The 55,156-nt window shown below is 57.9% G+C and carries 61 protein-coding genes (1 of these 61 running past the window's edge); 38 read left to right on the forward strand and 23 right to left on the reverse strand.

Annotated features, from left to right (window positions below):
• The first annotated feature begins 48 nt into the window (after nt 1-48).
• Genes ispG through KCG46_RS01135 form a run of 4 tightly spaced genes read left to right on the forward strand, consistent with a single transcriptional unit; the run spans nt 49 to nt 2,905 of the window.
• Complete coding sequence (gene ispG / locus KCG46_RS01120) at nt 49-1,191, forward strand: flavodoxin-dependent (E)-4-hydroxy-3-methylbut-2-enyl-diphosphate synthase (protein WP_218403527.1); 1,143 nt, start codon at nt 49-51, stop codon at nt 1,189-1,191.
• Complete coding sequence (locus KCG46_RS01125) at nt 1,188-1,706, forward strand: thioredoxin family protein (protein WP_218403528.1); 519 nt, start codon at nt 1,188-1,190, stop codon at nt 1,704-1,706. The genes ispG and KCG46_RS01125 overlap by 4 nt, the downstream gene beginning before the upstream one ends.
• Nucleotides 1,703-1,972, forward strand: a complete 270-nt coding sequence (locus KCG46_RS01130; RefSeq protein WP_218403529.1) for a hypothetical protein — start codon at nt 1,703-1,705, stop codon at nt 1,970-1,972. Before KCG46_RS01125 ends, KCG46_RS01130 begins: the two co-directional genes overlap by 4 nt.
• On the forward strand, nt 1,973-2,905 hold the full coding sequence (locus tag KCG46_RS01135) for a histone deacetylase family protein (RefSeq protein WP_218403530.1): 933 nt from the start codon (nt 1,973-1,975) through the stop codon (nt 2,903-2,905).
• On the opposite strand, the gene KCG46_RS01140 is transcribed toward KCG46_RS01135, so the two are convergent.
• Nucleotides 2,869-3,381, reverse strand: coding sequence for a hypothetical protein (locus KCG46_RS01140; RefSeq protein ID WP_255551705.1), 513 nt, complete (start codon nt 3,379-3,381; stop codon nt 2,869-2,871). The two genes, KCG46_RS01135 and KCG46_RS01140, sit on opposite strands and share 37 nt — an antisense overlap.
• 86 nt (nt 3,382-3,467) lie before the next feature.
• Here KCG46_RS01140 and KCG46_RS01145 point away from each other — a divergent pair, with 86 nt between their 5' ends.
• Both KCG46_RS01145 and KCG46_RS01150 read left to right on the forward strand, forming a co-directional pair.
• The gene (locus KCG46_RS01145) at nt 3,468-4,916 is read left to right on the forward strand and encodes an NAD(P)-binding protein (protein WP_218403531.1); all 1,449 of its coding nucleotides are present in this window, start codon (nt 3,468-3,470) and stop codon (nt 4,914-4,916) included.
• Between the two features lie 58 nt (nt 4,917-4,974).
• Entirely contained in the window at nt 4,975-5,655 is a 681-nt protein-coding gene (locus KCG46_RS01150) for a murein L,D-transpeptidase catalytic domain-containing protein (protein ID WP_218403532.1), read from the forward strand.
• Here the strand turns inward: KCG46_RS01150 and KCG46_RS01155 are convergent.
• Complete coding sequence (locus KCG46_RS01155) at nt 5,652-5,948, reverse strand: hypothetical protein (RefSeq protein ID WP_218403533.1); 297 nt, start codon at nt 5,946-5,948, stop codon at nt 5,652-5,654. The two genes, KCG46_RS01150 and KCG46_RS01155, sit on opposite strands and share 4 nt — an antisense overlap.
• 95 nt (nt 5,949-6,043) lie before the next feature.
• Nucleotides 6,044-7,435 (reverse strand): L,D-transpeptidase family protein, encoded by a 1,392-nt coding sequence (locus tag KCG46_RS01160; protein ID WP_218403534.1) that lies wholly within the window; start codon nt 7,433-7,435, stop codon nt 6,044-6,046.
• Between the two features lie 207 nt (nt 7,436-7,642).
• Here KCG46_RS01160 and KCG46_RS01165 point away from each other — a divergent pair, with 207 nt between their 5' ends.
• The 8 genes from KCG46_RS01165 (at nt 7,643) to KCG46_RS01200 (ending at nt 13,956) form a co-directional block, all read left to right on the forward strand.
• Entirely contained in the window at nt 7,643-8,512 is an 870-nt protein-coding gene (locus tag KCG46_RS01165; protein ID WP_255551878.1) for a DMT family transporter, read from the forward strand.
• A 169-nt stretch (nt 8,513-8,681) separates the two neighbouring features.
• On the forward strand, nt 8,682-11,354 hold the full coding sequence (gene acnA / locus KCG46_RS01170) for an aconitate hydratase AcnA (protein WP_218403536.1): 2,673 nt from the start codon (nt 8,682-8,684) through the stop codon (nt 11,352-11,354).
• A gap of 10 nt (nt 11,355-11,364) precedes the next feature.
• Nucleotides 11,365-11,856, forward strand: a complete 492-nt coding sequence (locus KCG46_RS01175) for a rhodanese-like domain-containing protein (RefSeq protein WP_218403537.1) — start codon at nt 11,365-11,367, stop codon at nt 11,854-11,856.
• A 90-nt stretch (nt 11,857-11,946) separates the two neighbouring features.
• Nucleotides 11,947-12,453, forward strand: coding sequence for a rhodanese-like domain-containing protein (locus tag KCG46_RS01180; protein WP_218403538.1), 507 nt, complete (start codon nt 11,947-11,949; stop codon nt 12,451-12,453).
• Nucleotides 12,454-12,549: 96 nt separating this feature from the next.
• Nucleotides 12,550-13,149 (forward strand): hypothetical protein, encoded by a 600-nt coding sequence (locus KCG46_RS01185; protein ID WP_218403539.1) that lies wholly within the window; start codon nt 12,550-12,552, stop codon nt 13,147-13,149.
• A gap of 9 nt (nt 13,150-13,158) precedes the next feature.
• A complete protein-coding gene (locus KCG46_RS01190; RefSeq protein WP_218403540.1) occupies nt 13,159-13,395 on the forward strand; it encodes a hypothetical protein in 237 nt (78 codons plus the stop codon).
• Nucleotides 13,396-13,398: 3 nt separating this feature from the next.
• Nucleotides 13,399-13,554 carry a hypothetical protein gene (locus KCG46_RS01195; protein ID WP_218403541.1) on the forward strand — a complete coding sequence of 52 codons (156 nt, stop codon included), beginning with the start codon at nt 13,399-13,401 and terminating at the stop codon, nt 13,552-13,554.
• 33 nt (nt 13,555-13,587) lie between these two features.
• A complete protein-coding gene (locus KCG46_RS01200) occupies nt 13,588-13,956 on the forward strand; it encodes a hypothetical protein (protein WP_218403542.1) in 369 nt (122 codons plus the stop codon).
• A gap of 698 nt (nt 13,957-14,654) precedes the next feature.
• On the opposite strand, the gene ruvB is transcribed toward KCG46_RS01200, so the two are convergent.
• Genes ruvB through ruvA form a run of 3 tightly spaced genes read right to left on the reverse strand, consistent with a single transcriptional unit; the run spans nt 14,655 to nt 16,854 of the window.
• A complete protein-coding gene (gene ruvB, locus KCG46_RS01205; protein WP_218403543.1) occupies nt 14,655-15,695 on the reverse strand; it encodes a Holliday junction branch migration DNA helicase RuvB in 1,041 nt (346 codons plus the stop codon).
• Nucleotides 15,695-16,249 carry a DsrE family protein gene (locus KCG46_RS01210; protein ID WP_255551706.1) on the reverse strand — a complete coding sequence of 185 codons (555 nt, stop codon included), beginning with the start codon at nt 16,247-16,249 and terminating at the stop codon, nt 15,695-15,697. Before KCG46_RS01210 ends, ruvB begins: the two co-directional genes overlap by 1 nt.
• Nucleotides 16,249-16,854 carry a Holliday junction branch migration protein RuvA gene (gene ruvA, locus KCG46_RS01215; RefSeq protein WP_218403544.1) on the reverse strand — a complete coding sequence of 202 codons (606 nt, stop codon included), beginning with the start codon at nt 16,852-16,854 and terminating at the stop codon, nt 16,249-16,251. The genes KCG46_RS01210 and ruvA overlap by 1 nt, the downstream gene beginning before the upstream one ends.
• Nucleotides 16,855-16,963: 109 nt before the next feature.
• On the opposite strand from ruvA, the gene aroC reads away from it, so the two are divergent.
• From aroC to katG, 6 genes are all read left to right on the forward strand, one after another.
• The gene (gene aroC / locus KCG46_RS01220; RefSeq protein WP_218403545.1) at nt 16,964-18,049 is read left to right on the forward strand and encodes a chorismate synthase; all 1,086 of its coding nucleotides are present in this window, start codon (nt 16,964-16,966) and stop codon (nt 18,047-18,049) included.
• An 8-nt stretch (nt 18,050-18,057) separates the two neighbouring features.
• Nucleotides 18,058-18,459, forward strand: coding sequence for a BLUF domain-containing protein (locus tag KCG46_RS01225; protein ID WP_218403546.1), 402 nt, complete (start codon nt 18,058-18,060; stop codon nt 18,457-18,459).
• A 17-nt stretch (nt 18,460-18,476) separates the two neighbouring features.
• Nucleotides 18,477-19,592 (forward strand): fatty acid desaturase, encoded by a 1,116-nt coding sequence (locus KCG46_RS01230; protein WP_255551707.1) that lies wholly within the window; start codon nt 18,477-18,479, stop codon nt 19,590-19,592.
• 167 nt (nt 19,593-19,759) lie between these two features.
• Nucleotides 19,760-20,326: an alkyl hydroperoxide reductase subunit C gene (ahpC, locus tag KCG46_RS01235; protein WP_218403547.1), complete on the forward strand. Its 567-nt coding sequence runs from the start codon at nt 19,760-19,762 to the stop codon at nt 20,324-20,326.
• Nucleotides 20,327-20,558: 232 nt separating this feature from the next.
• Entirely contained in the window at nt 20,559-22,148 is a 1,590-nt protein-coding gene (gene ahpF, locus KCG46_RS01240; RefSeq protein WP_218403548.1) for an alkyl hydroperoxide reductase subunit F, read from the forward strand.
• A gap of 129 nt (nt 22,149-22,277) precedes the next feature.
• Nucleotides 22,278-24,479, forward strand: a complete 2,202-nt coding sequence (gene katG / locus KCG46_RS01245; protein ID WP_218403549.1) for a catalase/peroxidase HPI — start codon at nt 22,278-22,280, stop codon at nt 24,477-24,479.
• Between the two features lie 90 nt (nt 24,480-24,569).
• Here katG and KCG46_RS01250 read toward each other — a convergent pair whose 3' ends face one another.
• The gene (locus tag KCG46_RS01250) at nt 24,570-25,511 is read right to left on the reverse strand and encodes a LytTR family DNA-binding domain-containing protein (protein ID WP_255551708.1); all 942 of its coding nucleotides are present in this window, start codon (nt 25,509-25,511) and stop codon (nt 24,570-24,572) included.
• Nucleotides 25,512-25,556: 45 nt separating this feature from the next.
• Here KCG46_RS01250 and KCG46_RS01255 point away from each other — a divergent pair, with 45 nt between their 5' ends.
• Nucleotides 25,557-26,117 (forward strand): DUF2306 domain-containing protein, encoded by a 561-nt coding sequence (locus KCG46_RS01255; protein ID WP_255551709.1) that lies wholly within the window; start codon nt 25,557-25,559, stop codon nt 26,115-26,117.
• A gap of 35 nt (nt 26,118-26,152) precedes the next feature.
• On the opposite strand, the gene KCG46_RS01260 is transcribed toward KCG46_RS01255, so the two are convergent.
• From KCG46_RS01260 to KCG46_RS01270, 3 genes are read right to left on the reverse strand one after another with little or no spacing between them, the layout of a single operon-like run.
• Nucleotides 26,153-26,734 (reverse strand): Smr/MutS family protein, encoded by a 582-nt coding sequence (locus tag KCG46_RS01260; protein WP_218403550.1) that lies wholly within the window; start codon nt 26,732-26,734, stop codon nt 26,153-26,155.
• Entirely contained in the window at nt 26,731-27,927 is a 1,197-nt protein-coding gene (gene mltA / locus KCG46_RS01265; protein ID WP_369410147.1) for a murein transglycosylase A, read from the reverse strand. Before mltA ends, KCG46_RS01260 begins: the two co-directional genes overlap by 4 nt.
• 35 nt (nt 27,928-27,962) lie before the next feature.
• Entirely contained in the window at nt 27,963-28,622 is a 660-nt protein-coding gene (locus tag KCG46_RS01270) for a Tim44/TimA family putative adaptor protein (RefSeq protein ID WP_218403551.1), read from the reverse strand.
• A gap of 316 nt (nt 28,623-28,938) precedes the next feature.
• On the opposite strand from KCG46_RS01270, the gene secB reads away from it, so the two are divergent.
• From secB to KCG46_RS01290, 4 genes are all read left to right on the forward strand, one after another.
• Entirely contained in the window at nt 28,939-29,463 is a 525-nt protein-coding gene (gene secB / locus KCG46_RS01275; protein ID WP_218403552.1) for a protein-export chaperone SecB, read from the forward strand.
• 26 nt (nt 29,464-29,489) lie between these two features.
• Nucleotides 29,490-31,073 (forward strand): murein biosynthesis integral membrane protein MurJ, encoded by a 1,584-nt coding sequence (gene murJ, locus KCG46_RS01280; RefSeq protein WP_218403553.1) that lies wholly within the window; start codon nt 29,490-29,492, stop codon nt 31,071-31,073.
• A 1-nt stretch (nt 31,074) separates the two neighbouring features.
• The gene (gene trpS, locus KCG46_RS01285; RefSeq protein WP_218403554.1) at nt 31,075-32,094 is read left to right on the forward strand and encodes a tryptophan--tRNA ligase; all 1,020 of its coding nucleotides are present in this window, start codon (nt 31,075-31,077) and stop codon (nt 32,092-32,094) included.
• A gap of 183 nt (nt 32,095-32,277) precedes the next feature.
• Entirely contained in the window at nt 32,278-32,937 is a 660-nt protein-coding gene (locus KCG46_RS01290) for a DUF4136 domain-containing protein (protein ID WP_255551710.1), read from the forward strand.
• A gap of 89 nt (nt 32,938-33,026) precedes the next feature.
• Here KCG46_RS01290 and dut read toward each other — a convergent pair whose 3' ends face one another.
• Nucleotides 33,027-33,518, reverse strand: coding sequence for a dUTP diphosphatase (gene dut, locus KCG46_RS01295; protein WP_218403555.1), 492 nt, complete (start codon nt 33,516-33,518; stop codon nt 33,027-33,029).
• Nucleotides 33,515-35,176, reverse strand: a complete 1,662-nt coding sequence (locus KCG46_RS01300) for a bifunctional phosphopantothenoylcysteine decarboxylase/phosphopantothenate synthase (protein WP_218403556.1) — start codon at nt 35,174-35,176, stop codon at nt 33,515-33,517. The genes dut and KCG46_RS01300 overlap by 4 nt, the downstream gene beginning before the upstream one ends.
• Before the next feature lie 239 nt (nt 35,177-35,415).
• Here KCG46_RS01300 and KCG46_RS01305 point away from each other — a divergent pair, with 239 nt between their 5' ends.
• Nucleotides 35,416-35,796: a DUF4345 family protein gene (locus KCG46_RS01305; RefSeq protein ID WP_218403557.1), complete on the forward strand. Its 381-nt coding sequence runs from the start codon at nt 35,416-35,418 to the stop codon at nt 35,794-35,796.
• Here KCG46_RS01305 and ubiB read toward each other — a convergent pair whose 3' ends face one another.
• Nucleotides 35,797-37,359, reverse strand: a complete 1,563-nt coding sequence (gene ubiB / locus KCG46_RS01310) for a 2-polyprenylphenol 6-hydroxylase (RefSeq protein ID WP_218403558.1) — start codon at nt 37,357-37,359, stop codon at nt 35,797-35,799.
• Between the two features lie 45 nt (nt 37,360-37,404).
• The gene (locus KCG46_RS01315; RefSeq protein WP_218403559.1) at nt 37,405-38,172 is read right to left on the reverse strand and encodes a class I SAM-dependent methyltransferase; all 768 of its coding nucleotides are present in this window, start codon (nt 38,170-38,172) and stop codon (nt 37,405-37,407) included.
• 74 nt (nt 38,173-38,246) lie between these two features.
• Between KCG46_RS01315 and mutM the strand changes: the two genes are divergently transcribed.
• The 7 genes from mutM to KCG46_RS01350 all read left to right on the forward strand — a co-directional run bounded on the left by mutM (nt 38,247) and on the right by KCG46_RS01350 (nt 44,305).
• Entirely contained in the window at nt 38,247-39,062 is an 816-nt protein-coding gene (mutM, locus tag KCG46_RS01320) for a bifunctional DNA-formamidopyrimidine glycosylase/DNA-(apurinic or apyrimidinic site) lyase (protein ID WP_218403560.1), read from the forward strand.
• 260 nt (nt 39,063-39,322) lie between these two features.
• Nucleotides 39,323-39,583, forward strand: a complete 261-nt coding sequence (rpsT, locus tag KCG46_RS01325) for a 30S ribosomal protein S20 (RefSeq protein ID WP_218403561.1) — start codon at nt 39,323-39,325, stop codon at nt 39,581-39,583.
• Nucleotides 39,584-40,098: 515 nt separating this feature from the next.
• Nucleotides 40,099-41,502, forward strand: coding sequence for a chromosomal replication initiator protein DnaA (dnaA, locus tag KCG46_RS01330; protein WP_218405228.1), 1,404 nt, complete (start codon nt 40,099-40,101; stop codon nt 41,500-41,502).
• A 96-nt stretch (nt 41,503-41,598) separates the two neighbouring features.
• The gene (locus KCG46_RS01335) at nt 41,599-42,372 is read left to right on the forward strand and encodes a HesA/MoeB/ThiF family protein (RefSeq protein ID WP_218403562.1); all 774 of its coding nucleotides are present in this window, start codon (nt 41,599-41,601) and stop codon (nt 42,370-42,372) included.
• Entirely contained in the window at nt 42,369-42,776 is a 408-nt protein-coding gene (locus tag KCG46_RS01340) for a YidH family protein (protein WP_218403563.1), read from the forward strand. The genes KCG46_RS01335 and KCG46_RS01340 overlap by 4 nt, the downstream gene beginning before the upstream one ends.
• A 101-nt stretch (nt 42,777-42,877) precedes the next feature.
• Nucleotides 42,878-43,666 (forward strand): peroxide stress protein YaaA, encoded by a 789-nt coding sequence (gene yaaA / locus KCG46_RS01345; RefSeq protein WP_218403564.1) that lies wholly within the window; start codon nt 42,878-42,880, stop codon nt 43,664-43,666.
• Nucleotides 43,667-43,828: 162 nt separating this feature from the next.
• Nucleotides 43,829-44,305, forward strand: coding sequence for a hypothetical protein (locus KCG46_RS01350; RefSeq protein WP_218403565.1), 477 nt, complete (start codon nt 43,829-43,831; stop codon nt 44,303-44,305).
• A 57-nt stretch (nt 44,306-44,362) separates the two neighbouring features.
• Here KCG46_RS01350 and KCG46_RS01355 read toward each other — a convergent pair whose 3' ends face one another.
• Nucleotides 44,363-45,073: an NAD-dependent deacylase gene (locus KCG46_RS01355; protein ID WP_218405229.1), complete on the reverse strand. Its 711-nt coding sequence runs from the start codon at nt 45,071-45,073 to the stop codon at nt 44,363-44,365.
• A 36-nt stretch (nt 45,074-45,109) separates the two neighbouring features.
• Between KCG46_RS01355 and dapB the strand changes: the two genes are divergently transcribed.
• From dapB to KCG46_RS01375, 4 genes are read left to right on the forward strand one after another with little or no spacing between them, the layout of a single operon-like run.
• Complete coding sequence (dapB, locus tag KCG46_RS01360; protein ID WP_218403566.1) at nt 45,110-45,838, forward strand: 4-hydroxy-tetrahydrodipicolinate reductase; 729 nt, start codon at nt 45,110-45,112, stop codon at nt 45,836-45,838.
• Nucleotides 45,839-45,877: 39 nt separating this feature from the next.
• Nucleotides 45,878-46,615 carry a phage holin family protein gene (locus KCG46_RS01365; RefSeq protein WP_218403567.1) on the forward strand — a complete coding sequence of 246 codons (738 nt, stop codon included), beginning with the start codon at nt 45,878-45,880 and terminating at the stop codon, nt 46,613-46,615.
• Complete coding sequence (gene nth / locus KCG46_RS01370; RefSeq protein ID WP_218403568.1) at nt 46,612-47,265, forward strand: endonuclease III; 654 nt, start codon at nt 46,612-46,614, stop codon at nt 47,263-47,265. Before KCG46_RS01365 ends, nth begins: the two co-directional genes overlap by 4 nt.
• Entirely contained in the window at nt 47,262-47,579 is a 318-nt protein-coding gene (locus KCG46_RS01375) for a ribonuclease E inhibitor RraB (protein WP_218403569.1), read from the forward strand. Before nth ends, KCG46_RS01375 begins: the two co-directional genes overlap by 4 nt.
• Here KCG46_RS01375 and KCG46_RS01380 read toward each other — a convergent pair whose 3' ends face one another.
• Genes KCG46_RS01380 through KCG46_RS01395 form a run of 4 tightly spaced genes read right to left on the reverse strand, consistent with a single transcriptional unit; the run spans nt 47,580 to nt 51,519 of the window.
• Complete coding sequence (locus KCG46_RS01380; protein ID WP_218403570.1) at nt 47,580-48,815, reverse strand: dicarboxylate/amino acid:cation symporter; 1,236 nt, start codon at nt 48,813-48,815, stop codon at nt 47,580-47,582.
• Between the two features lie 21 nt (nt 48,816-48,836).
• Complete coding sequence (dapE, locus tag KCG46_RS01385; RefSeq protein ID WP_218403571.1) at nt 48,837-49,979, reverse strand: succinyl-diaminopimelate desuccinylase; 1,143 nt, start codon at nt 49,977-49,979, stop codon at nt 48,837-48,839.
• Nucleotides 49,976-50,893: a S1/P1 nuclease gene (locus KCG46_RS01390; RefSeq protein ID WP_218403572.1), complete on the reverse strand. Its 918-nt coding sequence runs from the start codon at nt 50,891-50,893 to the stop codon at nt 49,976-49,978. The genes dapE and KCG46_RS01390 overlap by 4 nt, the downstream gene beginning before the upstream one ends.
• A complete protein-coding gene (locus tag KCG46_RS01395; RefSeq protein WP_218403573.1) occupies nt 50,854-51,519 on the reverse strand; it encodes a glutathione S-transferase family protein in 666 nt (221 codons plus the stop codon). The genes KCG46_RS01390 and KCG46_RS01395 overlap by 40 nt, the downstream gene beginning before the upstream one ends.
• 117 nt (nt 51,520-51,636) lie before the next feature.
• Between KCG46_RS01395 and KCG46_RS01400 the strand changes: the two genes are divergently transcribed.
• Entirely contained in the window at nt 51,637-52,059 is a 423-nt protein-coding gene (locus tag KCG46_RS01400) for a VOC family protein (protein WP_218403574.1), read from the forward strand.
• A 200-nt stretch (nt 52,060-52,259) separates the two neighbouring features.
• Here the strand turns inward: KCG46_RS01400 and yihA are convergent, their stop codons facing one another.
• The 4 genes from yihA to rnpA all read right to left on the reverse strand — a co-directional run.
• The gene (yihA, locus tag KCG46_RS01405; protein WP_218405230.1) at nt 52,260-52,901 is read right to left on the reverse strand and encodes a ribosome biogenesis GTP-binding protein YihA/YsxC; all 642 of its coding nucleotides are present in this window, start codon (nt 52,899-52,901) and stop codon (nt 52,260-52,262) included.
• 44 nt (nt 52,902-52,945) lie between these two features.
• Nucleotides 52,946-54,727, reverse strand: coding sequence for a membrane protein insertase YidC (gene yidC / locus KCG46_RS01410; RefSeq protein WP_218403575.1), 1,782 nt, complete (start codon nt 54,725-54,727; stop codon nt 52,946-52,948).
• A 70-nt stretch (nt 54,728-54,797) separates the two neighbouring features.
• On the reverse strand, nt 54,798-55,007 hold the full coding sequence (gene yidD / locus KCG46_RS01415; RefSeq protein WP_218403576.1) for a membrane protein insertion efficiency factor YidD: 210 nt from the start codon (nt 55,005-55,007) through the stop codon (nt 54,798-54,800).
• Nucleotides 55,004-55,156 carry the end of a ribonuclease P protein component gene (rnpA, locus tag KCG46_RS01420; protein ID WP_218403577.1) on the reverse strand. 234 nt of this gene lie beyond the right edge of the window, so 153 of the gene's 387 nt are visible here — the last part of the coding sequence; its start codon lies off the right edge, out of view; its stop codon occupies nt 55,004-55,006. Before rnpA ends, yidD begins: the two co-directional genes overlap by 4 nt.

Below are 55,156 nucleotides of genomic sequence, written 5' to 3' on the forward strand. Positions count from 1 at the left end.
TCGACGCTTGTTATTGCCGCTTCATCTTTAGGTGACTATATGGCGTGCATGTCTTCAGTACGGCCCTGGCGCGATATCGAGAGGCGGCAATGCCGCCAGATTATGGTTGGTAATGTACCGGTGGGCGGCGACGCGCCGATCACCGTCCAAACCATGACCAACACCCCCACAGAGGACGCGGCGGCAACGATCGATCAGATCCGCCGGTGCGAAGAGGTGGGCTGTGACATTATCCGCGTATCCTGCCCAACAGAAGAGGCAACGGCGGCATTCCCGCTGATCACACGCGCATCGAACATTCCAATCGTTGCCGACATCCATTTCCACTACAAGCGCGCATTGGAAGCCGCCGATGGCGGCGCGGCGTGTCTCCGCATCAATCCAGGCAATATCGGATCATCCAAGAAAGTTGCCGAGGTCGTGCGCGCGGCGAAGGCCAATAGCTGCGCCATCCGTATCGGTGTGAACGCGGGCAGCCTTGAGAAAGACCTGCTGGAAAAATACGGTGAACCCTGCCCCGAAGCGCTGATCGAAAGCGCGCTTGATCATATCAAGCTGCTGCAGGATCACGATTTTCATGAATTTAAAGTGGCGGTGAAAGCCAGCGACGTGTTCCTCGCGGTGGCCGCCTATCATGGCCTCGCCGAAACGGTTGATTGTCCGCTGCACCTGGGCATTACAGAGGCTGGCGGCTTGATCGGCGGCACCGTCAAATCCTCCATCGGCATGGGTTCGCTTTTGTGGGCCGGTATCGGCGACACAATCCGCGTGTCCCTTTCCGCCGAGCCGGAAGAGGAAGTGAAAGTCGGGTATGAGATGCTGAAAGCGCTCGGCCTGCGCACACGCGGCGTTCGCGTCGTGTCCTGCCCCAGCTGTTCGCGTCAGGGTTTTGACGTAATCCGCACCGTCGAAACGCTCGAAAAACGGCTTGAGCATATCAAGACCCCGATGAGCCTCTCGGTGCTCGGCTGCGTGGTCAATGGCCCCGGCGAAGCGCGCGAAACCGATATCGGCCTGACCGGCGGCGGCTCTGGCAAGCACATGGTCTACTTGTCCGGCATGAAAGCGCACACGATCGAGGATGAGGATATGCTCGACCACATCGTGAAACTGGTTGAGGACAAAGCGGCCAAGATTGATGCAGGCGAAGAAACAGCTTTCGATCCGCACGCGGTAGAAGCGGCCGAATGATCCGATATTTTCTGGCGTTTTTAGCGGGCATTGCGGTTACCGCTGCGGCTGGCGGTGCGGGTTGGTATTATTATAAAAGCCCTGCGCATCACGATTATCCCGAAGCAGAATCCTATCTCGTGTCTGACGATGCCGAGGCAGATGTTGACGCCGCGCTTGTCCGCGCCGCCGAGGCGGACAAACGCGTCCTTCTCGTTATGGGCGCAAACTGGTGCCACGATAGCCGCGCGCTCGCCGGATGGCTTGAAAGCGAGCGGATTGCAGGACTTGTCGCCGAGAAGTACGAGCTCGTGTTTGTGAATGTGGGAATGCCCCAGCGCGGAGACGGGCACAATCTGGGCATTGCGCAGCGGTTTGGCGTCGAAGACCTACCCGGCACACCCAATCTGCTGGTGCTGACCGCTGACGGCGAATTGGTGAACAGCGATACGGCAACGACATGGCGCGATGCATCGACACGCAGCGAAGACGCGATCTTCGATGAGCTTGAAATGCTGGCTCGAACGGACGCATGACGACCAAAGAACGGTTTGAGAAACTCGTCTACGATGCCTGCGTTATCTATGGGAACTGCGGCACTGGTGACACCCACATATATGATTTCCTTCCGAAGGCGGGCACGCTGACCGCCGATGAATTCGCGCGTCTCATGCTGAAAGCCGAAAAAATGCCGAGGTGGCGATATGAAAAACAGTATCTCGAGAACTACGATTGGTGTGCGGCGCGTTTCCGAAAGACGATGAAGGTTGATCGTATCGAGGTAAGCGAGATTTGGGACTAGATGCTCCACGTCGTCCATCATGCCGATTACATGGCCCCGCAGCCCACTCGCGGGACGTTTAAGTTCGACAAATATTACCTCGTCATGGAGGCATTGCGGGCGAGCGGCGCTCCTGTCACCGAACACGCGCCGGAACCGATGCCGCGTGAATGGCTGGAGGCGATGCATGACCCCGACTATGTCGATGAAGTGTTCCGCGCCGAAGTCCCTCGCGACAAAGAAAGGCGGATCGGCTTTCCGGTAACGGAGCGCATTCGCGATAGGGTCCGGCACACCAATGGCGGCACATGGCTCGCCGCCATGCTCGCCAAACAATACGGTTATGCCGCTAACAGTGCAGCGGGCAGCCACCATGCGCTTGCTGATACAGGCGCAGGATACTGCGTTTTCAATGACCTTGCCGTGGCGTCCAACCGCTTGATTGCCGAAGGCGCGTCCAGCCGCATTCTGATTGTCGATCTGGACGTGCATCAAGGTGACGGCACCGCGAGCCTGACAGCGGGCCGAGAGGATATCTTCACCCTGTCACTCCATGCGGAAAAGAACTTTCCAGTGCGAAAGGCCCGCTCCAGCCTCGATGTCGGCCTGCCGGACGGGGTGGATGATGATGGCTATATGGCGACGCTCGACATGCATCTACCAGATACGATTGCACGGTTCGCACCCGATCTGGTGCTGTATCAGGCAGGCGTTGATCCGCATGCCAATGATAAGCTTGGAAGACTCTCTTTAAGCGACGAAGGGCTAGTCAAACGCGACCGCTTCGTTGTGCATCAGGCTCGCAAAAGCGGCCTACCCATCGCGAGCGCGCTGGGCGGCGGATACGGCGATGACCAAAGCGAAGTCGCCGCACGCCACGCCAAATCTATGCTCGCGATGGCCGCAGAGAATGTGCTCTATTCGTCTTTGCCGGCCAGGCTCGGCGCGAAGTAGATGTCGATATAGTCGGTCAGGTAATCGCACCACTCGAATTCGCGCAGACGATAGTACGTGCGACCTTGTGTTACCTCGAAACGCCACAACTTGTTCTCGGAGCACCGTCGACCCGGATCGGGTGTGTTTGCGATCGTGATCTGACCATCAAATAGGAAATAGTCCGCGCCTATCTCGGTAATCACCCCATCGATCACAAAACCCACATCCTGCCCGCTTTTCTGCTCTCCCAGCAAGTGCCAGACCCCATCGACCGAATTGACAATCGTGACATCTCCGCGCGTATCCCAATCGATCCATTGCAAGGTGATCCCTTGCACCGTCGCAAGCCGCGCGACATCTGTGTAGCTGGATACGACTGTGGGCTTGGGCAGCGCCTTTTCAGCGCTGTCGTCTTCAGCAAAAACCGGCGACATTGGCAGCGTCAAGGCCGCAAGCAGTCCAAACCCTTTTGCCATTTGTGTCATTGATTGCATCGTCCACCCCTCTGTTTTGCTTCACTTCTCGTCGCATGACAGGCATGGACTCTTCGTGAACCCACTCAAGCAAGGATGTCCGCTCCATGGCCGATTTTGAAACCGATTATCTGATCATCGGCGCTGGCGCTGTGGGCTTGGCCTTTGCCGATACGCTGCTGGACGAAGATCCCGATTGTCACATCACCATCGTCGACAAACATGCGCGGCCCGGCGGACACTGGAACGACGCCTATCCCTTCGTTGCTTTGCACCAGCCAAGCGCCACTTACGGCGTGAACTCGATGGAAATGTGCCCCGACCGCGTCGATGAACACGGGCACAATGCAGGCATGTACCCGCTCGCCAAACACGCGGAGATCCTGTCCTATTACAGCAAGCTGATGAGCGAGCGGATGATCCCGAGCGGGCGGGTGTCGTACCACCCGCTAACCGAATATCACGGCAAAGATGGTTCGCAGCACGCGATCAAAGGCATCCTTTCGGGTGACGAGCAAACGGTCGAGGTTCGCCGCAAGCTGGTCGACGGAACATTCTTCAAAACATCAGTGCCGTCCACGCACACTCCAGCGTACGAGATCGCGGAAAACGCGCGTTTCACTATTCCTGGCGAACTTCCCGCGCTTTGGAAGGACACCGACAACATGCCATCCAATTACATCGTAATAGGCGGCGGTAAGACAGCGATGGACACCGCTGTGTGGCTGTTGGAGGCCGGTGTGTCCCCCGACAAAATCGGCTGGGTGCGCCCGCGGGATAGCTGGATGTTCAACCGCAAATTGCTGCAACCGGCCAAGCACGGCATCGAAGGCTTGATCGAGTTTCAAAGCGATCTGGTGGAGGCAGCCGCAGCATCCGAAACCGGCGATGCCATGTTCGCCGAACTGGGCAAACGCGGCACGATGCTGCGCATCGACGAGAACGTGACGCCAAAAATGTTCCACTTCGCGGTGATTTCCGAAGCCGAAGTCGACCTGCTGCGCTCAATCAAAACGGTTTACCGCCAGGGCCGCGTTACCAAAATCGAAGACGGCACGATGCACTTCGGTGATGAAGCAGTCGAAGTGCCTGCAAACACGCTGTTCATCGATTGCACAGCCAGCGCGGTGCCATTCGAGGCCCGCGATAAGACGCGCAAATTCTTTGATGGTGACACGATTACGCTGCAATTGGTGCAGGCCCCGTTTGTGCCATACAGCGCGGCTCTCGGCGCCTTTCTCGAAGCGAATTTCGAGACAGATGACGAGCGCAACGCCCTTTGTCCGCCCGCTCCGCTGACCGATACGACAGACACCTATCCTTACGCGGTGATGGCCAATTTGATGAGCACAGCGATCCTTTCAAACAACGAAAAGGCCAACGCGTTCAACGCAAAGAGCCGGCTTCACCCCACCGGCCCCGCAGTGGCCGAGATGATTGCCAACAATGACCCCCGCTTGGCCGAGCTTTCGAAAGTCGGTCCGAAAATTCAGGCCAATATGCCGGGTGTGATCAAACTTGGCATGGCGGCAAAGGCCATTCACGAAGCATCATAGCAAAGGCGTAATTCCCTATTCACGGGAACGATAGAATTGGGCTACTAGTGTTGGGATTATGAAACGGCGAGATCTTCTTAAAGCTTCAATCGCAGCAGGGGCAGCGGTTTCGCTGCCTGCGACACTCGCGGCGGCCCCGCGCGCAGGCACCGAGCGTGATCGTAAACTGTTCGCGCTGGCCAAGGCACAACTGGACCGCGCAGGCGATGTAATCTGGAAGAAAGACATTGTCGGGATCGCGGATTTCGGCGTGCATTCGGCGGAAAAGCGGTTCCACTTCGTCAATTTGGACCGTGAAGAAGTGCAAAGCTACCACGTCAGCCACGGGACGGGTTCAGACCCGGAGCATGACGGATGGCTCAACAATTACTCCAACGTCGAAGGCTCAAACGCGACCAGCAAAGGCGCCTACATCACGTGGGAATGGTATGTCGGGCGTTACGGCACTTCGGTACGTCTGGGCGGGCTCGATTCCACAAATGAAGCCGCGCTTCGCCGCTATATCGTGATGCACCGCGCGAAGTATGCGGAACCATCGCATATTGACCGTTGGGGTCGGCTTGGCCGATCAAACGGCTGCTTTGCGCTGGGCGAAGAGCAATTCCGCATCGCACTGCTCAATCTATCAGGCGGGCGCTTGCTCTATGCAGACAGCCTCGGCTGGTCCGACGGGTCAATTAAGACCCTCCAGCCAGAAGAACCGAATGCGGTTCAAAGGTATGCACCTGGGACGTTTTAGGTGGTGAGCAATCGGGCTACCGTTGATGTCGGGTTTGCCTTGATGTGGACCACCATTGGCAGCGCCTTAATCGGTGGAACCGTTCTATCCGCATCGATAATTGTTTCATTCAAGTCGCTTTTCAGCCCAATGCCGCTGGTATTGGCTGGCACTAGTCTAATATTCGTGTTGCCGAGCGTATTAATCGCCGGAACCGCAGCTGCTCGGTTGACCAGAAAATACGAACTTAGCAAGTGGCCGGCATTGGCGCTCTGTAGTGCGTTCGCACTGCTGGCGCAGGGCGTGTGCGTCATTGTCTTCTCGGGGCATAGCTATGCGCATCCGATGACGTTATTTTTGCCTTCACTGCCGTTTTCACTGAGCGCGGCCTTGATCCTTTGGTGGAAGCTTAACCCCCGACCCGCGGATCGTCCTCGATCACGATAACCTCATCATCGATCACATTGCTGCGATTGCCTTCGCGTGGTTTATCGAGGCTCGCCAGAACCGGCGCGTCGCGGCCATAGATGTCCTTGAACTGCTCCATTTCACCATCGATGTTCGTCGCGAGCGTGAAATAGGTGATGTAGGCGGGGATCTTCTTGTCCTTCTCCAGCATCACCTTGGTGTATTTGCCGGAGGTCGCGATTTCGACTGCCTCTTCCTTGCTCGCGCCTTTGCCCAAGATCGCCACCATCATCGCCACTTCGAGCGCGTTTTCGGTGCGGATACAGCCATGCGAAAGCGCGCGATTGGCGTTTTTGAACAGGCCGCGTGAAGGCGTGTCATGGAAGAAAATCGCATGCGGGTTAGGCATTTCAAGCTTCATCCGGCCAAGCGAATTGGTCGGCCCAGGTTGCTGGACAACGCTGATCCAGCCATTCGCGCCTTTGGTTGCCTTATAGCCTTTGGCCTTTGCCCAAGCAGGGTTGTTGAGCACACGCTGGCCCAGCCCTTCGCCCTTCACAATGCTCTGCGGCACTGTCCATGTCGGATTGAAGACCACACCTGACACTTCCTCAGCCAGCTGCGGGGTCGCGGTGCGCCCCGGTTTGCCAACAATGGTGCGATAGCTTTTGATGATCTTGTCACCCACCGTCACGCGCAGTTGATACTCCGGCACGTTGGTGATCAGATATTTCGTGCCCAGATCGCGCGCGAGCCAGCGCCAGCGGTCCATATTGGCGCGGATCAGCTTGCGCTTTTTTGTCTCCGTTGCAGGAGTATCGGCAAGCTCTTGTTTGAGCCGCGCATAATCCTTGTGAGATGGGTTGAGGCTGGCCAAAGTGCCGGAAACATCACCGCTCGCCATTGCCTGGGTCAGCAGATCGCCGGTGCGAAAATTGTCGCGGTCTGGATCGACGACAAACCACTGTTTGCGCGCGTCCATGGGCGTACGGCCATCGCGCAAATCCTCAACCAGCCAAACGAAATTCTTCGATGCAATATCGCTCAGCTCTTCGGACAGGCCCGAGCGCATCGACACTTTCAGCGCCTGAAGGTCGTAATCACGCGGATCGAGACCCTCTGCAGCGATATTTTCGATCACTCCGATCAAATCAGTGACCGCGTCCAGATCCCATTGCTGAACCAACGGGCCAGGTGCGTCGAGGCCGCCCTGCACCACTTCGCCAGTGACCATCTGCGGAAATGCTTCATCAAAGCTGGCATCGGCTTCGCTAGGAACGCTTTGAGCATCACTCGCAGCCTCCGTGCTCGCCTCATCCTGCGCCAACGCGCCGGTTGAAAACAAAGCCGTAGCCGCAACGCCGCATGCCAATTTGCCGAAAATTTTGACCATGAATGCCTCTATTGTCCCATATGCCGCGCGCAGCGGCTGCATCAAAGTGCGGTAACTATACCCCTGCTTCGTGCCTTCTATCAACCAACATCGCTTTCTGGCTGATGAATTTACAACGCTGGATCACATGGTACGCGTGACGCAGGGTCGAAGACCGCCTAAAGGCGCGGCACGATGTCCACACCGCCAACCTCCTATTCCCGGCTGATGCCATTCATTGCGGCAGCCGCCGGGGTTGGCTTTTTGTCATTGATGGACGCTTTTATGAAAGAGGCCGCGCTGGCCACCGGCACCTACACGGCGACCGTGCTGCGATCGCTGTTCGGGGCGGCGATTATCGCGCCGTTTTTTCTAGCCCAACGCAAAGGCTGGCCCACACGCAGTGTGATGAAGCTGCATATCGAACGCGGTATAATATCGGCATTCATGGCGCTCAGTTTCTTTTTTGCTCTCACCAAACTGCCGCTCGCAGAAGCCATTGCGATCAGTTTCGTAGCGCCTTTGATTGCCCTCTATTTAGCGCGCATCATGCTTGGCGAAGTCATCCAGCGCAAAGCGATCTTTGCCAGCATCCTTGGGTTCGCTGGCACCATTGTGATTATATCGGGCAGGCTCGGGCGTGAGGAAGTGTCCGATGATGTGCTTATGGGCCTTGGCGCGCTGACATTCTCCGCGCTGCTCTATGCTTACAACTTTGTGGTGATCCGCAAACAAAGTCAGCTTGCCGGGCCGGTGGAGATCGCGACCTTTCACAGCGGGGTTGGCGGAGCGGTGCTGCTACTCCTCGCGCCATTTTTTGGCACAATTCCGGAAACCGGTGCACTTTGGGCAATCGCTGCGGCGGGCGCGCTGACGGTGATGGGTGCGATGGCGATTGCATGGGCCTATGCCCGCGCTGAGGCGCAGGCTCTGGTTCCGATTGAATATACGGGGTTTCTATGGGCGAGCGTGCTCGGCTGGGCATTCTTTAAAGAGCCCGTTACCCTGCCAACAATCGCCGGAACTGCGTTGATCGTGACAGGCTGTTGGATCGCTGCGCGTGGACCGCGCGAACGGCTTGCCGCTACGGCCTCGTAATTCTCTAATCGAAAGCGACTCGCAAGAGCGGGCAAAGCCTTGACGAGGCGCACTCAAACTAGCAGGTGCTGCTCACAGATTTAACGGTCTGGATCGTGCGCGATTCCGGACTCCTTTCCCGCTCTGGCTGAAGCCGCTGCGGGACTTCACACAAGGATGGGATATCCCGATGACAGCAACCGGCAAGGACACGCTAGCCACCCGCTCCACACTTTCAGTGAACGGCACCGATTACGCCTATTACTCGCTCGCCAAAGCGGCTGAGCAGCTGGGCGATGTTTCAAAGCTGCCCAACTCGATGAAAGTGCTGCTGGAAAACATGCTTCGCTTTGAAGACGAAGGCTTCACTGTTGGCAAAGAACATGCCCAAGCCATCGTCGATTGGCAGAAAAATCCGGTCACCGGCAATGAAATCCAGTACCGCCCTGCCCGCGTTCTGCTGCAAGATTTCACTGGCGTGCCTTGCGTTGTCGATCTCGCCGCAATGCGCGACGCGATCAAAGAGCTTGGCGGGGACACGGCCAAGATCAACCCGCAGGTTCCCGTAAACCTCGTAATCGATCACTCTGTTATGGTTGACGAATTCGGCCATCCGAAAGCGATGGAAGCCAACATGGCGCTTGAATATGAGCGCAATGCCGAGCGTTACGACTTCCTCAAATGGGGATCGAAAAGCTTCGAAAACTTCTCCGCCGTGCCTCCCGGCACCGGCATCTGCCACCAGGTGAACCTCGAGCACATCGCGCAGGGCATCTGGTCGAGCAAAGACGAAAACGGCCAAATGGTCGCCTATCCGGACACCTGCGTCGGCACCGATAGCCACACCACCATGATCAACGGTCTGGGTGTTCTGGGCTGGGGCGTTGGCGGGATCGAAGCCGAGGCTGCGATGCTTGGCCAGCCGATCTCCATGCTGATCCCGGAAGTCGTCGGCTTCAAACTTACCGGCGCGATGGCCGAAGGCGTCACCGCGACTGACCTCGTGTTGACCTGCGTCCAGATGCTTCGCGAAGTCGGCGTGGTTGGCCGTTTCGTCGAATTCTACGGCGAAGGCGTTGCCAATCTGACCCTCGCTGACCGTGCGACCATCGCCAACATGGCTCCGGAATACGGCGCGACCTGCGGCTTCTTCGGCATCGATGACAAGACCATCGATTACATGCGCCTGACCGGTCGCAGCGAAGAAAACCTCGCTTTGGTAGAAGCCTATGCGAAAGAGCAAGGCATGTGGTTCGATCCGGCGCATGAGCCGATCTTCTCGAACACGCTTGAGCTCGACATGACATCTGTTGTGCCAAGCCTCGCCGGGCCAAAGCGCCCGCAAGACCGCGTGATCCTTCCCGAAGTGGACGAGCTGTTCAACGGCGAACTCGCGAGCGTTTACAAAAAAGCAGGCCCGGTTCGGGCCGCAGTCGATGGCAAAGACCACGACATTGGCGACGGCGACGTTGTAATCGCCGCGATCACCAGCTGCACCAACACATCGAACCCCGATGTCCTGATCGCTGCCGGTCTGGTTGCCAAGAAGGCGGTCGAAAAAGGCCTCAAGCCGAAACCATGGGTGAAGACATCGCTCGCACCGGGGTCGCAGGTGGTCACCGACTACCTCGTGAAATCGGGCCTTCAGGCTGATCTCGACGCGATCGGGTTCGACCTTGTCGGATATGGCTGCACCACCTGTATCGGTAACTCCGGCCCGCTGGCCGCGCCGATCAGCAAAGCGATCAACGGCAACGATATCGTCGCCGCATCTGTCCTTTCGGGCAACCGCAACTTTGAAGGCCGCGTATCTCAAGACGTGCGCGCCAACTTCCTCGCTTCGCCGCCACTCGTGGTCGCTTATGCGCTGTTGGGCACCGTTACCGAAGACATCACAACTACACCGCTTGGTCAGGACCAAGATGGCAATGACGTGATGCTCGCCGATCTGTGGCCGACCAATGCCGAAGTCGCGGAAAATCGTGCCGCCAATATCGACCGTTCGATGTTCGTGGACCGTTATGCCAACGTCTATGACGGCGATGAGCACTGGCAGGCCATCACTGTCGAGCCATCTGACACCTATCAGTGGCGCGCAGGCAGCACCTACATCGCCAACCCGCCATACTTCGAAGGTATGGGCATGGAGCCTGCTCCGATCGCCGATATCGAAGGCGCAAAACCGCTGGCGATCCTCGGCGATTCCGTGACGACCGATCACATCTCACCAGCTGGCGCGATCAAGGAAGACTCGCCTGCCGGTTCTTACCTGAACAGCAATCAGGTCGCGAAAAAGGACTTTAACTCCTACGGATCACGCCGCGGCAACCATGATGTGATGATGCGCGGCACCTTTGCCAATATCCGCATCAAGAACGAAATGGTCCCCGGCGTAGAAGGCGGCGAAACCACGTATAACGGCGAGCAAATGCCGATCTATGACGCGGCCATGAAGCATAAGGCGGACGGCACGCCATTGATCGTTGTCGGCGGCAAGGAATACGGCACCGGCTCCAGCCGTGACTGGGCAGCGAAGGGCACTATCCTGCTCGGCGTGCGCGCGGTCATCGTTGAGAGCTTTGAGCGTATTCACCGTTCGAACCTGGTCGGTATGGGTGTGCTGCCGCTGCAATTCAAAGGCGGCGATACGCGCGAAACTTTGAACCTTGATCCGGATTGCTCATTTTCGATTCTGGGTCTTGGCGAACTGACACCGGGCCAAGACATCGAGATCGCAGTTACCCGCGGTGATGGAACGACTTTCACCTTCACCGCTCTGTGCCGCATCGATACCGCAAACGAGATGGAATATTACCGCAATGGCGGCATTCTCCATTACGTTCTGCGTAAGCTCGCGGCGTAAGGTCCCTTTGATGATCGACCTTCGCTTTTCTTTAACTGTCGCTGCGGCGCTCGGGCTTTGTGCCTGCGCGCCCAGCGACAGCGAAGATAGCGATACGCCGAGCGCTCCACCGGGATTTGAATTGGCGTCAGCCAAGCAAGCCACTCAGCAGTCGGACAAATCCGAGGCATATCCTACCGAAGAGAATGAATCGCTCGTTTGGGAGATGACGCCAGAAGAGTTGGGGATGTATATAGAGTCCGGGCATGCGACCATCATTGATGTTCGTACGGCAGAAGAAGTTGCAGACGGGATGATACCCGGAGCAGAGCACATGCCTTTGGACGAGTTCGACCCATCGAAGATTAAGATGTCGCCGTATATGACGGTGGTGCTCTATTGTCGCTCGGGCCGTCGTTCTGCGATCGCGGCAGAGAAACTCGCCCGGCATACTGGAGAACCTGCCGCCCACCTTGCCGGTGGTTACATCGCTTGGGTTGAGGCCGGTAGCCCGACCCAATAGCAACGCGGTCCAAGTTCATCCCCGCGTCATGCAATGAAAGCGATAATGCCTCTCAAGTATTGAAGAGAGGCACCAATGCTCCAAACCTATTTGACATCAGCAGCCATTGCGCTCGCCGTTTACGCGTCGCCGGTATTCGCACAGGACCAGCAATCCGCACCGACCAATCCGCAGATCGATTACGCAGGTTTTGAAGGTCTGGTCGAAGAGGTCAGCCCGTATCGGCAGACAAGGCTGCTCGGCAAAGATGCATTCTTTGAGATGGCTTCGGCGAAAGATGCCCTCATTCTTGACACTCGTTCCGCCGCTGCTTTCGAGGCAGGCCATATCAAAGGCGCTGTGAACCTTCCGTTCTCAGATTTCACCAGCACCAGTCTAGCAAAGGTGATCGGCGAGAATTCTGGCCGGCCGATCCTGATCTATTGCAACAACAACTTCGTCGACGATGCTCCGCCCGTACGGACCAAGATCGCAACGCTGGCGCTCAACATTCCGACCTTCATCAACCTCTACGGCTATGGCTACACCAATATCTGGGAGCTTGACGGTACGATGAAGACCACTTCAATCGATTGGGTAACCGCCGAAGCGAATTGATCGCTAAATCCAAAAGCAAAAGGGCGGCTCCGCGTTGTGCGAAGCCGCCCTTTTTGTTTGGCTGGAAGGCCTAACGCTTACGCGTCTTTCTTCACCTTGAACTTGCGGCGACCGAGGATCGCTGCTGCTGCAAGGCCAAATAGTGCCATCATTGGCGGTGCCGGTACTTCGGTGCCGCTGGTGGTGCCGCTTGTGCCGCCTGAAGATGACGAGCTGCTCGATGAGCTGGAGCTCGAAGAGGACGACGACGAGCCGGAAGAACCGCTGCTGCCCGACGAACCCGAAGACGAGCTGGACGAAGAGCTAGACGATGAAGACGACGAGGAGCTGGTGCTGCTGGTCATATCACCCGAAGTTCCGCCGCTGGTCGCACCGCCCGAAGACGAGCTAGAGCTCGACGAAGAAGACGAAGAGCTGCTTGACGAAGAGCCGCCGGTCGAAGTCGCGCCACCCGAGGTGTTGCCGCCTGAAGTGTTACCACCCGAAGACGAGCTGCTCGAAGAGCCGGAGCTTGATGACGAGCTGCTGGAGGATCCGCCAGTCGAGGTTGCGCCGCCGGAGGTGTTGCCGCCTGAAGTGTTGCCGCCGCTTGATCCACCCGACGAGCTGCTGCTCGAAGATGAAGATGAGCTAGACGACGAAGAACTGCCCGACGAACCGCCAGAAGTGTTGCCGCCCGATGTGTCACCTGGATGACCGCCCGACGTGTTGCCGCCGGAGGTGTTACCACCAGACGTGTTGCCGCCTGAGGTGTCGCCGCCTGATGACGAGCTGCTCGAAGAAGACGAGCTGCTCGACGATGAACTGGACGAGGAAGAGCTGGAGCTCGAAACGTTGCCGGAAGAGCTCGAAACGTTGCCAGAACTGCTGGAGACGTTGCCCGAAGAGCTGCTTACGTTACCGGAGCTGCTCGAAACATTGCCCGAACTGCTCGAAACCTGACCGGTGCTCGAAGAGACTTGGCCTGTGCTCGAGGACACTTGGCCGGTGCTCGAAGACACTTGGCCTGTGCTCGAAGAAACCGCACCGGTTGAACTGGAAACGTCGCCGGACGTGGTCGAAGTCGTGCTCGAAATACCGCCAGTGCTCGAAGACACCTGACCGGTCGAGCTCGATACGTCTCCCGATGTTGATGTGCTCGACACTTGGCCGGTCGAGCTGGAAACTTCACCGGTTGAAGTCGAAGTCGAAACATCGCCAGTTGAGGAACTGATCGTACCGCTCGAAGATGTGGTCGAAGTCGAATTGTCGATGTCGATGATGATGTCGCCGCTCGACGATCCGGGCTCACCGCCCGAAGTCGAACCGCCAGTGGTGGTGGTGCTTACAACCGAAACATCGCCGGAAGACGAACCGCCACCGCCGAAGAAGCCGCCAAAGAAGCCTCCTCCACCGCCGAAACCGCCGCCAAAGCCGCCGCCCCCGCCGACTACGATCGGTGCGCCGCCACCGCCGCCGCCACCAGTGATCGGTGGAAGTGGGGGAAGCGGTGCAGGTGCATAAGCGACCTGCTGGATAGGAGGACATTCGGTTGCATCAATATATGCGCGGGTAGCACCGGTGGGCAGCGGAGCATTGCCAGCGACAGTGCGCGCACCCGGAGCAATGCCCGGACCTGCGCCAATCGGCTGACATTCAATCGTGCGCTCTACAATGCGGCGACGACGCTGCTCAGGGCGTGGCAATTCGCGGGTGCGCGTTTTAATGTAGCGCGGACCTTTAATGTATTGCGGTCCCTCAACATATTGAGGCCCCTTGATGTAGCGAGGTTCCGCAATCGGAACGCCTTTCCGGCTATCCTCTACCAACTGACCATCGAGATTGGTCGTGTATTGAGGCTCATCGGTGTTGAGCGGCTCGGCCACACGGACAGCGCCGCCCTGAATAAGGGCGACACCCGCGACAGCGGCGGAGAGCTTTGCAGCAGCCAGTTTGAGCGACATAGTTTCGAACCTTGCTTTCTGATGGTGTTGAATGCGGCCCACCCGCAACTTCACCAATTCCAAGCCTGTCATGCGGAACGTTCGCCCGTTCCCGCAATGCGGTTAACCATGAATAAGAGGCGTTAACGCTGCGAAGCGACGCAAAACGGTGGGATTTCAGGGCCGCTGTCCCGTTTTGATACCGATTGGTGAGGCTAAGTTAGCCGATCCGTTATCCTTAAACGGATCGCTCGTGATTCTTCGACAGTGCCTAGAGAATCACCCTTCGCCTTCGAAAAGCCCGTTTTGAGCAGGCGGCTGCGGCTTGGGAGGTGTCATTTCCAAATGCTCCCATCCGGCATCATTGAGCATGCGCCCGCGTGCGGTGCGCGCGAGGATTCCCAACTGGATGAGGTATGGCTCCACCACATCTTCAACCGTATCACGCGGCTCTGCTAGGCCGGCAGAAAGCGTCTCGACGCCAACAGGCCCGCCTTTGTAAGTGGTTGCAATCATAGTGAGATAGCGCCGGTCCATCGCGTCCAGACCCAACCGGTCAATCTCCAACCGGGTGAGCGCATCATCCGCTCCTGCGCGCGTCACAGTCCCCTGCCCTGCGACATGGGCAAAGTCGCGCACGCGTCGCAGTAGGCGGCCCGCGACACGCGGCGTCCCGCGGCTGCGGCGGGCGATCTCGTGCGCGCCAGCCGCATCGATTTCAAGGCCAAGCAGATTGGCTCCGCGCTTCACCACCTGATCCAGCTCGTCATGCGAGTAGAATTGCAGCCGCACCGGTATTCCAAACCGGTCGCGCAGCGGGGTTGTAAGCAGTCCCTGCCGCGTTGTCGCGCCGATCAAAGTGAAAGGCGGCAGATCGATCCGTACGCTGCGCGCAGATGGCCCCTCGCCAATAATAATGTCGAGCGCGCGGTCCTCCATCGCGGGATAGAGCACCTCCTCGACCACCGGATTGAGCCGGTGGATCTCGTCAATGAACAGCACATCATGCGGCTCAAGATTGGTGAGCAGCGCCGCGAGATCGCCAGCCTTGGCGATCACCGGGCCGGATGTTGCGCGAAAGCCAACGCCCAATTCATTCGCAACGATCTGCGCCAGCGTTGTCTTGCCCAGCCCCGGCGGGCCGAAGAACAGCGTGTGGTCCATAGCCTCACCGCGCGATTTCGCGCTTTCGATAAAGACCCGCAAATTGTCCCGCGCGCCTTCCTGACCGATAAACTCGGCAAGGCTTTTGGGTCGCAGCGCCTGATCAGGATCGCCCGCTTGGCGGTCTGCCGAATGGATGGGTTCGTCTTCGGTCATCAGAACGGATTGAGCGTATAGCCCTGCCGTTGCAAGACCGCGTGTGCTGTCATCGCGGAAAGCGCCATTTCGACGCCGGGGACAAGGTCTTCTTTGGTAACACCATTGGCCGCCGCGCTTTGTCCGCACAGCACGATCCGCACGCCCATATCCAGCAATTGTGGGATCACGGCTGCCGTCGCGTTGGCCTCGCCCAATTCGCGCTCGGCAAATTTGGCGTCGGTCAGCAGATCGAGCGTCGCCTTGCCATGAACCACCACGGCAACGCGGATGCGCGCTGGCTCCACTCCGGCGGCATTGTGCATATTGATAAACCGCGCCGCGCTTTCGATGGTGCGGTTAATCCGCCCGTCTTCAGCGGCTTTCGCAGCGTCAAAAGCGATGTAAAGATCGGTTTCTTCGGGAATCGCGAAGTCTTGGTCCGGCACCGGCGCATGCGGCCCGAAGTCCTCGAAAACCGGGCCGGTCTTGAAGGCTGAGAGGTCTTGGGCGGCGGCGGGTGCGCAAAGCCCCAGAGCCAGTATCATCGCAAAGGTTCGCATCTTTCTCTCCATCACCCAGCCGCCTTTTTCAGCGCGACCCGGATCAGATCGCCCTCTTTCGCGTCGTCACCCAACTCTGCCTGCGCCCGTGCGACAGCTTGAGCCGCCACCGCCGGTTTGAAGCCAAGGTTCTCCAGCGCGCTGACGGCATCGGCGCTTGCCGCGCCTTTGGGTGCAGCGACGCCAGCCGCTCCGGCCATGCCGCCGCCGGGCAATGCGCCTGCCTTGTCCCTAAGCTCGTTCACGATCCGGCTCGCCAGTTTCGGGCCTACTCCATTGGCCCGCGCCACTGCGGCCGCGTCTCCGCCTGCGCAGGCATCGCGGACTTCTCCGGTCGACAGCGCAGAGAGAATTGCGAGCGCAACCTTGCTGCCCACGCCTTGCACCGTTGTCAGCAATCGGAACCAGTCCCGCTCTGCGCTTTCCGCAAAGCCGAGGAGGCGCATATCGTTTTCGGAAACCTGCAGGTCGGTGTAGATCGTGCACCCCTCACCCACTTCGCCCAGCGCTGCGAGTGTCTTGGTCGAGCAGTGAACCAGATAGCCCACGCCCTGCACATCGACGATGGCCCAGTCCTCGCCGGTTTCATCCAGCCGCCCCGATAGCTTTGCAATCATTCGTTCGCGCCCTTGGCCCCGATTTGTTCTGAACATTCTTCTGGCGCATACGATCCCGCAGCGCCAGAGATTATGGACACCGGCCCACAGTTGCGACATGAGGGCAGGCATGAGTTTGAACACGTTCGGGCGCGTCTTGCGCTTTACCACTTGGGGCGAAAGCCACGGCCCCGGACTTGGCGCGGTGCTGGATGGGTGCCCGCCGGGATTGCCGCTGCGCGCGGAAGATATCCAGCCGTTCATGGATGCGCGCAAACCTGGCACGAGCAAATACACGACCCAGCGCAAAGAGGCCGATGCCGTGCGCATTATGTCGGGCGTGTTCGACAATGCGGACGGGCAGCAGGTCACAACGGGCACGCCGATCCATTTGATGATCGAAAACACCGATCAGCGATCCAAAGACTATTCGGAAATCGCGCAAAGCTATCGCCCCGGTCACGCTGACTACACTTACGATGCGAAATACGGCATCCGCGATTATCGTGGCGGCGGGCGGTCGAGCGCGCGCGAAACAGCGGCGCGGGTCGCTGCTGGCGCCGTGGCGCGGGCGATCATTCCCGAAGTTACGATCACCGCTTTTGTTTGCGAACTTGGCGGGGACCGGATTGATCCGGCCGCAATCGATTTTGACGAGATCGGCAATAACCCGTTCTTCTGCCCAGACCCAGCCGCTGCAAAGCGATGGGAAACCCTCGTCGACAATGCCCGCAAGGACGGTTCGTCGCTGGGCGCGATTGTTGAATGCGTCGCGACAGGCGTTCCTGCCGGTTGGGGCGCGCCAGTCTACGGCAAGCTCGACAGCGAACTGGCCTCAGCAATGATGAGCATCAATGCCACCAAAGGCGTTGAAATCGGCGACGGTTTCGAAGCAGCGCGCTTAGCCGGTGAGCAAAATGCGGATGCAATGTCACCCGGCACCGATGGCAAGCCTATCTACGCAAGCAACCACGCAGGCGGCACCGCAGGCGGTATCTCAACCGGACAGCCGGTGGTGTGCCGCGTGGCCTTCAAACCGACCAGTTCAATCCTGACGCCGGTGGATTCGATCAACTCAGCCGGTGAAGCAACGCAGGTCCGCACCAAAGGGCGGCACGATCCCTGTGTCGGCATTCGAGGCACGCCCGTGGTCGAAGCAATGATGGCGTTGGTGCTGGCGGATCAGAAAATGCTGCACCGCGCGCAGTGCGGGTAAGGGAACCGATGCTCAAACAATTGATCTACGCCTCGCAGCCATTCGGGTTCGACCGCGCGATGTTGGCAGGCATCCTGTTGCAGGCACGACGTAACAATCCAGACAAAGACATCACGGGTGCCCTTGTATGTCGCGCCGATCTCTACCTTCAACTGATCGAAGGCCCGGTCAAGAACATCGACGCGCTCTTCGAAGAGATTACAGCCGATGACCGCCATACCAATGTGCGCATCGTTTTTTCCGGCATGGTAGAAGACAGGCTGTTCCCCGATTGGGCGATGCTTGACGATCAATCGCCCACACTCACTTGGTCAGGCGAAGACGTGGCAAAAGGCGCGGTCGAAGCGGCGAAGCCTGCGGAAGCCCGGAAGATCTTTGAAATAATCGCAGCGGGTGCCAAAGGTGACTGACATTCTACCAACGTCAATTGCCTCTTAAGGCTTCGCTTGTTAGCAAAGCATTCAATTCAATCCCGCCGACAAAACAAGCAGGTGCCCAAATTCACGCTCCCCTATCTGCCACCGCTGAAATCAGCGATGACACCGCAATCAATCCGCGCAAACTCTCTCGTGATCTGGCCGCGTTTCGCACTCCGCGCGTGTCGCGTAGCATTTGGGAAGCCGCCTCGACACTCGTGCCGTTCGCGGCTCTCATGGCGACCATGCTGTTTGCGGTTCAGGCCGAATATTACATCGCACTCGCCCTAATTCCGCTTGCTGGAATGCTGCTTCTGCGGCTTTTCATTATTCAGCACGATTGCGGACATGGATCGTTTTTCAAAAATAACGCGCTGAACAAATGGCTGGGCCGTTCAATCGGTGTGCTGACCCTAACTCCCTATGACTGCTGGCGGCGCAATCACGAATTGCACCATGCCAGCACTGGCAATCTGGATGCGCGCGGGCACGGCGATGTTGATACGTTGACCGTGCGAGAATACCGCGCAAAGGGCAGACTGGGACGTTTCGGATATCGCCTTTACCGCCACCCGCTCGTGCTGATGGGTCTTGGCCCGGCATACCTTTTCTTACTGCAACACCGTCTACCCATCGGGCTGATGAAAGCGGGCTGGCTCTATTGGATTAGCGCGCTGGCAACCAATGCGGTGACGGCGGCCATGCTCGTGGCACTAGGATTTGCTTTTGGTGCTGCCGAAACTGCAATGGTGTTCCTGCCTGTCCTACTGACGGCGGCATCTGTCGGTGTCTGGCTGTTCTATGTGCAGCATCAGTTTGAAGACGCGCATTGGGACACGAGGGAAAACTGGAACTATCACGAGTCCGCGATTGCCGGCAGCTCCTACCTGCACCTTCCAGCGGTTATGAACTGGTTCACCGGCAACATTGCGATCCACCACATTCACCATCTGGTGAGCCGCATCCCGTTTTATCGCCTTCCCGCGGCGCTCAAAGCGCACCCTGAACTGGCTGAGTATAATCGGGTCAGTGCAAAAGAAGCGGTGAGCACAATGTGGCTCGCATTGTGGGATGAAGACAGCCGCAAGCTGATCAGTTTCCGCGAGGCAAAGCGGCTTACCGCCTAAGAATTGCCGCGCCGCAAACTGGCGGGGAACCAATTCAAACTGTTCCCGTTTTCCTGATTGAAAATTTCGATCTTCGCAATCGCACAAATCGTCTTTTGTGCGGCGCGGCACGCACTATTTGGCTTGCAAGCAATTCCTCTCAACCCACACAAAAGGGAAACATATCCATGGGTATCATCGGTTCTACAGTTCAACCGTTCACAGCAACCGCATTCCAGGCTGGCAAAGACTTCTTCGACGTCACTGAAAAAGACATCGAAGGCAAATGGTCGGTGTTCTTCTTCTATCCGGCGGATTGGACATTTGTCTGCCCGACCGAACTTGAAGATATGGGCGAGAAGTACTCTGTGCTCCAAGATATGGGCGTCGAAGTGTATGGCGTAAGCACTGACACACATTTCAGTCACAAGGCATGGCACGACAGCTCCGAGAAAATCGGCAAGCTCCAATTCCCGTTCCTCGGCGACCAAATGCACACCCTGTCGAACCAGTTCGGCGTACTTCGTGAAGGCGTAGGCCTTGCCGATCGTGCGACCTTCGTCGTCGATCCCGATGGCGTGATCCAGATCATGGAAATCACCTGCGAAGGCGTAGGCCGCAATGCCAACGAGCTGACCCGCAAGATCAAAGCCGCACAATATGTGCGTGCTAACCCGGGTCAGGTTTGCCCGGCAGCGTGGGAAGAAGGCAGCGACACGCTTGCTCCTTCGCTCGACCTCGTCGGCAAAATCTAAGCCTCACGGCTAACCGAACTCAGGGCCGCGCGGGTCTTACCCCCTCACCTTAATCGGCGCCCGCGCTGTCCTCTGTCCGAGCACACCCCTGCGGCTCGGATCGCAAAAGGGTCCGGATCACTTTCGCCATCTCCCCCTCCATCGGCGAGACGAGATCCGGACCCACCGTGCCTTTAATCAGAGGCATTTGGGCGGACACCAAATTACAGCAGATTTTCCAAAAGGAACTCCGATGCTCGACGGCAATATGCAGACCCAGCTCAAACAATATCTCGCCAATCTGCGCGAGCCGATTGAGCTTGTCGCGTCGCTGGACGACGGTGAGAAGTCTGCGCAAACTCGCACATTGCTGACCGAAATTGCCGAGCTTCACGATATGGTGAGCGCGCATTTTGACGGCACGCATGATCGCAAGCCGAGCTTCATCATTCGCCGCGCATCGGACGCAGACAAGTGGGTGCGGTTTGCCGGCCTGCCAATGGGCCACGAGTTTACTTCGCTTGTTCTCGCCCTGCTTTGGGCTGGTGGGCACCCGCCCAAAGTCGATGCCGATCTCATTGAACAGGTTCGCGGCCTCAAAGGTGATTTTGAGTTCGAGATGTTCTTCTCACTGAGCTGCCACAACTGCCCCGACGTGGTGCAAGCGCTGACCCTGATGGCGCTGGAAAACCCGCGCATCACCGCGACCCTGATCGAAGGCGGCACATTTCAGGATGAGGTAGAGAACCGCGGCTTGCTCGCTGTTCCTGCGACCTTCCTCAATGGTGAAAGCTTCTACAACGGCAAAATGGAACTCGCCGAAATCCTGACCAAGCTGGATAGCGGCGCAGACGAGAAAGCCGCTGAAAAGCTGACTGCGAAAGAACCATTTGAAGTGCTCGTAATCGGCGGCGGCCCTGCTGGCGCGGCGTCGGCTGTCTACACGGCCCGCAAAGGTTTCCGCACCGGCATCGCTGCGGAACGTTTCGGCGGCCAGTTGCAAGACACTCTCGGCATCGAAAACCTGCCTGGCACAAGCTACACCGAAGGGCCAAAACTTTCGGACAATCTCAAGAAGCAGACGCTTGAAAACGAGATCGACCTGATGGATCTCGCCCGCGCCACACAGCTAAAACCGGCCAGCGAAGCGGGCGGCATGCACGAGATTACATTTGCCAATGGCGCTGTGATGAAATCCCGCTCACTTATCCTTTCGACCGGTGCGCGCTGGCGCAATCTCGGTGTTCCGGGCGAAGCGGAATACCGCAACAAAGGCGTGGCCTATTGCCCGCACTGCGACGGGCCACTGTTTAAAGGAAAGCGGATCGCTGTGATCGGCGGCGGTAACTCCGGCGTTGAAGCCGCCATCGATCTTGCCAAGATCGTCGGTCACGTCACTTTGATCGAGTTCGACAACAAACTGCGCGCCGACGAAGTGTTGCAACGCAAGCTGCGCTCAATGCCCAATGTCGAGATCGTGACCAACGGTCAGACCACGGAGATCACCGGCGATGGATCGCGCACCAACGGGCTCGTCCTGAAAGACCGCGAAAGCGGCGAGGAGCGCGCCATCGAGCTCGAAGGTGTGTTTGTTCAGATCGGCCTCGTTCCCAATACGGAATGGCTTGCCGATAGCGGGCTAGAGCTTTCCAAGCACGGCGAAATCGTCGTCGACCAGCACGGTGCGACAAGCCTGCCGGGCATCTATGCGGCAGGCGATGCGACTATCGTTCCCGACAAACAGATCGTTGTTGCCATGGGCACCGGCGCAACCGCTGGTCTGGGCGCCTTCGACTACCTGATCCGCAACGAGCCGGTCGAAGGCATCGCCCAAGCCGCTTAAGTGCCGGCCTGATCGTCAAAACCAATCAATCAACGCATATTAATCGATTGGACTGATTAAAGCGTTTCCATCATCTTCTTGCCATCACGCTCGGTCATGCCGAGTCTCAACAGCGAGAGGAGATGAATTATGGACGCGAAGACAGGTGAAATGAGTGGCGGTTGCCCGTTCAATGGCGATGGCGGCATGCGCACCCTTCTGGGCCGGACCAACAAGGATTGGTGGCCAGAGGCAACGCAGCTCGACATCCTCACAGAGGAAGGCAAGAGTGCGAACCCTTACGGCGAAGATTTCGACTATGCCGAAGCGTTTAATTCAATCGATTACACCGCGCTGAAAGCCGACATTACCGCCCTGATGACAGACAATCAGGATTGGTGGCCAGCCGATTATGGCCATTACGGACCGTTCTTTATCCGCATGGCATGGCACGCAGCCGGCACATACCGCACCGGCGATGGCCGCGGCGGCGCTGGCACTGGACAACAACGTTTTGCCCCGCTGAACAGCTGGCCGGATAACGGCAACCTAGACAAGGCCCGCCGTCTCCTTTGGCCGATCAAGCAAAAATATGGCCGAAATATCAGCTGGGCTGATCTGTTCGTGCTCACCGGTAACGTCGCGATTGAAAGCATGGGCGGTCCCGTCTTTGGCTTTGGCGGCGGACGTGCCGACGTGTTTGAGCCGGAAAGCGTCTATTGGGGCACTGAAGACCAGTGGGTCGATCAAGGCGTCGCCACGCGTATTCAGCCTAAAGAAGGCATGGCGCTCGAAAACCCACTGGCCGCGATCCAGATGGGCCTGATCTACGTCAATCCGGAAGGTCCGGGCGGCAATCCAGACCCGCTGGAAAGCGCGCGCGACATGCGCGAGACTTTCGCCCGCATGGCGATGAATGACGAGGAAACCGTCGCTCTCACAGCCGGCGGCCACGCATTCGGTAAAGCGCACGGCGCAGAACCAGCCGACACGTTCGGTGGCTCGCCAGAAAGTGAAGCGCTCGAATTGCAGGGCTTCGGCTGGCTCAACGACGCCGACGAAATCGGTAAGGGCCACATTACCACATCCGGCATCGAAGGCGCGTGGTCGAACAACCCAACCTCGTGGAGCCACGATTACTTCCGCATCCTGTTCAAATACGAATTTGAATTGGTGCACAGCCCGGCTGGCGCGCAGCAATGGACGCCAATCAATCCTGACGAAGCCGATATGGCGCCCGATGCACGCGATCCTTCGAAGAAGGTCCCGACCATGATGACGACCGCCGATATGGCGCTCAAAATGGACCCGGATTATCGCAAGATTTCGGAACGCTTCCTAGCAAATCCAGAGCAACTGGACGACGCCTTTGCCCGTGCATGGTTCAAACTGTGCCACCGCGATATGGGACCGAAAGTCCGCTATCTTGGCCCGGAAGTGCCATCGGAAGAGCTGATCTGGATGGATCCGGTTCCTGCCGGAACACAGGTTTCGGACGGCGATGTCGCAGCGTTCAAATCCGCAGTTCTCGGCAGCGGCCTGACCGTTTCCGAGCTGGTCAAAGCAGCGTGGGCTTCGGCCTCGACCTATCGCAATTCGGATCGCCGCGGCGGTGCAAATGGCGCGCATATCCGGTTCGACGCGATGAAGAACTGGGCGGCCAACGATCCGGACGAGCTTGGCAAAGTGCTTGCAAAACTGGACGAGCTGCGCGGCTCGATTTCGATGGCTGATGCCATCGTATTAGGCGGCGCTGCTTCGGTTGAGAAAGCGGCCAAGGATGCCGGTTTCGACGTGAGCGTTGGCGTGACGACTGGCCGCGGTGATGCGACCGAAGACCAGTTCGATGCCAAGAGTTTTGAGCCGCTGGAGCCGTTTGCCGATGGCTTCCGCAACTACCTCAAAACCAAAGCGAACGTCCGCACCGAAGACATGCTGATCGACAAAGCACACTTGCTGGGCCTTTCGATCCCTGAACTGACTGTTCTTGTAGGCGGCATGCGTGCACTCGGCGCGAATGCTGGCAATACCAGCCACGGCGTCTTCACTGACCGCGCTGGCCAACTGACGCCGGACTTCTTCACCAACCTGCTCGACATGAGCACGAAGTGGACCATTGTGGATGGCAGCGGTGACGAGGAATATGTCGGAACAGACCGTTCAACCGGAGCGGAGCGCCACCGCGCAACCCGCACCGACTTGATCTTCGGCTCCAACTCGCAGCTTCGCGCACAGGCCGAAGTCTATGCCGAGGCAGGCAGCGAGGCGAAGTTCGTGAATGACTTTGTCGCGGCATGGACGAAAGTGATGGACGCGGATCGTTTCGATCTCAGCCACGCCAAGTATCATTGATCGGTGATTTAACTTCGCCCTGATTGCCCCCCAATCAGGGTCGCAAGAGGCCTCCGGCGCAAAAGCGTCGGGGGCCTTTTTGTATCGGCGTTAAATCCAGCCGGCGTCGCGCAGGACAGCGACATTCGCGCGGCTCACCGGGGCTTCCATATCTCGCGCCAGCTTCAACCGGATATTTCGGCCGTCGCGCACCACATCCTCCACCGCGTGGCGCGCAACCCACCAGCTGCGGTGAACCTGTTGGCCTTCGATATCGGCCACATGCACCATCGCATCGCGCAGGCGCATGAGGACCAGTTCTGACCCAAGCGCAGTATGCGCCCGCACATAGTGGTCTTCCATCTCCAGCGCGATGATGTCGCTACCAAGTTCTGCAGGAAGCTGAGCGATCAACGGATTGCTCGACGCGGTGCCGGGCGGCGTCACTTTCTCTGGATCGGAGTGAGCAACATCGGGAACGACCATTTCTGTCTGATCCCTGCGCGCCTCGATCATATAGAAGAACGCCGTGATCCCGCCGCCAACCAAGAATACATTGAAGTATGAGAACAATGCCTGTTCAAGTGATGGCAACGGCACAGCACTCGGCAGGAAACCCATCGACCAGACAATTGCCGTCATCGGAAGTGTCGCCAGCGCCACTGCGAACACCCAAAGCAGCGGACGCGGCAACTCGAGCAGATCGTACAACCGGTCGACCACCCAGCTCATCGGGCTGTAAATCGCATATCCGATCCACGCGAAGCTGACCCAGCCGACCAGACGATAGGCGAGTGGCTCTGCGAAACTGCCGAAGGGCCCTACGAATGCCAGCACCACGCCAATCACGGTCATAATCACAAGATCGATGACAATCTTGCGGGCGAGTGGCTTGGCAGGAGCGGGCTTGGCTGTGTCCATACGCTCTACCTGACTGCCCATTCGCGCTTCGTAAAGTGGCAAAGCGCCGGAAATCCGCCGTTTCCCGACCAAATCACGAAGCCGCGCACCCTTTCGCGCAGATGCGATTGCGGGCGAACGGGCAGACGGCATTGTGGCTCCAACGAACACAAACAAACCGTGATTGGAGACAGACCGATGACCGTACTTACCGAGAAATTCATGCTGCCATTTTCGCAAAAGAGCAGCCGCAAACCACAAAAAACTCCGGCATTCGATATTAGCCCGCAGATGCGCGCAATTGTGATGCTGGCGGCCACCACGATGACGCTAGCAGCGTTCTATGCAGTGGGCAGAGGCATCCTAGGATACGCGCCTGATCACCCCAATATTCGTCACCTTGCTGTCATCATCCACGTAACAACAGTGCTGCCAGCAATCCCATTGGGCGGCTTTCTCCTGCTCGCGCCCAAAGGCACCCCGATGCACAAGGCGCTTGGCAAGATCTGGGTCGCTTTGATGGTAGCCACCGCGCTGTCCGCAATCTTCATCCGGTCTGGAGAAAACTTCAGCTTCATCCACATCTTCATCCCCATGACCCTGTGGGCATCGTACAAGCTGATCGCGACAGCGCGGCGCGGCGATATGAAGGGGCACAAGAAAGAGATCTTGAGCCTGTATCTCGGCGCGCTGATGATCCCGGGTGTTGTAAGCTTTGCCCTACCGGGCCGTCTGATGAATGTCTGGTTGTTCGGGTAATCTGTCTGCCCGATCAAGGAACGGCGGTGCTGGGTTCAGCGCCGCCGTTTCAGCACGAGGTACAGCGCGCCCTCACCGCCGTGGCGAATATGCGCTCGGCGCACCGCAGCGATGCTATCCGCGTGATGGCTCGCGGCGAGCCAATCGAGCATCTTCGCACGGATCGCCCCGCGCTTGCTGCTGCGATCTGCTGGATCGACCGGGCGCTCACGCCCTGCGATCACCAACACCAGCCGCGCATCCATTGCCCGCGCCTGATCAATGCCGCTGATGATCCGGCCATAAGCGGTATCGAGCGTGTGGCCATGCAGATCGAGCGTGTAATCGGGCGCGAGCTGCCCCGCTTTCAATTTGCGGTTCCAATGCGAATCCAGCTCAGATGAGAAATGGCGACGGCGCGGCGGAGCCAAAGCAGCGGGTGGCCGCGTCGCGCCCGGTGCAGGCTTTGGCCGTTTGGGAGCGACCGGCTTTGGAGCGGTTTTAACTGGAGCAGGATCAGATGCTGCCGCACCTTTCGGACGGCTTGGCAGCTTTCGGCCTGCCATTGGCGTCACGCTTTCCGCGAGTTTAACCCAAGCGGTTTGCTCTTCGACGCTTAGGCCGCGCGGTGCGCTCATTGTTCGTTTGCGCGCAGCCGTTCGGCACTCGCTTTGGGTAGAAGAATAACCGCAGACCCGCGCCCGCTCATACCGCCTGCGATAGTGCGCGCTTCATCACCTGCGCCCCAGAATGTGTCGAACCGATTGGGGCCCTTGATCGCGCCGCCTGTATCTTGCGCAATCCAGATGCCGTCGGCCACGTCGCGGTCGAGATCAAGGATAACCGGCGCACCGTAAGGCACATAGCGCGGATCAACAGCAACAGCATTGCGCGGGCGAACGGGCACTCCAATCGAACCAAGAGGGCCTTCGCCTTCGAGTTCACGGAAGAAAACCCAACTTTCATTAAGCCGCATTAGATCGGCCCCATCGCGCGGGTTCTCGCGCAGATATTGCATTATACCCTGCATGGATCCGGCGTATTTACCCGGACCTTCGCCCAGCAAGCCGCGTTCGCGCATGACGCCGCCAATGCCGGTGTAGGAATGACCATTCTGTCCGGCATACCCGATCCGAACAACATCGCCGCCATCGGTGACCAGACGCCCGGAGCCCTGAATTTGCAGAAAAAAGAACTCGATCGGGTCGCTGGCATATCCGATGATTGGAGCGCGTCCGTCCAGCGCGCCCTGCTCAATCTCAGCCCGGGTAGAGTACGAAACACAGGAACCATCAGACATCCGGCGACTCAAAGGAGCGCGACCAGTCCGTTCGGCTTGCGGAATATCCTCGCGCCAGCAACGCTCCAGATCATTCGGAACACCGTAAACCGGCACATCCGCAGCGCTGCGCCGGGTACGGCTGCCACGGATTTGTGGTTCGAAATATCCGGTCGCAAATGCGGCGCCATCGCCGACTCGCACGGGCGTGAACTGGGTCACGAAAAATTCTGACGCCTCATTCCGAGGCCAAGTGGCTGCGGCGGCGCAAGGTGTCTCCCAATCATCAGGGCGTGTCAGGCCGGATCGGTCTGTCCGCCTTGTTGCGACACCGCATGACAAAAGAAACGCATCAAGATCAGCGACAGCCTCAGCCCTGGCCATGCTGCTAATATCTATCCCGACCAGCGGAGTAGCGCCCAACAACGCAGCCGATGCCGGGATTGGGGTCGGAGGAACATTTGCCGATGGCGTGTTCGCCTCTGGAATCAGCCGACCGCAACCGGCCAGCAAAAGCAGTATCGCCAATGCCGGGCCAATGCGCATCATCATTTTCCTATTCGTTGCGGTCCGAAGACCGTTGGAAATCAACCTTCGTCGGTTTCGTCCAGAACCCAGTTCGGGTCACGCGCGCTGACATTGCGTGAGAAGGTCCAGATGTCGCGGCTTTCAATCGCATCGTCGAGCGAACCGGCGACGACATTTCCATCTTTGTCGCGAGTGACAGCAGCGATATCAGCGACAAACAGCATCGAAATGCGCGCCATACGGTGATCAAGCGAAGCCGAATGGACGCGGCTTTCTTCGATCCGGATCAGTTTGTTGTCGAGCGTTTGGCCGGCTTCCTCGCGTGCATCGATAGCAGCTGTGAAACCTTCATAAACATCATCATCGCACAGCTCGCGAAGCGTTTCGCGGTCACCGGTCCAGAACGCCTCAAGCACCATTTCATAGGCGCCCTTTGAGCCTTCGACAAAAGCAGGCAAATCAAACGAACGATCTGCATCGGCAATTTCGCGAACGCCGCGCTCGACCGCAGGCATCACGCCTTCAAGCTCGACAACGCGCGGCTGAGCGGCAGGAGCAGCGGTCTGCGGCTGCGCCGGTTGACCGGCTTGATTGCTGCCGGGATCGTATTTCTGAGTGATCGATTCCTCTTCATGCTCGGCGCGCTGGCCCAGCACAGAATACAGCCTGAGCCCCAAAAAAGCGGCGATCATGGCGAGGATGACGATTTCATAAATCACGATAAGGGTCCGATTACTCTTGCGGCCATCAGGCTGGTCGCTTTGCCTACAAGGTCATGCGTGAACACAGCGTTAGCCATCATCTCGCGCCCTATAAAGTTCATTCGTGCCTTAAATAGGCATCAATTACAATTCTCCAACAGCCAATTGGTTGCACTTCTTTGCGCATTTTGGCCATTTCGTCCGGTTGCGAGCACGCTTTGCGCCTGCTAGGCGCGCGCCGGAATATTTCTCTCAGTGCAATAGCCGCGCATCGGGCCTATGTCTGTCGCAGTCTATGCAAGTTCACTTATAAAATTTCGAAAGATTGAAAATTATGGCCGACGAAGGCGACATCCTGCAAAACCTCGACAACCAAGCCAACGGCGCGGACACGCAGCCTTCGGCAGCGATCATCACGCAATACATCAAAGATCTTTCGGTCGAAAACCCGAATGCTCCGGGTGTTTACCAGTGGAAAGACCAGCCGCAGGTCGATGTCCAATTTAACATCGGCACCGAAGCTGTCAGTGAAGAAATTCATGAATGCGCTTTGAAGATCAACATTACCGCGACCGCCGAAGCAGGCCCTGCATATATCGTCGAGCTGTCTTATTGCGGGCTGGTTGGTATTCGCAATGTTCCCGAAGATCAGGCGCACGCATTCCTGTTTGCAGAAGCACCGCGTATCCTCTTCCCGTTCGCGCGCAACGTCGTGGCCAACGCGGTTCGGGATGCCGGCTTCCCGCCGCTGCTGCTCGATCCAATCGACTTCAACGGCCTTTATATGCAGCAATTGCAGGCAAAACGCGCGCAGGAAGGCGGCGAGGGCACTATGCCGCCAGCTGAAGGCAACGCGTAAGCGGATGCCGGTGCGGGCCTGAATTTATGAGCCTGCTCAAAAACGTCGGAACTATCGGCGGGCTAACCATGCTCAGCCGTATCGCCGGAATGGCGCGCGAGATGATATTCTCGCGCGTCCTCGGCGCAAACGCGGTCACAGACGCGTGGTTTCAGGCTTTCATCATTCCGAACGTGTTCCGCCGCCTGTTTGCCGAAGGCGCATTTTCGGCGGCTTTTGTGCCGATGTTTTCAAAGCGGCTGCACGGGCACGATGACCCGGAAAAGGGGCTGGAAGAAGCCAAGAGTTTCAGCGCCGATGTTCTGAGCGTTTTCCTGCCCGTTCTGATCGCGCTGGTCGCGGTGTTCGAAATTGCGATGCCGGGCGTGATCTGGCTGCTTTCAGAAAAGCCGGTTGATGCGGAAACCTATCCGCTGGCGATTGATTTCGCGCGGATCATGTTTCCCTACATCATCCTTGTCAGTCTGGTGACTTTGTTCACCGGCATGCTGAATTCTGTGTCGCGCTTTGCACCGGGTGCGAGTTTTCCGATTATCCTCAACCTGGTCCTGATCGCCGCATTGCTGACCGGCGAGTGGTTCGCCGAAACGACCGGCGCAAGCATTCAACAGATCGCATATGGTGTTGCATGGGCCGTAACCGGCGCAGGCGTGATGCAGCTCGCATGGCTGTATTACTGGACACGGGTCGAGGGGTTTCGGCCGAAGCTACTTTGGCCTCGTATCACTCCGGAGGTGAAACGCCTGTCGATCATCGCGCTTCCGGCTGCGATTGGCGGCGGCGCGTATCAGATCAACACGCTGGTCCAGCTCTACTTCCTCAACCAGCTTGAGGATGGATCGGTCAGCTACATGAATTACGCCGACCGGCTTAATCAGCTGCCGTTGGGCATTATCGGTATCGCGCTCGCGACCGCTATTCTGCCGAGCCTGTCCAAATCCGTTGGCGGCGATGACAAACAGGGTGCCGACCGCATTCAATCCGACGCGATTGAGCTTGCCATGCTTCTGACGATACCGGCAGCAGTTGCGCTGGCGATTTGTGCGACGCCGTTTGTCACGATGATTTTCCAAGGCGGACGCTTTGAAATGGCCGATGCGGCGACGACCGGAAACGTGCTCGCTGCTCTGGTATTGGGCTTGCCCGCCTATGTACTTGTCAAAGTGCTCGTGCCCAATTTCTACGCCCGCGCCGATACGAAGACACCGGTGATCGCGGCCTTTATCTCGCTGGCGGTCTTTATCGGTTTCAACTTCGCCTTGCTTGGCCGTTTCGGCATTCTCGGCGTTGCCTATGCCAGCGTGATCGGCGCGTGGATCAACGTGACATTCCTGCTGATCGTGCTCGCACACCGCAATTTTTACCGTGTGCCCGGAGCGTTAGTCTTGCGGATCGCACGGCAAGTTGTAGCAGCCGCCGCGATGGGCATTGCCCTGTACTACACCCGAGACATGCTCACTGGTTGGTTTGCAGCTGGGCTGTTTGCGCGGCTAGGCGCGTTGCTGGCCCTCGTTTCGGCAGCAGCCATTGTCTATTTCGGGGTTGCATTCGCAGTCGGAGCCATCGACCGTAAACGCATCACCGCACTCACAAAGAAGAAAGCACTCTGATATGCGCGTCGTTTCCGGCATCCAGCCCACGGGCAAGCCGCATCTTGGCAATTACCTTGGCGCGATCGTCAACTATGTGAAACTGCAGGAAGAAGCGCACGCGAATGGCGGACAGTGCTTTATCTTCCTCGCAGATCTTCACGCCATTTCTATGCCACATGATCCGGCCGAGCTGACGCGCAACACCCGCGAAATGGTCGCCACGTTGGTGGCCTGCGGCGTTGATCCCGCCAAAACCGTGCTGTTCAATCAGGCGCAGGTTCCGGCCCATGCAGAGCTGCAATGGCTGCTGAGCGGTACCGCGCGAATGGGCTGGCTCAACCGGATGACGCAGTGGAAAGACAAAGCGGGCAAAAACCGCGAAGGCCAATCCATAGCGTTGTTCACCTATCCCGTCCTGCAGGCCGCAGACGTGCTGCTGTATCAGGCGACGCATGTTCCGGTGGGCGAAGACCAGAAACAGCATCTGGAACTGGCCCGCGACATCGCGCAGAAATTCAACACCGATTTCTGTCCGGAAGACGCGCCGCTCTTTACCTTGCCAGAACCTTACATCCCGCCCGCAGCCGCGCGGATCATGTCTCTGCGCGATGGCACATCCAAGATGAGCAAATCCGACCCGTCTGAGATGAGCCGTATCAGCCTTACCGACGATGCCGATACGATCATGAAGAAGGTCAAAAAGGCCAAAACTGACGCTGAGCCGCTGCCAAGTGAAGAGAAAGGTCTGGAGGATCGCGCTGAGGCCAGAAACCTCGTTGGTATCTATGCCGCTCTGACGGGCAAAACCCCGCAGGAGGTACTGTCAGACCATGGCGGGCAAGGTTTCGGCGCGTTCAAGCCGGCGCTTGGCGAAGTGCTGGCAGAGACGCTCGCGCCGATCAACGCGCGCTTTCTGGAACTGAAAGACGATCAAGAAGCGCTCGACGCAATCCTAGCTCGCGGAGCCGCCCGCGCCCGCGAAAACGGTTTGCCGACGCTGGATGCGACGTACAAGGCGCTTGGATTGGTGCGCGGATAACGCCTCATCGCCATTCAAACCCGGTTCAGCCCCGCGCTTTACAGTGCGGTGGGCTGGTGTCACTTTGCGCGTTCGAGGTCAGGCTCATGCCTTAGGGCAGCTACGAGGGGGACGTGCACGGCTTCACTGGTGGACACACATGCGCTTTTTCGTGATTAGTGCATCAAACAAATAGGGTATGCCATGAAACAACCTCTTTCGACCTCGCTCAAGCGCTTTGCGCTTCCAGTAATGCTTGCTGCGGGCCTTTCCGCCTGCGCGCCATCTTTCAACGCTGACGTATCGCGCTTCACTGCGACTTTACCAGCGCCCCAGGGGCAAACTTTCGCCGTGGTGGCTGATGATCCGAAGCTCGCTGGCGGGCTCGAATTCGCGCTCTATGCGGATATGGTCGCCGCTGAGATGCAAAAGCTGGGATACACCGAGGCAGCGTCACCTTCGGAAGCAAACTTGCTCGCCCGCTTTGATTACGGTGTCGACAATGGCCGTGAGCGCGTGCGCACAACAGGCCGCGGGTTTAACGATCCGTTCTTCGGCCCATGGGGCCGGGGCTTTGGCTTCCGCCGCGGCTTTGCATTCGGCTTCCACGATCCGTTCCTCGCTGGGCCGGAAGTGCGCAGCTACACCGTTTATGTCGGTGACATTGATTTGAAGATCGACTCGACAGCATCTGGCGAGCGTTTGTTCGAAGGTCAGGCCCAGGCAGCCTCCCGAACGAACCGTTTGCAGACACTTGTCCCAAATCTAGTCGAGGCCTTATTCACTGATTTCCCTGGAAATTCTGGCGAGACGCTGCGAATTACGATCAAGGAAGACGGAAAGACCGTGCGCCCGGCGCGTTAATCGGTTAAGTTGCAATAATCACAACCCTTGGACGGGACGTAAGGGGCGGCGCAAGGGATCAGCGCCGCCCTTTTTGATTCTACTTCGGATCAGAGGTTCGCGTGACCGCCGGTTGAGCCGAAGCCGCCTGCACCGCGCTCGGTCGCGTCGAGCTCGTCCACTTCCTGCCATGCCGCTTGCACGACCGGAGCCAGCACCAGCTGAGCAACCCGGTCGCCGCGCGCGATGACAAACGGTTCGCTACCGTGGTTGATCAGCAGCACTTTCAACTCGCCGCGATAATCGCTGTCGATAGTGCCGGGCGTGTTAGGCACGGTGATGCCATGTTTGAACGCGAGGCCAGAGCGCGGGCGCACCTGAATTTCGTATCCATGCGGGATGGCCATTGAGAGGCCCGTGGCCACGGCATGGCGCGCAGCCGGGTCGATTGTCACATCTTCAGCCGAAACAACATCCATGCCCGCCGCGCCCGATGTCGCGTAGAATGGCAGGGTCAGCCCTTCGCCATGCGGCAATCGTTTCAGCTCGACCGAGACCTGCGCCCGGGTCGGTGTGCCTTCGGCACCAATTTCGCGGCTCATTCAGCGGCCTCTGCTTTAAGGGATGCGGCGATCCGCTCGACCAGCGCCATCGCGACGGCAGCCTTTGGCATTTCGTCCAAGCTTTCGACGCCGTCGCCGGTGACGATATGCACGCGGTTGTTGTCGCCGCCCATCACATCGCCCGAAACATCATTAGCGACGATCCAGTCGCATGCCTTGCGCTTGCGTTTCTGTTTGGCGTGATCGAGCACGTTGTCGGTTTCAGCGGCAAAGCCAACAACCAGTTCCGGCCGGTTGCTGCCAGCGGCAACATTGGTGAGGATGTCGGGGTTTTCGGTAAGCATCAAAGCTGGCGGGGCAGAGCCGCGCTTCTTGATCTTCTCACCAGTGTATTCTTTCGGGCGCCAGTCTGCGACGGCTGCGACCATCACCGCGACATCGGCTGGCAGAGAGGTTTTCACCGCCTGGTTCATGTCAGCGGCGCTTTCAACGTCGATCCGGTCAACGCCCGCCGGTGTCTTGAGCGATACGGGCCCAGCTACTAGCGTGACTTTCGCCCCAAGAGCAGCAGCTGCGGCAGCGATGGCAAAGCCCTGTTTCCCGCTCGACCGGTTGGCGATGTAGCGTACCGGATCGATCGATTCCCATGTCGGGCCAGCGGTGATCAGGACATGACGACCATCAAGCGGCTGGTAACCGGCATCCACAGCGAACACCTCACCGCCCAGCGCGTCTTCTTCGACAGTTTCGATACCGGAAGAGCCAACAGGAGCAGCGGCCTTTTCGCCCTCAACATGTTCAGGCTCAACCTTGCGATCATCAATCATGTGGTTGATGGCTTCAGGATCGATTGGAGGCGCTGATCCGGCGCCGCCTTTCTTGGCGAGCAACGGCCCGCCCATATCGGGATTGAACTCGATCTCTTCTTCTTCGACCGGCGGCAGATCCTCGTCCGCGATTTCCTCTTCGCCTTGCTCTTCAAGCTCGGCGAATTCGGTTTCGATATCGTCGTGGCTGCGCTTTGCAGTGGAGCGCGGGATGATTCTGGAGAGCAAACCACCGAGGCCTGTGGATGCTGGCTCGTCTTCCGGCTCCAACGCCTCAACGTGCTGATCGTTTGCGGGTGCAGGCGGCGCAGTTTCTTCGACTTCGATGCCGAAATGCGCTGCGATCTCTCGCCAGATCGCTTCAGGTTCGGGAAGCCGGCCATAGCCAAACTCGCCGCACGCCATTGGTCCCTCATCGGGGTGGAGTACCTGCACACCTGCCTGACCAAGCAATGCAACATTGCGCTGTGTCGAGGCATGCTCCCACATGCGTACATTCATCGCTGGAACAGCCATCACAGGCTTGTCGGTTGCGAGGATAAGCGTGGTCGCGAGATCGTCTGCGATCCCAGCACTCATCTTTGCCATCAGATCGGCGGTTGCCGGGCACACCACGACCAGATCGGCCTCACGGCTAAGCTGGATATGCCCCATCTCCGCCTCGTTCTTAAGGTCGAACAGGCTGGTGTAGACTTGATTTTCGCTGAGAGCCGCAAGCGACATTGGCGTAACGAATTGCTGACCGCCTTTGGTCACAACGCAGGTCACATCGCCGCCGCCCTTACGGATCAGACGAACGAGCTCGCAGGATTTGTAGGCCGCGATACCGCCGCCAACGACGAGCAGGACTTTGGGAGCTGCGCCGTTCACCGTGCGCGCTCCATCGAAACCGCTTTAGAAAGGCCATTCGAGCCAGTCATTTCGTCCAAGTCTCCATTGCCCGAATTGAGCGGAAAATCTGTTTGCGCTGCGTAGCCTAGCCGTGCTGCGCCGCTGCGCCAAGACTCTACGCGAATTCCCAGTCTGCCATGGGGTGCAATGGTTAAATTTTCTTGAGCGGCGCGCCGCTTTGTCCGATACGGTCAGGGAGACGAGGGGGACTTCAGATTATGATTATCGCATTGCGCATCGGGCTCGCTTTAGGCGGGTTGCTGTTGGTCTATATGGGTTTTGGCTTTTTGACCGACCCGGTCGGTTCAGCGGCCAATTTCGGACTGGCAGTAGAAGGCGTGCATGGAACCACATCAATCCGCGCGGATATGACAGCCTTTTTCGGCGTCAGCGGTGCATGCTTTATCTATGGAGCATGGGCGCGCAGAGGCGATCCATTGGTGATCGGCGCGGCATTGATGTTGGTGACGCTCGCCGCGCGCCTGATCAGCCTCGCCATTGATGGCAGTTTTGAAGGCTTCGTTCCGCCGATGGTGGTCGAAGCTTTGCTGGGTATTTTCGGATTGATCGGCGCAAAGGTGCTGCCCCAAACGCGCTGATTAACCCAGCCAACCCATGCTGGAGGCGCCCCACATGGCGCCCGCACCGGCGAGGATGGCGACGAGATAGCTGAGGCGTGATCCGCCGCTGCGTTCCTTGCGATCCGTGAGCAGCTTGATTTCCGGCAATGGCGGCGCTTCTGGCGCTCCTCCTTTTGCGGGGAAGCGTTCTTCGATCCGGCGGATCAGATCGGGCAAACGCATCAATGTCTGCGTGTCCTCCTTGATCCGTTCGGCAACGGCGGCTTCCGGGCCAAGCTCATCGCGGATCCAGCTGCGCACGTAAGGCGCGGCGGTGTCCCACATATTGATGTCTTCGTTGAGCTGCGTGGCGATACCTTCGACCATGACCATGGTCTTTTGCAGCAGCAGCAAATGCGGTTGGGTCTGCATGTCGAAATCGCGGGTAATGGCGAACAAGCCGTCGAGCATCTGCCCGACCGACAGTTCTTTCACCGGCTTGCCGCGCATCGGCTCGCCCACTGCGCGCAGAGCAGTCGCAAACTCGCCGACCGAATGATAGCTCGGCACATATTGCGCCTCGAAATGGATCTCAGCGACGCGTTTGTAGTTGCCTGTAGTCAGTCCGTAGAGGATCTCCGCGAGCCATTGCCGCGCGCGGCGGTCAATCCGGCCCATGATGCCAAAATCAATCGCAACGATTGTGCCGTCATCTTCAACAAACAGGTTCCCCTGATGCATATCGGCATGGAAGAAGCCCGCGCTAATGGCTTGGGTCAGGAATGAAATGACCAGCTTTTCAGCAATCGCATCCAGATCATGCCCGCGCGCCAGCAATTCATCTGTGCGGCTGATTTTGACTCCATCGATCCATTCAATGGTCAGCACGCGGCCATTGGTCCGGTCCCAATCAACTTCGGGAATGCGGTATCCGCCAACACCCGACATTTCCTCGGCAAGTTCGGAGGCAGACGCTGCCTCACGCCGCAGATCAAGTTCCGAATTGCTCCACCGTTTGAAGTTAGCAATCGTCAAACGCGGACGCAGACGCGTTGCCTCTCCGCCCATCGCCTCAACGTGGGCCGCAGCCCACTCATAGGTTTGAATGTCCTTTGCGAACTTCTCACGGATGCCCGGACGCAGCACCTTTACGGCAACCTTGCGGCCATCGGTGGTGATGGCCTTGTGCACCTGTGCGATCGACGCAGCACCAACCGGTTCGGGATCAATCTCAGAAAACAAAGCCTCAATCGGTTGCCCGAAAGCGGCTTCGACAGATGCCTTTATCTCTTCAAACGGAACCGGCGGGAGACTGTCCTGCAGGCTAAGCAAATTGATCGCGGCTTCTTCGCCGACCAGATCGGGGCGGGTCGCCAGTGATTGCCCCAGCTTGATTGCAGCAGGGCCGATTGCGCGAAACGCGCCCGCATAGTCCGGCTCACCTCGCTTGGTCGTGAACGTTGCCCAGCGCGCAAGTTTGACCAGCCGTTTTACCGGCGTGGGCGCATTGGGATCGTCTTCAATACCCACAAGAGCGCGGCGACGCGCCAGAGTGGTGCCCCAACGGGCGAGGCGAAAGAGATGGACGACGGGAGAAGTCATAATGTCAGTGCGTTTGGATCACGGATAAGTTCCGCACATATCCAATCAAATTTTCCACCCCGAATGAATGGCCACCGCGCCGCCCAGAATCGGCTCGACCTTGGTATTGGTGAAACCGGCCGCGCGTATCATGCTTTCAAATTCGGGCATGCTCGGAAATTTGCGGATGGATTCGACCAGATAACGGTACGAATCGGCGTCACCTGCAATCGCCTGACCCATGCGGGGCAAAAGCTTGTCGGAATAGACGTCATAGATTTCTTTAAAGCCGGACCATTCTGTGGTCGAAAACTCCATGCAGTAAAACCGCCCGCCGGGACGCAGCACACGGTATGCCTCGGCCAGCGCTTTATCTTTGTATGTCACGTTCCGGATGCCGAATACGATTGTGTACGCATCGAAACTGTTGGAGGCGAAGCTGATCGTTTCAGCATTCTGGCATGTGAACACCAGGCTACCGGTCTCTTCATTCTCGGCCCGCTCCATGGCGCGCTCTGCACCCACATCCAGCATATCCTGATTGATGTCAGCCACAGTGATGTCAGCTCCGCGATCCGCCATCCGGAAAGCAATGTCGCCAGTGCCGCCCGCCATATCGAGAACTTGCTCGCCGGCCTGCGGTTTTACGCGTTTGACAAAACGGTCTTTCCAACCGCGATGCATACCCATCGACATCGCATCATTCATAATGTCGTATTTGCGCGCGACGCTCGAAAACACCTCACCCACGCGGCGGGTCTTTTCCTGCGGGCTAACATTTTCGTAGCCGAAGCTGACGGTATCTTGGGCGGCGTCTTGAATGCTTTCAGTCATGCCGTGTGCCTTAGTGAAGTTTCGGTGGGTCGCAAACACTTGAATTGCGGGACAAGGCCCGCGAAACGGGTGCCATGCCTGAATTACCCGAAGTCGAAACCACTGTACGCGGCCTCGCGCGCTTTCTTGATGGCGCGCGGATCACCCGCGTCCAGCTCAATCGCCCCAATCTGCGCCGCCCCTTCCCGCCTGATCTGGTCCAAGTGATGACCGGCGCGACTGTCACGCATCTATCAAGACGCGCGAAATACGGCCTGCTGCATCTGGATCGCGGATCGGCAATGATCTTTCACCTCGGAATGAGCGGGCGTTGGCGGATCGATCCGGAAGAACCGGACAAGCACGACCATCTCGTGCTGGAAACGGCAAATCACCAATTTGCATTGTGCGATCCGCGGCGGTTCGGGTCGGTCGACCTGATTGGCGAACCTGATCTGGATCAATGGCCGCAATTCGCCGCTCTGGGCCCAGAACCATTGGGTTCGGGTTTGAGCGCAGAACATTTGAAGGCTGCACTGAAAGAAAAGACGCAGAGCATTAAACTGTGCCTGCTTGATCAAAGGATCGTAGCGGGCCTTGGCAATATATATGTCTGCGAGGCATTGTGGCGAGCGGGTATCCATCCCACCAAAGCCGGGGGCAAGGTGACCAAGCCGCAACTGGCCAAGCTGGTTCCTGCTATCAAAGACGTGCTGGAAACCTCGATCCAAGATGGCGGGTCATCTTTAAGGGATTATGCGCAGCCTGATGGTGAACTCGGCTATTTCGCAACCCGCTTTGATGTTTACGGGCGGACAGGCGAACCATGCCGCAGGGAAGATAACGGGACAATCAGGCGCATCGCCCAAGGCGGGCGCAGCACATGGTACTGCACAAAGTGCCAAAAATAGAAGCAGAGAATGCCCCTGTGCATTTGGCGATCCCGGCGCGAAGCAGCCGCAAGGGCGACTGTCCGCCCGCAGCGCCTTAGGCGCGAGGATTTCGCGTTGCGGATGCAATGCGGCCTACAAACTCCAACTTTTCTTGACGATTCGGCCTTGTCGCCGTATGTGCCCCGCTTTCCGGCAGTGAAATGCCGTTTTTCGAACACCACCGAGAATTGATTCGGTCGCAATAGCGACCCTTAAAGAACGCGAGACAGAAACAACCTATGGCCAACACGCCGCAAGCCCGTAAGCGTATCCGTCGCAACAACAGCCGGACCGAAGTCAACACCGCCCGTATGAGCCGCATCCGCGGTTTCGTGAAGAAGGTGGAAGCTGCTTGTGAAGCAGGCGACAAGACCGCCGCTTCCGAAGCGCTTAAAGCTGCTCAGCCGGAAATGGCTCGCGGTGTTGCTCGCGGTGTGATGCATAAGAACACTGTCGCACGCAAAATGTCGCGTCTTTCAAAGCGCATCTCTGCGCTCTGATTCGTTTTTCGGGGCTACCGATTCGGCTCTGAAACACGCGATTTTACATATGAAAATGCCTTAGGGCCGCTCCGTAATGGCGCGGCCCTTTTGTTTTGGCGGCTCAATAACGACGCGGCCTCAACGCAGTGAATTGAAAAGCCTAGGATTCCTCGCGATTCGCGCACCTTAAATGGTGAATTCATCGTTAAAACAAACACTTGAACGGGCGCCTGCGGGGTAGAGCCGAGTCAACCCGATATATTTCAGTTTTTTTAAAATTCCTCGCTTGCGCAAATGCTCGCGAGGCTCTTTATTCGCATCTCACCCGGGGCGGGACAGCCTGGGTTTTAAGAAGCTGAATGATAGGGGGCACCCGAAAACCTAGGTTTTCGGGCCGGGATGGATTTTGCCTGTCGAACAGACAAGAAATGCGACTCGGATGCGGCTCCGGGCGTGGGATAGTTTTGGGGAATAGAGACGTGCACGATACCAATAAGGCGGGATCAACCCGTCGGAAAGCAGATGATGACCTGATGGAAGATGCAGAAGCCGTAAATCTCGCCGCGGACTGGTCTGATATCAGCCGCGGTCTTCGCAAGGACCTTGGCCATCAATTGCACAGCCAGTGGATCAAACCGATTCAGGTTGGCGGCATCAACAAAGAAAACGGCGTACTGGACCTGTTCCTCCCGACCGAGTTTTCGGCGAACTGGGTTAAGGATCGCTTTCAGGATCGTCTCCAACTCGCATGGAAAATCGCACGCAGCGAAGTGCGCAGCGTCAATATTCAGGTTCACCCCGGTCGGCGTCAGTTGCCCGAACTGCGCCTTGATGACGGCCGCCGCCCCGCCAATGATGGCGCAAGCGCAATTGCGGTTGCCGCTGGAACAATCGGCGAAGCTGGCTTCACCAGCTCTGTCGGTCTCGACCCGTCACTGACATTCCAGGCATTCGTAACTGGCGAAGCCAATGTGCTCGCCTGCAACGCAGCCCAGCGCATGGCCGCAACCGAGCAGCCGCAGTTTTCGCCGCTCTATTTGAAAGGTGCGACCGGACAGGGTAAAACCCACTTGCTTCACGCAATCGGCCACGCCTTCCTTCAGGCGCATCCGCGCGCTCGCATTTTCTACTGCTCGGCAGAGCGGTTTATGGTCGAGTTCGTTCAGGCCCTCAAAGCCAATCAGATGATCGAGTTTAAGGCGCGCCTGCGCAGCTTTGATCTGCTTTTGGTCGACGATATTCAGTTCATCATCGGCAAGGCATCGGCTCAGGAAGAGCTGCTTTATACGATCGATGCGCTGCTCGCCGAAGGCAAACGTCTGGTATTCGCTGCCGACCGCGCCCCGCAAGCATTGGACGGTGTTGAACCGCGCTTGCTCAGCCGCCTTTCGATGGGACTGGTTGCCGATATCCAAGCCGCCGATATCGAGCTTCGCAAGAAAATCCTCGATTCGAAACTGTCGCGCTTTGCGCCGCTTTCGGTTCCGGAGGACGTGATCGATTTCCTCGCCCGTACCATCACACGCAATGTGCGCGAATTGGTCGGCGGTTTGAACAAGCTGATCGCTTATGCGCAGCTGACCGGACAGGAAGTCTCGCTTAATCTGGCCGAGGAACAGCTGACCGATATTCTGTCAGCCAACCGCCGCCGGATCACGATTGATGAAATTCAGCGCACGGTTTGCCAGTTCTTCCGGATTGACCGCAGCGAGATGTCTTCAAAGCGCCGCGCGCGCGCCGTTGTGCGCCCGCGTCAGGTTGCGATGTATCTATCGAAAGTGCTCACACCGCGCTCCTATCCAGAGATCGGCCGCAAATTCGGCGGACGCGACCATTCCACGGTTATCCACGCCGTTCGCCTGATCGAAGATCTGCGGACGCGCGACGCCGATATGGATGGCGATGTGCGGAGCCTTTTGCGCCAGCTCGAAAGTTAACTCGCACACAATTTCCGCATATTCTGAACACACTGATCGACAGGGCTATACACAGCCCTGTCGACAGGCTGTGCACAGCCTGTAAACAGCTTCTCCATGAGCTTGTCACCAGCCAGACTTGATCGTTTTGCGCGTCATATCGTGCTGCCTGAAATCGGCGGCGCGGGTCAGGTTGCGCTGACGGGAAAGCACATTGCAATTATTGGCCTCGGCGGGATCGGTTCGCCCGCGTTGCAATATCTCGCCGCGTCGGGGATCGGGCGTTTCACACTGGTCGATGATGATGTCGTCGATGTTAGCAATCTGCAGCGTCAGACGATTTTCACCACCCGCGATGTTGGCCATGGCAAAGCGACCAGCGCGCGCCGCTGGCTCGCCAATTTCGATGAAGCCTTGACCGTCGATATATCGGATTCCCGGATCAGTCCGGAGAATGCAGGCCGGTTGATCGAAGGCGCCGATCTGGTGCTGGACGGCACAGACAATTTCGCCACTCGCCTTGCGGTAACCGATGCCTGCGTTGCGGAACGCACCCCGCTTTTATCGGCTGCTGTAGGCCGGTTTCAGGGGCAAGTCGGTGCCTTTGCAGGCCACCTTGCCGAACACGCTTGTTACCGCTGCTTTGTCGGCGATGCGTTCGACGCAGAAGATTGCGACACGTGCGCCGATGATGGAATGCTGGGCGCGATGGCGGGTTGGACCGGCAGCTTTGCCGCAATGCAGGCGATCCGTATCTTGCTGGAAGGTGTGAGCGCCTATGGCAAACCTGGCTGGGGCAAGTTGCATATTCTGGATGGAATGAAGCCGGGGATGCGGACGCTCAACATTGCGAAGGACCCGGCTTGCAAAGGATGCGGAGTGGTAGAATGACCGGCGAGAAAAATTCAAACGAACTCGCCGAAGATCGCACTGATCTGGCCGAGGATCGGACAGATTGGGCAGAAGACCGGACCATAATGGCGAATGAGCGAACCTTTGCCGGATGGATGCGAACGGGCCTCGCCTCGGTCGGTATCGGGCTCGGTTTCAACGCGCTGTTCAACACGATGGAGCCGGCATGGGTGCCCAAAGCAATCGCCACCATTTTCATGATCATCGGCATCTTCGTTTTTTACGCCGCGCAGCAAAAAGGCTGCGCCGTGCAAAAACGGCTCGATGCCCACAAGGCGGAACCGATCAAGCAGATCAATATGCAACTGATCGCGGGCTTTATGGGATTTGCGAGCGCGCTGCTGGCTATTGCCATCTGGTTCATGAAGTTTCCCGAAGTCTAAAGTGTATTTGCGAGGTGCACGCTAAGGGCACGCTTGAATTCGCGTGTAGGAATGCCAGGTTCTTTCCTTACGAATCCCACTCCTTTGTTTAGGACACCCCGATGATCACTCTTTTGTCACCAGCCAAAAAACTGAATTTCGAACCGGGCGAAACCGCACTCGAAGTGACACGCCCGCGGCTGGAGGACGACACGAAGGCCATTGCAAAGGTCGCGAAGAAACAATCGGCGGCTGATCTGAAACGGCTGATGCATATCTCGGATAATCTTGCCGAGCTTAATGCCGAGCGGTTCAAGGCCTTCGATCTGGATGGCCGCAGCAATTCGGCAAAGCCAGCTGGCCTTACCTTTGACGGGGACGTCTATTGGGGCCTTGAGGCAAAGAGCATGGACGATGCGGCGCTTGCCTATGCGCAGGATCATTTGCGTATCCTGTCTGGCCTATATGGCTTGCTGAGGCCGATGGATGCCATCCAGCCTTACCGGCTTGAGATGGGCACCAAGATGGCCAATCCACGCGGCAAATCGCTTTACGATTTCTGGGGCAGCCGGATCGGTGAAAAACTGGCCGATGATTTGAAGGGCCACGGCGATAACACCATCGTAAACCTTGCCTCGAACGAATATTTCAAAGCGGTCGATACAGACGCATTGCCGGGCAAAGTGATCGAGGCCAGCTTCCTGAATGTGAAAGACGGCGAAGCGCGGCGTTTGATGTATCACGTTAAATTCGCGCGCGGATTGATGGCTCGCTGGATCATAGAAAACCAGATCGAGAACGCGGACGATCTGCGCGGCTTTGACGCAGAGGGCTATCGTTACGATGCGAGCGCTTCGAGCGAAGGCGAGCTGGTCTTCACCCGCGAGCAGCCTCCGGTGAAGAAGAAGTAGCGACAACTATACGGCCCAACACCTTCTCCACCCGCGTCAGCACCAAACCGCTCACTGTCTAGAATCCACAATGTTGGATACGGGCTATGCTTCCTATGAAAATTTAGTATTCAGCGCTCTGTAGCTATCGTCAGGCCATGTTTGGATCTTAAGGAGTTCGTCATGAAAAAAAGCATCTTTGCCCTTTGTCTCGTTGCGTTGTTGACGACTGCACACGGCCTTACACCAACTCATGCTGAGAGCACTGCAGGCAATTTGATAGAACTCAAATCAGGCACATGGAAAGCCGACATCAAATTGCTGAACTTAGCTAGCCAAACAGTTGTTCAAACTTCCGAAGCCAAACTTTGCGCATCCGATCAGATTACGTCCTTCGACCAGATCGAAAAGGTATTTTTAAACAAGTACCTGGAAGCAGGCTGTTCATTGTCTGACCGAGAATTCAACAGCCTAAATAACGTGACCATATTGAAGGCAAAGATGACATGCGGGGCCCTGTCCGGGCCGATCTCAATTGCGAGTGGCAATAACGATATCAAAGTCGGTGTAGAGATGTCAGGTGATCCCGGCAACGGAGTGGTTGTCGGGAAAGATATGAAAACCAATTTCGATTGGCAGCATGTTGCGAATGAATGCTGATCGTCTTTCGCTTCGCTGTGCCATCACCTACGGGATGTGAATGTTCGGGTTTGCGCCCTAGCTGAGAGCAGCACCCAAAACCTCATCCACCCAGCGCGGCACCAATTCTCCTGCCGGACCGTGGCGCGCTTCGTGGAAGAAATGCGTGCCCTCACTCGGCTCCAGATTAAGCTCCAGCGTCTGCGCGCCCGATTGCCGCGCCTCCTGAACGAAACCCGCCGCCGGATAGACCGCGCCGCTCGTTCCAATGCTGACGAACAAGTCCGCCGATCCGAGCGCGCCGTAAATCCGCTCCATCTGATACGGCATCTCCCCGAACCACACGACATCGGGGCGCAGGGTTGGCGCCTGACAGACCGGGCATGGCGGACGGTTCGCCATCGTATCATCCCACGGGCTGCGTATCTCGCAGGACGTGCAAAGCGCGCTCTTTAGCTCACCGTGCATATGCAACACTTGGCGTGACCCTCCCCGCTCGTGCAGATCATCGACATTCTGCGTCACCAGCAAAAACTCTCCGGCAAACTCGGCCTCCAGCTTGGCCAGTGCGCGGTGGGCCGGATTGGGCTCTACCTTGGCCAAAGCCTCGCGCCGCATATCGTAAAAGCCGAGCACCAGATCGGGATCGCGCGCGAAACCTTCGGGCGTCGCTACATCTTCAACCTTGTGCTGTTCCCACAACCCTCCCGCCGAACGGAAGGTGTCGATCCCGCTCTCTGCGGAAATGCCTGCGCCTGTAAGGATGACGATGCGGTTTATCTCTGCCATAATCACCATAGAAACACGGTGGAGGCTTCGGGATCAATGGCGCAGTTTGGCATTATCGGACACAAGGGCCGGATGGGCTTGGCGATCAGCGTCGCAATCGAAGAGGCAGGCCACGAATTCCGGGTCGGCGTGGATATGGGCGGCGACCCCACCCCGCTGCTGGACCAGTGCGATGTGGTGGTAGATTTCTCTTCTCCTGACGCGCTTGAAACCAATTTGAAAGCGGCGCGCACCGCTGGCATTCCGATCCTGATCGGCACAACGGGCCTTGAAAAGGAACATTTCGTCATGTTGGCGGAGACCGCAAATACGATCCCCGTTCTGCAAACAGGCAACACATCGCTCGGCGTGACATTGCTGGCGCATCTGGTGAAGGAAGCCGCAGCGAAGCTTGGCCCCGACTGGGATATCGAAGTGCTGGAAATGCACCACCGGATGAAAGTCGATGCGCCATCGGGCACCGCAAAACTGCTCGGCGAAGCAGCGGCGCAGGCTCGCGGCGTGAACCTGTCCGACGCGATGGATAGCGGGCGTCACGGACAAACGGGCGCGCGGACCGAAGGCGACATCGGCTTTGCCACATTGCGCGGCGGCACGGTTGCAGGTGACCACAGCGTGATCTTTGCCGGAAACGAGGAGCGCATCACTCTGTCGCATGCAGCCGAAAACCGGATGATCTTTGCCCGCGGCGCAGTGCGCGGGGCGGAGTGGCTGATCGGCAAAGACGCAGGGCGCTACACAATGAATGATGTGCTGGGGCTTTAGTCACACAATGCAGGGGGATCAGATGAAAGGTACTCTACAATGAAACCTTCGGACTTCATGATCGGCCTTATCAGTTTTCTGGCAATCCTTTTGCCCGGTGCGATCGCGACGGCGCTGTTTCTTGGCGCGTTTCCCGGCGCGGCGATCTTCGCGAACAGCTTTGCCCAGCATGACGCTTTCAAATTGGTGCTGGCCTTCGCCGTATCCTACATTGCCGGGCATCTGATCTATCTCGTCGGATCATGGCTTGATCCGACATACGATTTTGTCCGCCGCATTCGCGATCCGTATTCTGGCGCGATCGCCACCGGCGATAATGCGCCCCACCCGCTTTGGGTGTTTCTATTCCGTAAGCGCAACTGGGGGCCAAAGTCGGACAAGCCAAAGAAAACGACCAGCGTATTTATCATCGCAGATCGGCTGAGAAGAAAGGTCATGAGCGGGCCCGAATCAAGCGCGACGCACACATTTCAATGGTGCCGCGCGATCCTGATCCAGAAAAACCCTGGGGCACACCGCGATATTGAAACGCATGAGGCGGACCAAAAACTGTTTCGCAGCCTAGTCGTGTTGTCATTGGCGGTGAGCGTCTACGCTGTTCTAAATCTGAACTGGCTGCTGACAGCCATCGCTCTCCTCACTGCAGCGGCGAGCTTTATGCGCTTTTACAACCGCCGATTGAAAACCGTGTCGCTGGCTTACACGCACATCATAACGATGTATCGCTGCGGCGACCTTACATTTCTCCCAATCGAGACGACCGCAAAGAAGTCATGACCAAAGATCAGATTTTCGAATTTTTCCGCCGTCTGGCGGAGGATAATCCCGAGCCTGAGACGGAGCTGGAATATGGCAACGCCTATCAACTGACCGTGGCCGTCGCGCTGTCCGCGCAGGCGACCGATGTTGGCGTGAACAAGGCGACGCGCGCGCTGTTTGCGAAGGTTGAGACACCGCAGCAAATGCTCGATCTGGGGCTGGATGGGCTGATCGATCACATCAAAACCATCGGCCTGTTCAATTCCAAAGCAAAGAATGTCATCGCGCTCTCGCAATTGCTGATCGAGGAATATGGCGGCGAAGTGCCGGACACTCGCGAAGACCTCGTGCGCCTACCAGGAGTGGGCCGAAAGACGGCCAATGTGGTGCTCAATTGCTGGTTCAAGCAGGAGACCTTTGCGGTCGACACGCACATCCTGCGGGTCGGCAACCGGACAGGTCTGGCCAAGGGCAAGACGCCCGAAGCGGTCGAGGCAAAGCTGGAAAAACGCGTACCGCAGCCGTTTCGCCTGCACGCGCATCACTGGCTGATCCTGCACGGGCGATATGTGTGCAAAGCGCGCACGCCGGAGTGCTGGCGCTGCGGTCAGGTGGATTTGTGCAGTTTTCGGAAGAAGGTAACTGAGGTGCCTAAGGGGCGAGCATGACCCTTCTGGACGAGAACCAAGCCGTTCTTACTCAGATCGCGGGAGAAGGAAGCGATCTAAGCAAATCTCGGGTTGTCGACTTTGAGCACGTCTTTCCCAATGAGGAGGCGGCGAGCCGTTTCGCGCCGCTCGCGACGGCAGCCGGCTGGTTGTCAGAGGTCTGGCAAACTGACGACGGCGAGTGGAATGTTACCGCTCGTGCCACTCTTGTTCCCACAGCCAAGGGCATTACGGAAATCGAAGCGCATCTTGATGAGCTTGCGAGGAAGGTCGGTGGGAAAGCTGACGGTTGGGGCTTCTTCAGAACCAATTAGTTAAACATCATCCGCCGAGATCATCTCAGCCCTATCCAACTCACCCGTCATGCTCGCCACGGTTGTAGCCACCGCCGCATCGCCGCTGACATTGGTGGTGGTGCGCATCATATCCATGATCCGGTCGACACCGGCGACAAAGGCAATCGTTTCCAGCGGTACGCCGACCGCGCCGAAGACCAGCGCCATCATGATCAGGCCCGCGCCCGGAATGCCTGCTGCGCCCACGGCTCCCAATGTGCCAAGGATCGAGATCAGGAAGTAATCGCCCCATGACAGGTCCACGCCGAAAATCTGCGCGCCAAACAATGTCGCAAGGCCCAGATACATCGCGGTGCCGTTCATATTGATCGTCGCACCAAGGCTGATCACGAAACTCGCCACAGAGTTCGACACGCCAAGGTTGCGCCGCGCACAGCGCAGGGTGACCGGCAAAGTCGCATTGGAGCTGGCCGTGGAATAGCTGACCGCAATCGCATCAATGATCCCGCGGAAGAAATCCACCACTGGCAGTTTCGCGAGGAATTTGATCATCCCGCCATAGATCAGCGCAATGATCAGCAGACAGCCGAGATAATTCAGCGCCACCAGCTTGCCCAATGCGGCCAACGCATCAAAGCCCAGCGTGCCCGCGACCCATGCCATCAATGCAAAGACACCAAACGGGGTCAGCTCCATCACGACCATCGTGACTTTCTGCATCACGACGCTGCCGCTTTCGAAGATTTTGAGCACCGGCTCGCCCTCTTCTTTCGCCATCAGGATACCGATCCCGATCAGCAGCGAGAAGATGATGAGCGGCAGGACATTGACGTCTGCCATCACTTGCACCGGGCTCTGCGGGATCATTCCCATAACCATATCGCGCCATGTCGTGTCATTGGGCGGCGGCGTGTCGCCGACATTCAACGCGCTCGTGTCCACGCCAAGGCCGGGCGCAAGCACCGTACCGAGCAGCAGACCCAGCCACACCGCGATTTGACCGCTGACGACGAACAGCAGCATCGCGCGCCCACCGACAGCGCCAAGTTTGCGAATATCACCAATCGCAGCAACACCCGCGACAAGGCTGAAGAAGATCAGCGGCACGACCAGCATTTTGATAAATGCGACAAACACATCGCCGACAATCTTGATGCTCTCAGCCTCGGGGCCCCAAAACCGTCCGACGATAATGCCGAGGATAAGCGCGCCGATAACGCGTTGCCACAATGGAATTTTGAACCAGGTCTTCATCGTAGCGATCCCCAAAGGAAATTATGGTTTGAGAGCAAGCGCCCCCAGCGCCGCTTTGGTATAGATTCGGGCCAGCGTATCAAGGTCGGGCATGGCCACGGCTTCATCCCGCTTATGCATGGTCGCGTTGCACAGGCCAAATTCGATCACCGGGCAAACACTGCGCAGGAACCGCGCATCGGATGTGCCGCCGGTGGTCGATGGCTCGGGCGCCATGCCGGTCTCGTCCTCGATCGCCTTGGCCAGCATGTCGGAGAATGCGCCCGGCGCGGTCAGAAATGGTTCGCCGCTAATTACGGGCCGCGCAGTGCCGCCGTGCTTTTCGGCGATTGCGGTGACTTGCTCGGACAGGCTCGCGCCCGAATGCGTGTCGTTGAAACGGATCGATATGCGCGCGGTTGCTTTAGCAGGGATCACATTGTGCGCTTTGTTGGCGACGTTAAACTCGGTGATCTCAAGGTTGCTGGGCTGGAACCAGTCTGTCCCCTCATCCAGAACCAGCGCGTCCAGTTCGGCGAGAATGGCAACCATTTTCGGCATCGGGTTATCGGCAAGATGCGGATAGGCGACGTGGCCCTGTGTGCCGTCCACTTCCAACCAGATATTGACCGATCCGCGCCGCCCGATCTTCATCATATCGCCAAGCTGGTGAACGCTCGTTGGCTCACCCACAAGGCACAGATCAGGCTGAATGCCCTCTGCCGCCATGTAATCGATCAGAGCGCGGGTGCCGTGCAATGCAGGCCCTTCTTCATCGCCGGTGATGATAAAGCTGATCGTTCCGGCATCCTGCGGCACGTGTTCGACTGCGGCGATCATGCTGGCGATGGAGCCCTTCATATCAACCGCGCCGCGCCCATACAGCAATTCGCCGCGCTCTTCGGGTTTGAACGGGTCGCTTTCCCATCCGTCACCCGGTGGAACCACATCGAGGTGGCCTGCAAAGGCAAAATGGGTCGAGCCTTCGGGGCCGCGCCGGATAGCGAACAGGTTCTCGACCTCTTCTTCGTCGCTGCCGGCCTCTCCATCACCGCGCTTAAAACGGTGCACGTCGAAACCCAGCGGCCTCAGCATGGCTTCCATCACATCGAACACTTCGCCCGTGGCGGGGGTGATGCTGCGCGCGGCAATCAAGCCCTTGGCATAGTCGAGAGCCTTGCTCATCGGCGTTCCTCTTGCGGGAGCGGTCCCGGCGCAAAGGCGCTTTCGAGCAAGTCAGCTATACGCACGCCTGCTTGCTGAACACGGCGCTTTGCAATCGGTACGCCTTGTACGATGTCCTCTTGGCTCAGCGCGGTCTTCTTCGGCAGTTCGCCGCCGCACACATCTTCGGTGTCAAAGGCGGTGGGGTAGACGAATTCGCGGGCAATCTTCCAGCTTTCGCGGCCCCAATCGGCCGCGACGCCGCCGCCCAGATCGCTGCGCTCTGACGGTGAGTAGCGCCGCACAACCGGATCGGCAGGGTCGCTGATCGCGCGCTCGGCCAGCGGCCCGTCCCAGATCCAGTGCAGGTTTAGGCTGGGCACGATACCGTAATCGGTTTCGCGGTCATTGCCGCCGCGATCACCCTTGTCACCCGAATGCAGCGGCATATGCACGTCGCCTGCAAAGTGAACCATGAAAGCGAGCGCTTCGAGCCTGACATGATCGGGCAGGCTTTCATCGGCAAGGATGCGGTGGTTGCGTTCCACCTGAGCCGTCACACAATTCCCGCCCGAACAATTGGCGCGCGGATTATAGGCCTCGCAAATCGGCGTCGTGCGGTAATGCCACGCAGCGGTGTAGCCCCAGCGCCAGCGCGCGCGGCGCACACAATCGGGCCAGACGCTGGCGTCCTGTATCGTCGCCAGATCGCATTCGGGCGTGCCCAGCAGCGCCTCCGATTTCATCAGCGCATCAATCTTGACGCGGGTTGCGGGCGAGACATTGACCTCCGCAATATCGGCGGTGGTGCGGTGCGCATAGAATCCCCACGCCTGTGCAGGCGCAGGCAGTGCAAGGATCAGGGCAAAGACCGGCGCGAGGAGCGCCGCCCAGATTACACCGTGCCGACGCTCTCGTATTGTTCGATGACCCATTGTTCTTCCTCTGCCGCGGCAATCCATTCCTGCGTCCAGGCATGTTCCCACATGGCTTCCATATAAGACTGCGCGAACCCGGGCACGCCAATGCCATAAGTTATGAAGCGCGAAACGATCGGAGCGAAGAATATATCCGCCGCCCCGTATGTGCCGAACAGAAACGGCCCCGCGCTGCCGTGGCGCGAGCGGGCCTCTGCCCACAATTGCAGGATGCGCACGATGTCTGCCTTCGTCGCATCGGAGACATGTTGCAGCTGGACACGGCGGCGCACATTCATCGGCATGTCGGTGCGCAGCGAGCCAAAGGAAGAGTGCATTTCTGCCACCATCGCGCGCGCCATGCCCCGCGCCCCATCTTCTTTCGGCCAGAACCGGTCGCGGCCCACTTTATCCGCGCAATATTCCATAATCGCTAGGCTATCCCAGATGACGTTTTCATCATCCCACAGGATCGGCACTTTGCCGCTGGATGGCTGCATGTCGCCTTCCTGCTTGGCCTTATCCCATTGCTCGCCCAGCATCGGCACGATGATTTCTTCAAAGTGAAGACCCGATTGCTTCACCGCGAGCCAGCCGCGCAGCGACCAGCTTGAATAGTTCTTGTTACCGATAATCAGCTTCATATTTCTGCCTGTTCCACCAACAGTGTCGCGATGTTGCGACCTGCCTAGATATTCAGTGTTTCGCTGTCGAGCCTGAACGGGTTACTAGGGAAAGGAAACCGCAATAAGGCCCGTAAGATGACGCTATCCCCCTTCCACCTCGCGTTTCCCGTCCACGATCTGGACGCGGCCCGAACCTTTTACGGCGACTTGCTCAGCTGCAAAGAGGGCCGGTCCTCGGATGAATGGATCGATTTCGATTTTCGAGGGCACCAGATCGTCACGCACCTCGCCCCGGGCGCAGCGGGCGATGCGGCCAGCAACCATGTTGACGGCCACGGCGTACCCATCCCGCATTTTGGCCTGGTGTTGCCGATGGAGGAATGGGAGGCGCTTGCAGAGAAACTCAAAGCGGCAGGCACAGAATTCGTGATCGAACCGACGATCCGCTTTCGCGACCGGCCCGGCGAACAAGCGACAATGTTCCTGCGCGACCCAGCCGGCAACGCGCTGGAGTTCAAAGCCTTTGCCGATATGGGGCAGCTGTTTGCAGCCGATTGAACGTTTTCCTACTCGGCGCGCGAACGATAAGGGGAAGACACGCTCTTTCTCATCGTCGGTGCAGATTTTTGGTCAAAAGTAGGCGAGTTGTCACCTGTGTCCTACAGGTACAAAATCTCGTAATATCAGATGGTAACACCGAAAGACCACGGGTGACATGTAGGACAATCTGTCATGTGTGTCCTACAGATCCAGATTGATCAATCCAGCGCGTTGATGCCCAAAGCATCCTGCACAACCGCTACGCGCAAAGCGTCAATGCCCATGCCTTTTTCGCTGCTGGTAAGGTGCAGTTCGGGATAGGCAGCGGGGTGTTTGCGAGCCTCGTCTGCGACTTCGCCCGCCACACGTTCAAGATAGCTGGCTTTGATCTTGTCCGTTTTGGTCAGCACGATGCGGTAGCCCACGGCGGCCTCATCTAGCATTTTCATCATGTCGAGATCGACCTGTTTCAAGCCATGGCGGCTATCGACGAGCACCAGATTGCGAGCGAGAACCTGCCGACCGCGCAAATATGACCGGACGAGTTTCTTCCATTTATCAACCACCGACACAGGCGCTTTCGCAAAGCCGTATCCCGGCATATCGACCAATCGGATTTGCGTTGGCTCGCCAATCTCGAAGTAATTCAGCTCCTGCGTGCGGCCCGGTGTCACCGATGCGCGGGCAATGGACTTTCGGCCAGTCAGCGCATTCAGAAGCGAGGATTTTCCGACATTGCTGCGTCCGCAAAATGCGATTTCGGGCACGGTCGGTTCCGGCAGGAATTTGAGCTGCGGGGCAGAGAGCAGAAAATCGACGCGGCCAGAAAACAGGCGCGCAGCCTTCTTCTCGCGTCGCATGATCGCGCGTTCCTCAATCTCCGCTTCTGTTAGGTCGGGCGCGCTCACGCTTTACCTTTCGCCTTGTCTTCATCTGCCTTTTTCTTGGCCATCTCTGCCTTTTCCTTCTCCGCCTGCGCCTTGAGCGCAGGGTGCTTGGAATAGAGATATTTCTGCTGAGCAAGCGTCAGGATGTTCGACGTTACCCAGTAGATCAAAAGGCCTGCTGCGAAAGGAGCCATGACGAACATCAGGATCCACGGCATCAGATTGAAAATCTGCTGCTGCATTGGGTCCATAGCCGACGGGTTCAGCTTAAACGTGAGCCACATGGTCACACCAAGCAGCACAGCCAGCACACCAATGCCAAGGAAACCGGGAACTTCGAACGGCAGATAGCCGAACAGGTTCAGGATTGTCGCAGGATCAGGGCCGGAGAGATCGCGGATATAAAGGAACGGCTCATGCCGCATCTCAATCGCCAGCATCAGGACTTTATACAGCGCAAAGAAGATCGGAATCTGGATCAGGATTGGCAAACAGCCCGCAAGCGGATTGACCTTTTCTTCCTTGTACAGCTTCATTATCTCTTGCTGCTGTTGTTGTTTGTCGTCCTTGTAGCGTTCCTGAATCGCTTTCATTTTCGGCTGAACAGCTTTCATGCCGGCCATGCTGGCGAATTGCTTTTGCGCGATCGGGAACATCAGCCCGCGAACGATGACCGTCAGCAAGATGATCGCGACGCCGAAATTGCCGACAAGGCCGTTGAGCGTGCGAAGCAACCAAAGGAATGGCTTTTCGATAAACTCAAACCAACCCCATGAGATCGCCTTACCAAAATAGGTGATGCCGCTGTCTTCGTATTTATCGAGGACAATGGAGTTCTTCGCTCCAGCGAACAGGCGCGTGGATTGCGTCAAGCTTCCGCCAGCTGGAATGGTTTGCGCCTGATAGAAAACGCCGCTTCGGAAAAGACCGTTGTCGAGAGCGCGGAAACCGACTTCTTTTGTTGCACCCTCACCCGGGATCAGGGCAGAAAGCCAATAGCGGTCGGTAAAGCCGAGCCAGTCGGTGTTGCCCGCTGGAACATCGCGGCCAATTTCCGTCAGCTCTTCATAATTGTTGCCGTCTTGCAGAGCGCCGTCGAACACACCGATAGGGCCGGAATGGACGATAAATTCATCCGGTGACGCATTCTTGTCAGTCCGGTCGATCAGGGTGAACGGCTGTATGATAGCCGCCGCTTCCGATGCATTTGCCACCGATTGCGTCGCGGAGATCATGTAGTCCTCGTCAATCGACAGCGCGATTGAATAGGTCAGCCCGTCATCACCCGAGCGCGTTAGAGTGACAGGCGTGTCAGGCGTCAACTTATCGCCGCTTGCCTGCCAGACTGCATTGCTTGGCATATATTCGCCGCCGGTTATAAAACCGAACTGCGCGAAGTATTGATCTTCAGTGCGAGCGGGAGCGAAAAGACGGACAGGGCCGCTGTCTTTCTCAACCGACTGGCGGTAATCTTTCAGGACGATATCATCGATCTGCGCGCCAACGAGATTGATCGAACCGGCCAGTTTCGGCGTGTCGATCACAACACGATTCGGATCGGCAAGTGCCTCCGACATATCAACCGGTCCGGCAGGAGCCGCGGCGCCTTCAGGCAGATCGGCTGCAACGGTTGTCGTACCAGGCGCGCCGCCTGCGCTTGCCTGAGCAGCGGGCTCAACTTGTTCTGCCGGAGACGAAAGCGCCGCCTCCGGATAGAAAGTCCGCATCGCAAAATCCCAGCCGATAATCAGCAGGCCGGAAAGAGCGACAGCGAGCAATAGATTACGCTGGTTGTCCAAAGTGAAATCCCGTCAATTCGTCTAATGGTGTATTAGATATGTACTACACTGAATATTGCATTATAAATTTTCAGGGGACCGGATCATGTCCATGACCGCCCCATGGATGGCAGCGCCCTAGCCGCTTTAACGCCAGCCATCCACCCTTGAGAGCACCATATTTGGTGAGCGCCTGAATCGCGTACTGACTGCATGATGGTGCAAAGCGGCAGGTCGGCGGCAAAATGCGTGATGGGCCAAGCTGCCACAGGCGCGCGATGAAGATAAGAACGTGCTTCATTTAGGCCCGCCCCCTTTGCTCCCGCGCCGGGGGCGGCGTCCACGAGCAGGGTCGGATTTCCCCTCACGAGCGCGGTCCAAAGCCTTGTCGAGCTCCGATGACATAGTATGAAAGTCGCGCTCCACCCCGCCCGCACGCCCGATCAAAAC

This window comes from Erythrobacter crassostreae (assembly GCF_019204045.1).
In the GTDB taxonomy this organism is placed as follows: domain Bacteria; phylum Pseudomonadota; class Alphaproteobacteria; order Sphingomonadales; family Sphingomonadaceae; genus Erythrobacter; species Erythrobacter crassostreae.

What these genes read in the sequence shown, in the direction of transcription:
- KCG46_RS01150 (WP_218403532.1), top strand. Translation starts at nt 4,975, where the DNA reads ATGAAACGGCGAGATCTTCTTAAAGCTTCAATCGCAGCAGGGGCAGCG.
- murJ (WP_218403553.1), top strand. Translation starts at nt 29,490, where the DNA reads ATGAGCCTGCTCAAAAACGTCGGAACTATCGGCGGGCTAACCATGCTC.
- KCG46_RS01395 (WP_218403573.1), bottom strand. Translation starts at nt 51,519, where the DNA reads ATGAAGCTGATTATCGGTAACAAGAACTATTCAAGCTGGTCGCTGCGC.
- KCG46_RS01260 (WP_218403550.1), bottom strand. Translation starts at nt 26,734, where the DNA reads ATGAGCGCACCGCGCGGCCTAAGCGTCGAAGAGCAAACCGCTTGGGTT.
- KCG46_RS01340 (WP_218403563.1), top strand. Translation starts at nt 42,369, where the DNA reads ATGACCGGCGAGAAAAATTCAAACGAACTCGCCGAAGATCGCACTGAT.
- yihA (WP_218405230.1), bottom strand. Translation starts at nt 52,901, where the DNA reads ATGCGACGCGAGAAGAAGGCTGCGCGCCTGTTTTCTGGCCGCGTCGAT.
- KCG46_RS01390 (WP_218403572.1), bottom strand. Translation starts at nt 50,893, where the DNA reads ATGGGTCATCGAACAATACGAGAGCGTCGGCACGGTGTAATCTGGGCG.
- dapB (WP_218403566.1), top strand. Translation starts at nt 45,110, where the DNA reads ATGGCGCAGTTTGGCATTATCGGACACAAGGGCCGGATGGGCTTGGCG.
- ubiB (WP_218403558.1), bottom strand. Translation starts at nt 37,359, where the DNA reads ATGACTTCTCCCGTCGTCCATCTCTTTCGCCTCGCCCGTTGGGGCACC.
- KCG46_RS01140 (WP_255551705.1), bottom strand. Translation starts at nt 3,381, where the DNA reads ATGCAATCAATGACACAAATGGCAAAAGGGTTTGGACTGCTTGCGGCC.
- katG (WP_218403549.1), top strand. Translation starts at nt 22,278, where the DNA reads ATGGACGCGAAGACAGGTGAAATGAGTGGCGGTTGCCCGTTCAATGGC.
- KCG46_RS01135 (WP_218403530.1), top strand. Translation starts at nt 1,973, where the DNA reads ATGCTCCACGTCGTCCATCATGCCGATTACATGGCCCCGCAGCCCACT.
- KCG46_RS01375 (WP_218403569.1), top strand. Translation starts at nt 47,262, where the DNA reads ATGACCCTTCTGGACGAGAACCAAGCCGTTCTTACTCAGATCGCGGGA.
- dnaA (WP_218405228.1), top strand. Translation starts at nt 40,099, where the DNA reads ATGGAAGATGCAGAAGCCGTAAATCTCGCCGCGGACTGGTCTGATATC.
- ruvA (WP_218403544.1), bottom strand. Translation starts at nt 16,854, where the DNA reads ATGATTGCAAAGCTATCGGGGCGGCTGGATGAAACCGGCGAGGACTGG.
- mutM (WP_218403560.1), top strand. Translation starts at nt 38,247, where the DNA reads ATGCCTGAATTACCCGAAGTCGAAACCACTGTACGCGGCCTCGCGCGC.
- aroC (WP_218403545.1), top strand. Translation starts at nt 16,964, where the DNA reads ATGAGTTTGAACACGTTCGGGCGCGTCTTGCGCTTTACCACTTGGGGC.
- acnA (WP_218403536.1), top strand. Translation starts at nt 8,682, where the DNA reads ATGACAGCAACCGGCAAGGACACGCTAGCCACCCGCTCCACACTTTCA.
- KCG46_RS01225 (WP_218403546.1), top strand. Translation starts at nt 18,058, where the DNA reads ATGCTCAAACAATTGATCTACGCCTCGCAGCCATTCGGGTTCGACCGC.
- KCG46_RS01125 (WP_218403528.1), top strand. Translation starts at nt 1,188, where the DNA reads ATGATCCGATATTTTCTGGCGTTTTTAGCGGGCATTGCGGTTACCGCT.
- KCG46_RS01290 (WP_255551710.1), top strand. Translation starts at nt 32,278, where the DNA reads ATGAAACAACCTCTTTCGACCTCGCTCAAGCGCTTTGCGCTTCCAGTA.
- KCG46_RS01175 (WP_218403537.1), top strand. Translation starts at nt 11,365, where the DNA reads ATGATCGACCTTCGCTTTTCTTTAACTGTCGCTGCGGCGCTCGGGCTT.
- yaaA (WP_218403564.1), top strand. Translation starts at nt 42,878, where the DNA reads ATGATCACTCTTTTGTCACCAGCCAAAAAACTGAATTTCGAACCGGGC.
- ruvB (WP_218403543.1), bottom strand. Translation starts at nt 15,695, where the DNA reads ATGACCGAAGACGAACCCATCCATTCGGCAGACCGCCAAGCGGGCGAT.
- ahpF (WP_218403548.1), top strand. Translation starts at nt 20,559, where the DNA reads ATGCTCGACGGCAATATGCAGACCCAGCTCAAACAATATCTCGCCAAT.
- ispG (WP_218403527.1), top strand. Translation starts at nt 49, where the DNA reads ATGTCTTCAGTACGGCCCTGGCGCGATATCGAGAGGCGGCAATGCCGC.
- rpsT (WP_218403561.1), top strand. Translation starts at nt 39,323, where the DNA reads ATGGCCAACACGCCGCAAGCCCGTAAGCGTATCCGTCGCAACAACAGC.
- KCG46_RS01165 (WP_255551878.1), top strand. Translation starts at nt 7,643, where the DNA reads ATGCCATTCATTGCGGCAGCCGCCGGGGTTGGCTTTTTGTCATTGATG.
- KCG46_RS01350 (WP_218403565.1), top strand. Translation starts at nt 43,829, where the DNA reads ATGAAAAAAAGCATCTTTGCCCTTTGTCTCGTTGCGTTGTTGACGACT.
- yidD (WP_218403576.1), bottom strand. Translation starts at nt 55,007, where the DNA reads ATGAAGCACGTTCTTATCTTCATCGCGCGCCTGTGGCAGCTTGGCCCA.
- secB (WP_218403552.1), top strand. Translation starts at nt 28,939, where the DNA reads ATGGCCGACGAAGGCGACATCCTGCAAAACCTCGACAACCAAGCCAAC.
- trpS (WP_218403554.1), top strand. Translation starts at nt 31,075, where the DNA reads ATGCGCGTCGTTTCCGGCATCCAGCCCACGGGCAAGCCGCATCTTGGC.
- KCG46_RS01160 (WP_218403534.1), bottom strand. Translation starts at nt 7,435, where the DNA reads ATGGTCAAAATTTTCGGCAAATTGGCATGCGGCGTTGCGGCTACGGCT.
- KCG46_RS01305 (WP_218403557.1), top strand. Translation starts at nt 35,416, where the DNA reads ATGATTATCGCATTGCGCATCGGGCTCGCTTTAGGCGGGTTGCTGTTG.
- KCG46_RS01250 (WP_255551708.1), bottom strand. Translation starts at nt 25,511, where the DNA reads ATGCCGTCTGCCCGTTCGCCCGCAATCGCATCTGCGCGAAAGGGTGCG.
- KCG46_RS01130 (WP_218403529.1), top strand. Translation starts at nt 1,703, where the DNA reads ATGACGACCAAAGAACGGTTTGAGAAACTCGTCTACGATGCCTGCGTT.
- dut (WP_218403555.1), bottom strand. Translation starts at nt 33,518, where the DNA reads ATGAGCCGCGAAATTGGTGCCGAAGGCACACCGACCCGGGCGCAGGTC.
- KCG46_RS01315 (WP_218403559.1), bottom strand. Translation starts at nt 38,172, where the DNA reads ATGACTGAAAGCATTCAAGACGCCGCCCAAGATACCGTCAGCTTCGGC.
- dapE (WP_218403571.1), bottom strand. Translation starts at nt 49,979, where the DNA reads ATGAGCAAGGCTCTCGACTATGCCAAGGGCTTGATTGCCGCGCGCAGC.
- mltA (WP_369410147.1), bottom strand. Translation starts at nt 27,927, where the DNA reads ATGATGATGCGCATTGGCCCGGCATTGGCGATACTGCTTTTGCTGGCC.
- ahpC (WP_218403547.1), top strand. Translation starts at nt 19,760, where the DNA reads ATGGGTATCATCGGTTCTACAGTTCAACCGTTCACAGCAACCGCATTC.
- KCG46_RS01355 (WP_218405229.1), bottom strand. Translation starts at nt 45,073, where the DNA reads ATGGCAGAGATAAACCGCATCGTCATCCTTACAGGCGCAGGCATTTCC.
- KCG46_RS01255 (WP_255551709.1), top strand. Translation starts at nt 25,557, where the DNA reads ATGACCGTACTTACCGAGAAATTCATGCTGCCATTTTCGCAAAAGAGC.
- KCG46_RS01145 (WP_218403531.1), top strand. Translation starts at nt 3,468, where the DNA reads ATGGCCGATTTTGAAACCGATTATCTGATCATCGGCGCTGGCGCTGTG.
- nth (WP_218403568.1), top strand. Translation starts at nt 46,612, where the DNA reads ATGACCAAAGATCAGATTTTCGAATTTTTCCGCCGTCTGGCGGAGGAT.
- KCG46_RS01155 (WP_218403533.1), bottom strand. Translation starts at nt 5,948, where the DNA reads ATGACGCACACGCCCTGCGCCAGCAGTGCGAACGCACTACAGAGCGCC.
- KCG46_RS01335 (WP_218403562.1), top strand. Translation starts at nt 41,599, where the DNA reads ATGAGCTTGTCACCAGCCAGACTTGATCGTTTTGCGCGTCATATCGTG.
- KCG46_RS01365 (WP_218403567.1), top strand. Translation starts at nt 45,878, where the DNA reads ATGAAACCTTCGGACTTCATGATCGGCCTTATCAGTTTTCTGGCAATC.
- KCG46_RS01400 (WP_218403574.1), top strand. Translation starts at nt 51,637, where the DNA reads ATGACGCTATCCCCCTTCCACCTCGCGTTTCCCGTCCACGATCTGGAC.
- KCG46_RS01210 (WP_255551706.1), bottom strand. Translation starts at nt 16,249, where the DNA reads ATGGAGAGAAAGATGCGAACCTTTGCGATGATACTGGCTCTGGGGCTT.
- KCG46_RS01380 (WP_218403570.1), bottom strand. Translation starts at nt 48,815, where the DNA reads ATGAAGACCTGGTTCAAAATTCCATTGTGGCAACGCGTTATCGGCGCG.